Annotated in this window: 35 protein-coding genes (1 of these 35 only partly in view); 18 read left to right on the top strand and 17 right to left on the bottom strand. The window is 53.5% G+C overall.

The window, feature by feature from the left end:
- The first annotated feature begins 166 nt into the window (after nt 1-166).
- The gene (locus R3C20_01215) at nt 167-952 is read left to right on the top strand and encodes an exodeoxyribonuclease III (protein ID MEZ6039094.1); all 786 of its coding nucleotides are present in this window, start codon (nt 167-169) and stop codon (nt 950-952) included.
- Here the strand turns inward: R3C20_01215 and R3C20_01210 are convergent.
- Nucleotides 949-1215 (bottom strand): DUF4404 family protein, encoded by a 267-nt coding sequence (locus R3C20_01210; GenBank protein MEZ6039093.1) that lies wholly within the window; start codon nt 1213-1215, stop codon nt 949-951. The two genes, R3C20_01215 and R3C20_01210, sit on opposite strands and share 4 nt — an antisense overlap.
- A 124-nt stretch (nt 1216-1339) precedes the next feature.
- On the opposite strand from R3C20_01210, the gene R3C20_01205 reads away from it, so the two are divergent.
- The 3 genes from R3C20_01205 to R3C20_01195 all read left to right on the top strand — a co-directional run bounded on the left by R3C20_01205 (nt 1340) and on the right by R3C20_01195 (nt 4398).
- Nucleotides 1340-2095: an aldolase/citrate lyase family protein gene (locus R3C20_01205; GenBank protein ID MEZ6039092.1), complete on the top strand. Its 756-nt coding sequence runs from the start codon at nt 1340-1342 to the stop codon at nt 2093-2095.
- A gap of 72 nt (nt 2096-2167) precedes the next feature.
- A complete protein-coding gene (locus R3C20_01200; GenBank protein MEZ6039091.1) occupies nt 2168-2854 on the top strand; it encodes a DUF533 domain-containing protein in 687 nt (228 codons plus the stop codon).
- Between the two features lie 158 nt (nt 2855-3012).
- Entirely contained in the window at nt 3013-4398 is a 1386-nt protein-coding gene (locus R3C20_01195) for an L-serine ammonia-lyase (GenBank protein ID MEZ6039090.1), read from the top strand.
- 146 nt (nt 4399-4544) lie between these two features.
- On the opposite strand, the gene R3C20_01190 is transcribed toward R3C20_01195, so the two are convergent.
- Nucleotides 4545-5522, bottom strand: coding sequence for an NAD-dependent epimerase/dehydratase family protein (locus R3C20_01190; GenBank protein ID MEZ6039089.1), 978 nt, complete (start codon nt 5520-5522; stop codon nt 4545-4547).
- Nucleotides 5523-5808: 286 nt separating this feature from the next.
- On the opposite strand from R3C20_01190, the gene R3C20_01185 reads away from it, so the two are divergent.
- Both R3C20_01185 and R3C20_01180 read left to right on the top strand, forming a co-directional pair.
- The gene (locus tag R3C20_01185) at nt 5809-6498 is read left to right on the top strand and encodes a haloacid dehalogenase-like hydrolase (protein MEZ6039088.1); all 690 of its coding nucleotides are present in this window, start codon (nt 5809-5811) and stop codon (nt 6496-6498) included.
- 50 nt (nt 6499-6548) lie between these two features.
- Nucleotides 6549-7259, top strand: a complete 711-nt coding sequence (locus R3C20_01180; protein MEZ6039087.1) for a lysophospholipid acyltransferase family protein — start codon at nt 6549-6551, stop codon at nt 7257-7259.
- 3 nt (nt 7260-7262) lie between these two features.
- Here R3C20_01180 and R3C20_01175 read toward each other — a convergent pair whose 3' ends face one another.
- The 6 genes from R3C20_01175 to R3C20_01150 form a co-directional block, all read right to left on the bottom strand.
- A complete protein-coding gene (locus R3C20_01175) occupies nt 7263-7493 on the bottom strand; it encodes a BON domain-containing protein (GenBank protein MEZ6039086.1) in 231 nt (76 codons plus the stop codon).
- A 215-nt stretch (nt 7494-7708) separates the two neighbouring features.
- Complete coding sequence (locus R3C20_01170) at nt 7709-8464, bottom strand: phosphatase PAP2 family protein (GenBank protein MEZ6039085.1); 756 nt, start codon at nt 8462-8464, stop codon at nt 7709-7711.
- Entirely contained in the window at nt 8461-9780 is a 1320-nt protein-coding gene (locus R3C20_01165; protein MEZ6039084.1) for a replication-associated recombination protein A, read from the bottom strand. The genes R3C20_01170 and R3C20_01165 overlap by 4 nt, the downstream gene beginning before the upstream one ends.
- Before the next feature lie 220 nt (nt 9781-10000).
- On the bottom strand, nt 10001-11008 hold the full coding sequence (locus R3C20_01160) for a DUF1573 domain-containing protein (protein ID MEZ6039083.1): 1008 nt from the start codon (nt 11006-11008) through the stop codon (nt 10001-10003).
- Nucleotides 11009-11324: 316 nt separating this feature from the next.
- Nucleotides 11325-13478, bottom strand: coding sequence for an alpha-glucan family phosphorylase (gene glgP, locus R3C20_01155; GenBank protein ID MEZ6039082.1), 2154 nt, complete (start codon nt 13476-13478; stop codon nt 11325-11327).
- Nucleotides 13432-13731, bottom strand: coding sequence for a hypothetical protein (locus tag R3C20_01150; GenBank protein ID MEZ6039081.1), 300 nt, complete (start codon nt 13729-13731; stop codon nt 13432-13434). Before R3C20_01150 ends, glgP begins: the two co-directional genes overlap by 47 nt.
- 465 nt (nt 13732-14196) lie before the next feature.
- Between R3C20_01150 and R3C20_01145 the strand changes: the two genes are divergently transcribed.
- The 6 genes from R3C20_01145 to R3C20_01120 all read left to right on the top strand — a co-directional run bounded on the left by R3C20_01145 (nt 14197) and on the right by R3C20_01120 (nt 22730).
- Nucleotides 14197-16398 (top strand): ATP-dependent helicase, encoded by a 2202-nt coding sequence (locus R3C20_01145; protein ID MEZ6039080.1) that lies wholly within the window; start codon nt 14197-14199, stop codon nt 16396-16398.
- A gap of 287 nt (nt 16399-16685) precedes the next feature.
- Nucleotides 16686-18017 carry an asparagine synthase-related protein gene (locus R3C20_01140; protein MEZ6039079.1) on the top strand — a complete coding sequence of 444 codons (1332 nt, stop codon included), beginning with the start codon at nt 16686-16688 and terminating at the stop codon, nt 18015-18017.
- A gap of 259 nt (nt 18018-18276) precedes the next feature.
- A complete protein-coding gene (locus tag R3C20_01135; GenBank protein MEZ6039078.1) occupies nt 18277-18978 on the top strand; it encodes a zinc metallopeptidase in 702 nt (233 codons plus the stop codon).
- A gap of 313 nt (nt 18979-19291) precedes the next feature.
- Nucleotides 19292-20104: a DUF6781 family protein gene (locus R3C20_01130; GenBank protein ID MEZ6039077.1), complete on the top strand. Its 813-nt coding sequence runs from the start codon at nt 19292-19294 to the stop codon at nt 20102-20104.
- Nucleotides 20105-20106: 2 nt separating this feature from the next.
- Nucleotides 20107-21801, top strand: coding sequence for an AarF/ABC1/UbiB kinase family protein (locus R3C20_01125; protein ID MEZ6039076.1), 1695 nt, complete (start codon nt 20107-20109; stop codon nt 21799-21801).
- A complete protein-coding gene (locus R3C20_01120; protein ID MEZ6039075.1) occupies nt 21801-22730 on the top strand; it encodes a radical SAM protein in 930 nt (309 codons plus the stop codon). The genes R3C20_01125 and R3C20_01120 overlap by 1 nt, the downstream gene beginning before the upstream one ends.
- A 77-nt stretch (nt 22731-22807) precedes the next feature.
- On the opposite strand, the gene R3C20_01115 is transcribed toward R3C20_01120, so the two are convergent.
- From R3C20_01115 to R3C20_01100, 4 genes are all read right to left on the bottom strand, one after another.
- Nucleotides 22808-24088, bottom strand: coding sequence for a hypothetical protein (locus tag R3C20_01115; protein ID MEZ6039074.1), 1281 nt, complete (start codon nt 24086-24088; stop codon nt 22808-22810).
- On the bottom strand, nt 24085-25389 hold the full coding sequence (locus R3C20_01110; protein ID MEZ6039073.1) for a cobalamin-dependent protein: 1305 nt from the start codon (nt 25387-25389) through the stop codon (nt 24085-24087). The genes R3C20_01115 and R3C20_01110 overlap by 4 nt, the downstream gene beginning before the upstream one ends.
- Before the next feature lie 56 nt (nt 25390-25445).
- On the bottom strand, nt 25446-26852 hold the full coding sequence (gene sthA, locus R3C20_01105; protein MEZ6039072.1) for a Si-specific NAD(P)(+) transhydrogenase: 1407 nt from the start codon (nt 26850-26852) through the stop codon (nt 25446-25448).
- Nucleotides 26853-26941: 89 nt separating this feature from the next.
- A complete protein-coding gene (locus tag R3C20_01100; protein ID MEZ6039071.1) occupies nt 26942-29032 on the bottom strand; it encodes a M3 family metallopeptidase in 2091 nt (696 codons plus the stop codon).
- A gap of 650 nt (nt 29033-29682) precedes the next feature.
- Between R3C20_01100 and R3C20_01095 the strand changes: the two genes are divergently transcribed.
- From R3C20_01095 to R3C20_01080, 4 genes are all read left to right on the top strand, one after another.
- Nucleotides 29683-29871 (top strand): hypothetical protein, encoded by a 189-nt coding sequence (locus R3C20_01095; protein MEZ6039070.1) that lies wholly within the window; start codon nt 29683-29685, stop codon nt 29869-29871.
- 229 nt (nt 29872-30100) lie between these two features.
- Nucleotides 30101-31672: a family 16 glycoside hydrolase gene (locus R3C20_01090; GenBank protein ID MEZ6039069.1), complete on the top strand. Its 1572-nt coding sequence runs from the start codon at nt 30101-30103 to the stop codon at nt 31670-31672.
- 183 nt (nt 31673-31855) lie between these two features.
- The gene (locus tag R3C20_01085; protein MEZ6039068.1) at nt 31856-33544 is read left to right on the top strand and encodes a dihydroxy-acid dehydratase; all 1689 of its coding nucleotides are present in this window, start codon (nt 31856-31858) and stop codon (nt 33542-33544) included.
- 146 nt (nt 33545-33690) lie between these two features.
- Nucleotides 33691-34656 carry an alpha/beta hydrolase gene (locus tag R3C20_01080; GenBank protein MEZ6039067.1) on the top strand — a complete coding sequence of 322 codons (966 nt, stop codon included), beginning with the start codon at nt 33691-33693 and terminating at the stop codon, nt 34654-34656.
- A gap of 137 nt (nt 34657-34793) precedes the next feature.
- On the opposite strand, the gene R3C20_01075 is transcribed toward R3C20_01080, so the two are convergent.
- Nucleotides 34794-36263: a hypothetical protein gene (locus R3C20_01075; protein MEZ6039066.1), complete on the bottom strand. Its 1470-nt coding sequence runs from the start codon at nt 36261-36263 to the stop codon at nt 34794-34796.
- A gap of 132 nt (nt 36264-36395) precedes the next feature.
- Complete coding sequence (locus R3C20_01070; protein ID MEZ6039065.1) at nt 36396-48905, bottom strand: DUF1583 domain-containing protein; 12510 nt, start codon at nt 48903-48905, stop codon at nt 36396-36398.
- A gap of 318 nt (nt 48906-49223) precedes the next feature.
- Here R3C20_01070 and R3C20_01065 point away from each other — a divergent pair, with 318 nt between their 5' ends.
- On the top strand, nt 49224-50234 hold the full coding sequence (locus tag R3C20_01065) for a MoxR family ATPase (protein MEZ6039064.1): 1011 nt from the start codon (nt 49224-49226) through the stop codon (nt 50232-50234).
- Between the two features lie 51 nt (nt 50235-50285).
- Nucleotides 50286-51161 (top strand): DUF58 domain-containing protein, encoded by an 876-nt coding sequence (locus R3C20_01060; protein ID MEZ6039063.1) that lies wholly within the window; start codon nt 50286-50288, stop codon nt 51159-51161.
- 117 nt (nt 51162-51278) lie between these two features.
- On the opposite strand, the gene R3C20_01055 is transcribed toward R3C20_01060, so the two are convergent.
- From R3C20_01055 to rny, 3 genes are all read right to left on the bottom strand, one after another.
- The gene (locus R3C20_01055; protein MEZ6039062.1) at nt 51279-55199 is read right to left on the bottom strand and encodes a hypothetical protein; all 3921 of its coding nucleotides are present in this window, start codon (nt 55197-55199) and stop codon (nt 51279-51281) included.
- A gap of 192 nt (nt 55200-55391) precedes the next feature.
- Nucleotides 55392-56978, bottom strand: coding sequence for an SLC13 family permease (locus R3C20_01050; GenBank protein MEZ6039061.1), 1587 nt, complete (start codon nt 56976-56978; stop codon nt 55392-55394).
- 111 nt (nt 56979-57089) lie between these two features.
- Nucleotides 57090-57671, bottom strand: the 3' end of a protein-coding gene (gene rny, locus R3C20_01045) for a ribonuclease Y (protein ID MEZ6039060.1). Its footprint extends 960 nt past the window's final position; only the last 582 of its 1542 coding nucleotides appear in the window; its start codon lies off the right edge, out of view; it ends in the stop codon at nt 57090-57092.

Below are 57671 nucleotides of genomic sequence, written 5' to 3'. Positions count from 1 at the left end.
GCAGCAGATTCCTCCACTGCCCGGATTATCCAGCCCTCCAGGAAGGCAACGCAACTCGAAACGTCATAAAATGAAGAAAACCCAGAATCTTCCTGTCCCACCCAGAACTCCAAAGCGTTTCCACTGCGATCTCCGGCGGGCGTAAGACTATTGCTGAAAAGATATTATGCGAATTACAACATGGAACGTTAACGGCCTCAGAGCCGCCATCAAAAAAGGATTCATGCAACATCTTGATGTGATCTGCCCTGACATTCTCTTGCTGCAGGAGATCCGATGTCATCCGGAGCAACTACCGAAAGAATTCCAGGACCCTGAAGGATGGTGCGTCCATTGGCACCCGGCTCAGCGCCCAGGGTACTCCGGAACCGCGATCTGGTCCAGGACACCCGTGGACGACGTCGTGCGTGGCATCGAGGGCAATGCCGACGAGGAGGGGAGGGTGATTGCTGGCAGCGTAAAGGGAGTCCGACTTGCCAGTATCTATCTTCCGTCTGGTTCCTCCGGAGACGCTCGGCAAAAGATCAAGGAGGACTGGCTGGGCTTTTTTGGTGAATGGGGTGAAGCTCAGGTCGATTCTGCTCCGCTGATTCTTGGTGGCGATTTCAATATTGCCCACACAGAACGGGACATTTTTCACGCCAAATCGAACCAGAAAACATCTGGTTTTCTGCCGCACGAAAGACAATGGTTCAGCGACTTTCTTGATTGCGGCTGGGATGATTTGGTCCGACGCCACTTCGGCAATGTGAACGGTCCTTATTCCTGGTGGTCAAACCGGGGAAAAGCAAGAGAACTGGACCGCGGATGGCGAATTGATTACCTGCTGGCGAATCGTAATGCATCCACGATGTTTCGGTCGGCGTCGATTCACCGCGACGGAGGACTCGAAGTAAGCGATCATGCCCCGGTGACAATTGAAATTGACGAAACCATGCTCCGAAGAGACTAAATCCCCAGGTTTGCCAGTCCATCAGTGATGCGTTCCAGCAAACCTCCAATGATGGGATGGTGCACTTCAAAATCAACGACCGCCTCCTGAAGCCTGTCCTTAATCGTGGCGGCATCTTCCGGTGCGCTGCCATTCGCGAGTGCAAGCTCGATGTCGGCGGTCAACGCCTGCAACTGCACACGCGTATCGTCAGTAAGATCCGGAGAATTCTGCAACTCCTCGCGGATCCTTGAAAGTGCGATCAACATTTCATCATGGTTCATAGTCAGGCTCCCGGAGCTTTGGTTGAAGACTTGCCAGTATCGTTCTCAGCGAGCATGATTGCCAGCCGATACGATTTCTGCCTTCACGTATTTCTCCAAGTCACAATCAAAACGGATTGTTTCAATGACTCAAAGTTCTTTCCGCAGTCGGCTGTTGAACAAAGAATGCCTTATCGGGACGATGGTCACCCTGCCCACGGCATCCACTGCCGAGATTCTTGCCGACGCTGGATTTGACTGGTTGTTCATTGACGCAGAACACGGCCCTCTGGAGATTTCCAGTATCCTGAGCATTCTTCAGTCCGTTGGTCATCGGATTCCCTGTCTCATCCGTATTGCTTCATGCGATGAAATCGCCATCAAGAAAGTCCTCGACCTGGGAGCAACCGGAATTATTGTTCCGCAAACGAATTCACTGGCACAGGTGAAAGACTCAGTCCGCTTCGCCAAATATCCTCCGGAAGGCTCACGCGGAGTAGGCCTTGCCAGAGCACATGGATACGGATTTCGTTTCAACGAATACATCGAATCAGCAAATCGCGAAACCGTCGTCGTGGTTCAGGCAGAACACAAGAGTGCCGTCGAATGTATTGAAGAGACTGTCCGGGTCCCTGGTATAGACGGCGTTCTGCTGGGACCATACGATCTGTCCGCCAGCATGGACAGAATGGGACAAATCAACCACCCCGATGTCGTGGCGGCGATCGATCGTGTAACGGATGCTTGCCGATCGTCGGGTGTTCCGTTGGGCTACTTCGGGGTCACAGCGGAAGCTGTTTCTCCCTACATTGAAAAAGGCTATTCACTGATCGTGGCAGGCGTTGATGTTCTCTTTCTGGGACAAAGCGCCCGGAAAATGGCTGCCCAGCTTAAACAATGAGACTCAACCAGTGCATCGTCAAAAACAGTCAATGGTGGACTGAAATCAATAACACAGAAGGTCGAGTGTACTATGGATGCCATTGATATTTTCGGGGGACTACTCAGAAAACGGTCTGGTTCTTCTGGCCTCGGAGGTCAGATTCTGAAGAACATTCTCACGGGCAGCCGGTCTTCAGCGCCAGCACCCGGAAGTCAAACGATTCCCCAGCGTCCCGCAGGCGCGCCTGTGATACGCGATGCCCCAACGCCGACTTCCACACACCGAACACCCCGGGATGAACAGCTGGATCACTTCGAAGATATGCTGCGACAGGCACACGGTCGCGGTGAACAGCAGAATCGCTCGGGACAGCGAGACCCGGCCCCCGGCACTTCTCGCTATGGCGAAGCAGAACAGTCGAGTCGATTGAGTGACAAGTCCGAATTGATCGTGCGTGCAATGATCAACGCAGCAAAAGCAGATGGCAGAATTGATCAGGCAGAGCAGGACGCAATTGTGAGACAACTGGGCAATCCAACTCAGGCCGATATCGAGTTCCTTCGCAGAGAGTTTGCTGCACCTCTGGATATCAGGGAATTCGTCTGGTCAATTCCTCTGGGAATGGAGAACGAGATCTACGCCATCTCTCTGATGGCAGTCAACCTCGATTCCAGTGCAGAAGAAAGATACCTCATTGACCTGGCCCACGGGCTGAGAATTCTGCCAGCTGTTCGAGATCAGATTCACCAACGATTTGGCGTGACATCTCTGCCCTGAAACAAAGGTTTTTGGGGACTCGAATCGTATTTCTGTTCCAGTTTTTCCGCCCCACTGCCGTCAGATGATGTGCTGAGCCGCTGTTTCCGCTCACTGTTGCCATCGTGACGATTCCTTTGTGACCATGCGTTGAAATCTGTTTCTTTCGGGGAGTTGCCATGTCGCCGGATATCAGCGTACTCGAGCTCTTCACGATCGGTATCGGGCCGAGCTCCTCGCATACTGTCGGGCCGATGCGTGCTGCCAGACTTTTCGTTCAGCGACTCATAGAAGCGGGCGAAATCGGGAGCACAGATCGCATCGAAGTTTGTCTGTACGCGTCCCTGGCGTTTACCGGCAAAGGACACGGCACGGACAAAGCAGTGCTACTGGGACTCGAAGGCGAAAGTCCGGAAGAAATCGACGTCGACAGCATTCAAAGTCAACTCGATCGAATCCGTACAACCCACAAGTTGCAGCTGACTCCGGAGCGAAGTATCACTTTTATCGAAGATCGTGACCTGATCTTCCGTCGCAAAGAATCGCTTCCTGCCCATCCGAATGGATTACGATTTACCGCATTCAATCCTGACAACACGATACTCCTGACAAAGACATACTACAGCATCGGTGGTGGCTTCGTTGTTGGAGAGAAATCGGCCGAATCAGACCAACTCACAAGATCTCAGGTAGATCGACCATTCCCCTACCGATCCGGTGCTGATCTCCTGAGACTTGCGGCAGACAACGACCTGAGTATCAGCGAAATGACGCTCCGAAACGAAGCTTGCTGGCGTCCGGAGGAACAGACTCGGGAAGGGCTGATAAAGGTCTGGAAGGCCATGCAAAGTTGTGTTGAGCGTGGTTGTCGCGAAGAAGGCATTCTGCCCGGTGGGCTTAAGATCGAACGACGAGCCGCAACGCTGTTTCGAAAGTTGAGCGCGGGTAGTCCGGCTGCGATTACAGATCCGCTGATTCCACTCGATTGGGTCAGCCTTTGGGCACTGGCGGTCAATGAGGAGAACGCAGCGGGCGGCCGAGTTGTCACCGCACCAACCAACGGCGCTGCAGGCATCATTCCAGCAGTCCTTCACTATTACGTTCAGTTCCACAATGCCAGCCACGAAGATCGTATCGTTCGCTTCCTTCTGACGGCAGGAGCGATTGGCACACTCTACAAATTGAACGCATCAATCTCCGGTGCAGAAGTCGGTTGCCAGGGTGAAGTGGGCGTCGCCTGCTCAATGGCCGCTGCTGCACTTTGCGAAGGACTTGGTGGCACCGCGGCCCAAGTTGAGAACGCCGCTGAAATCGGGATGGAACATAATCTTGGCCTGACCTGCGATCCCATCGGCGGTCTCGTTCAGGTACCTTGTATCGAACGCAACGCCATGGGGGCGGTGAAGGCAATCAATGCCGCTCGCCTCGCACTGGGTGGAAACGGCAAGCATTATGTATCACTTGACCGAGTCATCTGCACCATGCGCCGAACGGGGGCGGACATGAGCTCAAACTACCAGGAAACGTCTCGCGGTGGACTGGCGGTCAATGTCACGGAATGCTGAACATTCATCGGCCGAATAATGAAACAGACCGAAATCCAACTAACATATCTCTGCATCGGATCATAGCCGCCACACGACATTCAGACCAACACCAGTCCCGCTACTCTTCGAGTTGCATACGATATTCCCGGAACGGGAGCATGCGATCAATGGGTGGGTTGCGATGCGGAAGAGAGTTTGCCAGCATCGGCCAGCAGCAGCCGGGCTGTTTCAAGACTGCTCCTGCGGAATTCAAATTTCAGCTCTGATTCGAGCCTGGAAGGTGAGATGACCCACCGATACCTGATGAAATACCACAGGCCGGAGGGAAATCGATACAGGGGCAGTCGCAGAGCCCACCAGCAATTCGTAAAAGCACGACAAACAACCAACGGGACAGAAACACAAACCCGATTGCTCAGGCGAGCCAGATCTCTCAGGGTCAGCCAATCGCCTGGCGCGACATTAAACGGCCCCTGACCATTCTGTTCCAGAATCGTGACAGTCGCTTCTGAAACATCTTCGAGATGGACGAACTGCATTTCTGTGTTATTGCCGCCCGGCAGAACAATAATCGGGCCATGTTTGATGAAGTCCGTCAGATAGTTGGAAATCTCAGGACCGTAAATGATGCAGGGGCGTGTCCAGCTGACTGCAATTTCCTGGTGAGATTCGGCAAAATCCTCCAGCAGCGCTTCCACCAGGACTTTGTCTTCGGCATAACGGTATTCAGTTCGAGCCCTCAACTGCCAACTCTCGGCCATTGGCAGGGGATTATCCGGCCAACCTCCATACGCAGTTGCACTGGAAGAAACCAACAGCCTCGCGGGTGCGATTTCAGAAACGGCCTGAAGCAGATTTCGCGTACCTTCTACGTTGATTCGATGCATTCGGCACTCGTCGCGCATGGGATTGACGACAAAGGCCAGGTGGATCACCGTGTCGGGACCAAACGCCGTCAGGTGCTGACGAAGCTGTTCGCTCAATACGTCGCACTGGACGAACTCATCTGGTTCATCCGTAAGCGGCGGCGTAATGTCGAGTCCCAGAATGGTCGCCTCCGGAAATCGCCTTCGGATCGCCTGAACCACACCGCGCCCGTAGAATCCTGAACTTCCAGTGATAGCGATGCGCTTCAGGGTCATGGAGACGTGCGCTCCCTTTCGGCTATATTTGCGATCAGCGCCCGGTCAGGCCACCGTGAATTGTGCTGGTCTGCTCAGAGTAGACGCAATCAGAATCTATCCGGATTCCGGGATTGGGAACAAGTGCGAATTGCCCCAAGGCCAACGTGTTCAATGCGGCTGCTGCCGACACAATGCTCCTGAAACGACCTGTGGGCTGTGAGCAGCGATCTGCAACCACGGTCACAATCCATCCTCGTGCGATTAACCCGTGCGTCGAAGCAGCCTGAAATTACGGATTCATGAAATGTCAAAAAAAGTCATATTCTTCGACATCGATGGCACAATGCTCAGCACGGGAGGGGCAGGGCAGAAGGCGATGGAGCTTGCGTTGATCGAAGACTTCGCAATTGACTTCCCGTTCGAAGGAGTCTTAACCGCTGGCAGGACAGATGCGGGAATCGAAGATGAGATCTTCGCACGCTATGGGCTAAACGACACGCGATCAGAGCGGGACCGTTTTCGTCGCAGTTACCTCGATCGCCTCCCGGATTGCCTTCGCGAATTGCAGGGAGCCCTTCTGCCCGGAGTCCGAGAGCTGCTGGAACAACTGGTGGCAGACAACCAGTTTCATTTAAGCCTCCTGACGGGCAACTATGTCGAGGGTGCGCAAGTCAAACTTCGCCATTTTCAACTGCATGAATTCTTCCGGGGATGTGGTGGATTCGGAGACTACCATCCGCAGAGAAATGACGTCGCCCGAGTTGCCCTCGACAGCGTCCGAATGCATCTGAGCCACAACGTGCCCGGCGAACACACCTGTGTCATTGGAGATACTCCAGCCGATATCAAATGTGCTCGGGCCATCAATGCAAGTGTTATCGCGGTCGCTACTGGAGTCTACAGTGCTGAACAATTGCAACCTCACAGTCCAGACCATCTGTTCCCGGACTTGCATTCCACGGAAACCGTGTTAGATGCACTTCGGAATTTTTGAACGTATCTCGTCCCACGGGAAGCTCAACAAGATCAGGATCGGACGATCGTATGAATGAAGAGAACTCAGAACAGACCTCCGATCCACAGGCCGTGCTGAATTGCAATTGGCTTTGGAGTCTCGTTCGAATTCCCGTGTGGCTGTTGTGTCGATGCTGGATCCGACTTGAAGTCACTGGCCAGCAGAATCTCGACCCGACGCGTGGCGGCCTGTTGCTGATCAATCACCAAAGCTACCTTGACCCACTATTGGTTGGCGTTTTTCTATCGCGACCCGTGGCTTATCTGGCGCGGGACAGCTTGTTTCGAGTGCCCCTGCTTGGCTGGCTCCTGCGAAACACATACGTCATTCCCATAAGTCGTGAATCTGTTCGCGGCGGCAGTATTCGAACGGCAATGGAACGCGTTGAAGAAGGCTTTCTGGTTGGGATCTACCCGGAAGGTACACGATCATCAGGGGACGATGTGAAACGGTTTCGGCCTGGCTTTCTGGCCCTGGTGCGGCGAACAAGCCAGCCGGTCTATCCTGTCGCTATCGCCGGCGCAGACAAAGTGTTTCCCAAAGGCGCCTGGTTCATTCGACCTCGCCGCATCCGACTGATCTACGGCAAACCACTGTCCGAGCAGGATCGCCAGCTCCTGCAGAATGGTTCTGATGACCACGCCCTGGCAGAACTTGCCAGAGAACGCGTCGCAGAATGCCATTCGGAAGCATTAGACTGGCTGCGTACAGGCAAACAGCCACTTGTCGCCGCGAAATAATGATCAGCGAACCGTAACAACCTTGATGCGGTTCTCGATTTTCTGCCCAGGATACATTCTTCGCGCTGCCGACGTTGCAACCTGTTTTGCGTACCAGGACATAGCCCGGCCGGTCAATACAACACATTCCAGTTCGGCCGTCAGATGAAAATCATGGATGACCGCATTGCCGAGTTGGCGGATCAAGTCCATACACCGGTCTGTTTCAGGGCTGGTTCGGGGTTGAATTTGCATCGAAATCCTCCGTGATGCCTGAACTCAAGGGACCAAAGATACATTCCTTCGCAACGTATCCTCGCAACAGGAACAGGGAACAGGTTACCCTTCGTTTCACCAATTGTGCAGACCAGAAATCATGAAATGTCGATTCACCTGACAGGAAACGACACTTCCCGAATCACGTTGGAGAGGATGGGCTAAGTGAAGAATCAGGTAGCATGTCTGGATGTTCATCCATTCGTGGAGGAACTCCCAATTTCTCCAACGGCATCGACCTTGTGGAGTTTCAGGCGTTCCCGAAATGCGAAGGCCGCCCACAGCCATAACAGTCCTGCTACCCACCCGGCAAAAACGTCAGTTGGATAATGCACGCCCAGAAACACACGGGTGACTCCAATCAGAATCGCAAGCGCGAGAGGTCCAACCCGGACAAACGTCTGAACAGGACGAAGTACACTTAGCCGTGACATCAGCAGTCCGGCTGCCGGATACACGATGATGGACATCATAGCATGTGAGCTGGGGAAGCTGCTTGATGATACGTGGGCCAGGTGCGGGACGACATCCGGTCGTGTTCGACCAACAACGAATTTCATCAACATCGAACAGCCGTACCCGCCAAGCACCGTCAGCAGGTAGAATCGCTGATGTGAAGGTGCGACACGACGGAGAACGAATGAAACAGCTGCCGTCACGCCAATCAACACTGCGTATCCTCCAAGCCCGGTCATGTCGCGCATCGCTTCACCCAAAAATCGCGGACCGGCTACGCGTGAAAGATCATCATTGCTGCGCAGAAACTGAAGGACTCGGACATCAAGGCTGTGTTGGTTATTGCCGCCAGCCAGCGAAGTCAGCTCAAATGCTCCCCAGGTGACAGAGATGACAAACAGCCACCGTATCAAGAGTTGATTTTGTGTAGTGGCGTCCTGCATCGGTTCGTCAATCTGGACATTGAAAAGGCAATTCCCGGATCGGGGTTTCATTCAGAGTCTGTGGTTCGACGCTTCCGGAACTCATCCAGTCTTTGACGAAAGACAGCTTCGCGGCCCCGTGGCACAGGTTTGTAATACGATTTGGTGACGCCCAGATAATCCTGGGGAAGCCAGCCCTCGGTTGAATCATGCGGATACTGATACCCCTGACCATGTCCAAGCTTCTCGGCCCCTTTGTAGTGGCCATCTCGCAGATGCATCGGAACGGGAAGTATCGATTGAGTTCGTACATCGTGCAGGGCCGCATCGATTCCGGCGTAGGCGGCATTCGACTTTTCAGCGCATGCCAGATAGGTCGCAGCCTGTGCAAGATTGATTCGACATTCGGGCATTCCGATCGTTTCGGTCGCCTGAAATGCGGCTGTCGCGACCATGATGGCGACGGGGTCGGCATTTCCGATGTCCTCCGAAGCAGCAATGACCAGCCGCCTGGCAATGAATCGTGGATCCTCGCCCGATTCGAGCATCCTGGCCAGCCAATACAAGGCAGCATCGGGGTCACTGCCCCGGATACTTTTGATAAACGCGCTGGCGACGTCGTAGTGATCATCCCCGGACGAGTCGTATCGGACGACACGTTTCTGCATAGACTCCTGAGCGACCTCGACATCAACATGTTGTGTCGACGCAGAGACACTCAGGACGGCAATTTCCAGGGCCGTCAGGGCACGACGCGCGTCTCCGTCGGATAATTGCGCAATGAGTTGTAAGGCGTCCGGTGTCACGACGGTTTTGTGCCCCGCCAGTCCAAAGTGATAGTCGGACATGGCACGCTTCATCACTGCGATGAGGTCTTCGGCCTGAAGCTCACGAAACTCGAACACCTGGCTGCGACTGATCAGTGGAGGGACAAGCGAGAAGAAGGGATTTGCTGTTGTCGCCCCAATCAGCGAGATCGTTCCACTTTCGACATCGGGCAACAGGATATCCTGCTGGCTTCGGCTGAATCGGTGCAACTCGTCGATAAACACAACGGTCTGCTGTCCTCGAACCGACAATCGCTGTTCTGCAGCACTCAGCAGTTCCCGAACTTCTTTCACCCCGGCAGTCGTGGCATTCAGGCGTTCGAATCGGCGCTGAGTGTGCTTTGCAATCAATTCGGCCAGCGACGTCTTGCCCGCCCCAGGGGGACCGTAAAAAATGACGGAGCCGATCCTGTCAGCATCGAGCATACGACGAAGTAATTTGCCTTCGCCAAGAATATGTTGCTGTCCGACAAATTCGGAAAGCTGCTTCGGGCGCATGCGGGCGGCAAGCGGCCTCGCTCGCTCTCGGTTTTTCTTTTCTTCGCCGTCAAAAAGACTCATCGAAATCGCTGCCGAAGTGTGAAAGCTCGAGGTTCCTCCAGCCAGATTCCAGCAACTCAGTACCTGGGGGTACCGTCTTTTCGAAGATGTTGCGTCACATGGGGCTCATTCAGACAACGCTCACATGGGCCCGGCCCGGACCAAAGCGGCGTCACGCCAGGTATCAGGAACGGTGACCGGCAGGCGGCAAATACCGTTTTGCTGCAACCTGCGGACTTCGCTAGTTCACAGAGTTAACCTGGCCTCGGACTGGAACGGTCAGGGGTTGTTCCCGATTCGCGATCTTCACAAGCAGGTTCTCTGTAAACTTGCCTGTGCGTTCCGGTGCAACAAATCTGACCTTCAGGATGTGAAGTCGTTCAGCCCCTGCAGGAACGTCTGCGCTGAAACAGCCATCCATCGCAGCACAGTCTATTTCCTGAATCACAAAGGCCTCTTTCCCCTTAATTACGAGCTGGACTGTTGTTTCCTGGCCGGGTGAAAGGGGACGGATATTGACTGTTTCAGGGGCCACAGTGATATCTGCAATCACGGTACCTTCCAGCATGAGCGGAACGTAAGGATTGGCCGCATCGTCGGTCACCAGCGTGATCAGGTCCCGAATACGCTGTGGAGCGGCATTCGGGCTGAGCTTCACCGTCAATGCATAATCGACTCTTCCACCGGATCGCTGGATTTCTTTCAGAGATGCAGTGACATCACTGTGTCCGATTTTGACATCATTGATTTTCCAGTCGGAACGGCCCGCGTAAGCCACCTTCACAGTGACCTCAGAACCCGCACCAAAATCCACAGAGCCAAAACGAACCATGCCCGGATCGAAAACAACATCCGTTCGGATGTAACCGGAGACTGGTATTGTCACTGAAGAATACTGCGGACTGTCAAAATGGATCGTCAGCGACGTGTCACGTTTCTTGCTGAATTGAACAGTGTTCAGTTTCAAATCGAATGTAACAGCCTCGCCGGGCTGAAGAAGATTCGTTGAGAGTTTACCAGCCTGAATGCAGGTACAGGCCGTTGTAACGGCGCTGATGTGCACCGCGGTACCGGTCGTGTTGTTGACGGTAATCTGTCTGACCGCTTCTGATCCCGTTGCGACAACACCATAGTCGATACGCTGGGTATCCACCAATTGTGATGCCCAGTCGCTCTGTGCTGCAGCACTCTCGAGCGCGCAACAGATCACGACCAGCCCCAGCCCAAATCGTCCCATCGTCCTCAACATGGCAAACACCTTGTCCTAATCCTGCGGAGTTGAAGTGCGTGGACTTCCGTCCCATCGATGCCAGATCTTGAATTGCACCTGTTCCCCAACAGATGCAGTGATCTTCGACAGTAGCCTCCTGAGCGGAACTGCCTGTAACCTATCACGGGTCATCGCAGTAACCCGCAAATCCCCGATTAAGCTAATCTACGCAGACCGCCAGCCTTCTTCGGGAAATCGTCGAAGCTGACCGCTTAACATTAGAAGCAGCACCACAATCTGTCAATCGGCGAAATCTGCTGCCTTATTTTCCCTATCTTCCAGAATGGGAGGGTTGTCAGGGCATGGACACGATGGAGGCGCTCAGACCGCCGGCCGCTGGTACGTAGGAATGTTCCGCATAGTCCATGACCATACGATCTGCGTTGAAACGCCACCCCAAAGTTCGAATAGCTCGCTTCATTCGGGTGATCCACGCCAATGGAAGGTCGTCGCGATCGCGTTCGAAATACAGCGGAATCACCTCTTCCGTCAGCACACGATACAGGTCCTGGCCGTCGCGAGCATCCTGAATCTCCTGATTGCTGTGTGTGCGCCCGGTACCGATGGCAAAGCCGTTTTGTCCGTCATAAGCTTCCGCCCACCACCCATCCAGAACAGAACAGTTCAGCCCGCCATTCAGGACAACTTTTTGTCCGCTGGTTCCGGAAGCTTCCAGTGGCCGCCGGGGATTATTCAGCCATACATCGACCCCCTGCACCAGTTGTCGCCCCATGTCGATATTGTAATTTTCCAGAATCAGCACCCGGCCGCGGAAAGGAGCTTCCCGAGTGAGCTTGAAGATTTGCTGCAGGATTTGCTTTCCATGCTCATCCGCCGGATGTGCTTTGCCGGCAAAAATGAACTGCACCGGGCGGTCGACGTCTTCGATCAGGTTCGCGAGAAAATCGAGGTCCTTCAAAATCAAATCGGCCCGCTTGTAGGGAGCAAATCGGCGCGCAAATCCGATCGTCAAAGCGCGAGGATCAAAAAGGGACTCCATATCCAGAACAACAGACGGGCTTTCACCACGGCGTTTGGCCTGCTCCACAGCCTCTCGTCGAGCGTAGTTGATCAAACGGTTTTTCAGCGCAGAGTGAACCTCCCAGAGTTCGCCTGGCGTAATTGACTCAAAACTTCTCCACACATCCGGCTCACCTGTCCTCTTGTACCAGTCGACTGGCAGAACCCGGTCATAAAGGACCCGCATCTGCGCTGCCAGCCACGTTGGCACGTGGACGCCATTCGTGATGTGCCCAATCGGAACTTCCTCGACACTTCGCCACGGCCAGAGGGCAGCCCACATTTCCCGGCTCACTACGCCGTGCAGATTTGAGACACCGTTTGCAATGCGACACATCTTCAGAGCCAGCACCGTCATGCAGAATGTTTCGCTGGAGTTCTGGGGATCGACACGTCCGAGCCCCATGATCCCGTAGGTACCAAGCCCCAGCGCATCGGAAATCGGACCAAGGTGTTCGTCGATGAGGCCTTCATCAAAGCGGTCATGCCCGGCAGGAACCGGCGTGTGTGTTGTGAAGACACAACGCGAGGCGGTCTCTCGCATTGCACGTTCGAACGGTAATCCATCGTCCTGCATGCGCTGACGAATGACCTCCAATGGTGCAAAGGCAGAATGCCCCTCGTTCATATGGATCACGTTCGGAAGTATACCGATAGCTTTTAATGCCCGAACACCGCCAACGCCCAGAAGTAATTCCTGACGAATACGCGTTCGATGATCGCCACCATAAAGGCGGCTGGTCAACTCGCGGTTCTCCTGTGTGTTCTGCGCGATGTTGGTATCCAGCAGATAGAGATCAATTCTTCCGACTGCGAGGTGCAGAATATGGGCGTAGATGGGCCCCGTCCGTGTTTCGACAGAAACGACAATCGGGCCGCGAGCGTCGCGCTGTACGGTCAGAGGCAAAGACGTCGCAGAGAGAGGAGGATAGGCTTCCTGCTGCCATCCCTCCTTATTGATTGCCTGCGCAAAATATCCTTCGCTGTAAAACAATCCCACACCGACCAGCGGCAACCCCAGATCCGAAGCACTTTTCAGATGATCTCCGGCAAGGACACCCAAACCGCCCGAATAAATTGGCAGCGATTCATGAAGACCGAATTCCGCAGAGAAGTATGCCACGGGCCCCTGACCGAGAATATTGGCATGTGTCGAACCCCAGGTTGTGTTCGATTCCACATATTCACGAAATCGACGGTACGCCCAGTGAATGCGGGAATGCAGTACACCTTCGCGGGCTCTCTCTTCCAGTTTCTCCGGAGTGTACTCCTGCAGTAACAACACCGGATTATGATTGCAGCGATCAAATAATTCCCGATCGATCAAACGGAAGAGTTCAGTGACTTCCGGATCCCAGCTCCACCAAAGATTGGATGCCAGCTTAACCAGCTTTTGATGAATCGATAACTGCGTTGGCTTCTCGACCATGAACTTCACTTTCTTCCACCAGTGATTTCCCGATGGACGATGCCGTCAGGAGTCTTGTATCGTCACTTGTCGTCACTGTCAGCTTCTCTGTATTCACCGGAATTAGCTGGATATGACTCTGGTTGAGTTCTCCCACAGCTTCCGCATCCGATGCGAGCAGGAGTATAGTCGGAAGCCTCGCTGCGTCGAGTTGACCGGAAAACCGGATCGGAATCGTTTTCCAGCCCCCCCGGAATGCAAAAACGCCCGTCAACTGACGGGCGTTTGAAATTCACTGCAGCCATCAAGTGTTCTCGATGAACGAGAGAAGACCTGACTAGCGGGACAACTTCACGTGGGCTCGCTTTTGTTTGCGAGCCTTGGAGCTGGCTGGTCGCGCACCATGATTTGCTTTGTTCAACTTCCGATTTGTCTTCGCCATTTTCACTACTCCCACAAAAACGCTGTTAATCTTTGACTTCTTGCGGGACAGGTCCACCGCAAGCTTCTTATTTCAAACCGGCCTTTGCAGACCAGAATCGACCGGACATCGCATGATTCCGCAGCCAGAACTGCTGGAATCGGGTGCGTAAGGTAACAACGGTCGGGTTTCGTGGGAAATCACGATTTTCAAATTCCCGAGAATATCTGCTGGTCGCGAACAATCGATCCGGTCGGAATTTCTGTCTCCCCCACAGGAAGACCTCAATTGCCTCTCCGGATGGCAGTGAGGTGAGAATTGACGTATTCTCACGATTGTTTTCATCTCACACCACCAGGCCAACTCGTTCTCGCTCTGGCGGAACTTCAGGAATGGATGCTCATGCCGCCAGCCACCTCCCCGGAGATTGATTCCGATGTCCCCGAGTTTCTTCGAGGGCTGAACATTCAGCAACGCGCCGCCGTCCTGCATGGTGAATCCCCGCTTCTGATCATTGCCGGAGCCGGTACGGGCAAGACAACAACGCTGGCGAACCGGGTTGCCTGGCAGATCGTTTCCGGCATTGACCCGGGGCAAATTGTACTGCTGACATTCACCCGTCGCGCGGCTGCGGAAATGATGCGACGTGTGGAAGCCATCCTGATGGGACTCGATGCCGCAGAACTCGGGGATCCCGGTATCACTCAACGGTCGCGTATTCGACGGATCCGTGGCGGAACATTCCATTCTGTCGCCACCACGTTATTGCGGCGACATGGCCAGATCATCGGTCTGTATCCGGACTTTACAATCCTGGATCGCGGTGACGCCGAAGACCTGCTGAATGTCGTTCGGTCGAAACTGAATCTACCCAAATCGGGTAACCGGTTTCCGCTGAAAGGCACATGTATGGATATCTACAGCCGTTGCGTGAATACCCAGAAACCCCTCGAGGTCATTCTGAAAAAATATTTCCCATGGGTCATGGAACATCAGGACAAGCTGGGAGAACTTTTCAATCTCTATGTGAATATCAAAGAGCAGCAGCGAGTCCTTGATTTTGACGATCTGCTGCTGTTCTGGAATGCGCTCGCAGAGCATCCGGACGGCAGTGCGATTCTGCAACAGCAGTTCCAGCGAATTCTTGTGGACGAGTATCAGGATACAAACACCCTACAGGCACAGATCCTGAAGAACATGTGTCCCGAAGGGAAAGGCCTGACAGCAGTTGGTGATGATGCACAATCAATCTACTCCTTCCGTGCAGCAACAGTCCGGAACATTCTGGACCTGCCCAAAGAGTTTCCCGGCACCGAAGTGATTCCACTGGAACAGAACTACCGCAGCACGCAATGCATTCTGGATGTCACAAATAAAGTTATCGCGGAGGCGACCGAACGACATCACAAGAATCTCTGGTCTGATCGCGGCCCGGGCGCAAAGCCTGTCCTAGTCACCTGCAGTGACGAGGATACACAGAACGAATATGCGATCGACCGCATTCTCGAGCGACGCGAACACGGCGTACCACTCAAACAGCAAGCCGTGCTGTTTCGAGCATCCCATCACAGCATGGCTCTGGAAGCAGAGCTGGGACGGCGCAACATCCCGTTTCAGAAGTACGGCGGGCTCCGGTTTCTGGAAACAGCCCATGTCAAAGATTTGATGTCGTTTCTGAGACTGATCGAAAACCCGATGGATGGCGTCGCGGGGTTCCGTGTGCTGATGCTGTTACCAGGAATAGGCAACAGCAAAGCCGAATCACTTATGGAATCGCTCCGTGAGGCCGGTGGGCACTTCGAAGCATGGTTATCCTGGACACCTCCCAAAGCAACACGGGAATCCTGGCCGCAATTTGTCAGGATGCTGAAAACCCTTGAACAGCGAGGACGAGACGACGAAGGCGGTGTTGCATCGGATATTAATGCCATTCGGATGTTCTACACACCACTGCTGGAGAGCCGTTACGATAACGTAAAGGCTCGCAGCAACGATCTTGAACAACTGGAGGTCATGGCAACGCGCTACCAGACCCGCAATGAATTTCTCTCTGAAATGGCGCTGGATCCGCCAACATCAACGCAGGAACTTCCCGCGGACCCATGGCTGGATGAAGACTACCTGATCCTGAGTACGATCCATTCTGCAAAAGGACTGGAATGGGATTCTGTATTCGTCATTCACGCAGCGGATGGCAACATTCCATCCGATATGGCGACTGGAAGCGAAGAAGAAATCGAGGAAGAGCGACGTTTGTTTTACGTCGCAATGACGCGGGCAAAGAACAATCTTTATGTCATGCGTCCCGAACGCTACTACTTTCATCATCGACGTCGCAGTGATCAGCATTCACTGAGCAAGATAACGCGGTTTCTGCCTCCGGACATTCAGGCAACGATGGAACGTGTCAGCCACGGCGATGTATTCGGAAACCCGTGGGAACGCCATCCTGGAAGTGGCAACCGCATTCAGGGGGACACCAGCGAAATCCGCAGGAAAATTTCGAAGCTCTGGGGATAGGCTATTCTGGCGTTTTCTGGCGAGCGGCACGTGGAGCACACCTTCTGCAGATACCTCCTGCCAGTTGGCAAGTGACGCAATGACTTCCAACAGCGCGCGAGGGAACGGCGTACAAAATGAATGCAGAAACAAATCGACGACTGGTCGCTGAAGGCAGCCGATCAGGCTGATTCGCCGCTCGGGTTGACCGTTTGTACCATGAAAACTCCACGAATCAGGAAAACGCCATCTGGCCTGCACGAAACACCGTCGGCTCTGGTCACAGCAATAATCAGGAATTGAGACTTATGCAAAATCATGCTTACGTAGAACGATTTGTCAGTTTGCTGGATCCGGAAGCAAACACGATTTTCAACATGTCGGTGGATGACGCAGTCGCACTGGTCGGAACCGGTGACGCAGAAAAGGTTCGGCAGATCGACGGCCAGTTCGCTCTGGTCTATCGGAATGGAAACATTGTTCGCATGGCACGATCGATCGGTCGGCCAATGCGATACTTTCTTGCGAAGCAGGTCGCAGGCCCCTGTCTGGTCGTCGCCGAACGTATGGATCAGATTGTTGAATGGCTGGAAGCCGAAGGACTGCATGGGCAGTTCCATCCGTCCTACACTCGCATGGTTCCGGCGCACTACGTGATCGAGATCGCTCTGTTGGGATGTCCGGACCCCAATCCGACCTACACCCGATTCTTTACACCGGAACGCAATCGACTTTCAACGGATCTGAACGACATTGGCCGTCAGTATATCGGAACCATGCAGAATGAAGTCCATAAGTGGCTCGATACGATTCCCGAACAAGAACCGATCGGAGTCCTGTTCAGCGGCGGTATCGACAGCGGAGCCGTTTTCCTTGCGACGTATGACGCGTTGCTCAAGCGAGGTCAGTCACCTCAACGACTGAAGGCCTTCACACTTTGCGTCGAAGGGCAGGGCGAAGACGCCAGACAAGCGCACGACTTTCTCACACAAATGGATCTTGGATTGTTCCTGGAAGTGCTGGACGTACCAAAGTCTGCTATTGACTACCGTGAAGCCATTCGAGTGATTGAAGACTACAAACCGCTGGATGTTCAGGCCGCCGCAATGGGACTGGCCCTGTGCAAAGCCATCCGCCAGCGATATCCGGACTGGAAGTACCTGATCGACGGCGATGGCGGTGACGAGAACCTGAAGGATTACCCAATCGAAGAAAACAGCGAACTGACAATTCGAAGCGTGTTGAACAATCTCATGCTTTATCACGAAGGCTGGGGAGTCGATGCAGTCAAGCATTCACTGACGTACACCGGTGGTCAGAGTCGTGGACACGTGCGCAGCTGGGCTCCCGCGTCGACACTGGGATTTCGCGGCTTCAGCCCGTTTGCACTCCCCAATGTCATTGAAGTCAGCGAAGGCATTCCCTTTATTGAGCTCACGGACTGGAGCCACGAAAAACTCTATTCGCTCAAGGGGGAAATCGTTCGACGGGGGATCGAGCAACTTACCGGGCAAACGATGCCCATTTACGAAAAACGAAGATTCCAGCGAGGTGCTGTTCCGAACGAAACATTCGAAGCTCTGTTCCCGCACAACGAGCAACCGTACCGGCAAGCCTTCGCTGAGATCTTCCGGAATTAATGGTCGTGCCCCAGGCAACTTCAATCACGTCAACTTCAGTCACCGGGACAACCCCATCGCCCGTTTAAGATTGTTTTGGTCCGGTTTCCCCGTTCACTCGTTGCACGGCACGCATCGGACAGCACCTGTTGGACAGGGATTCAGCTGTACGAGCGTTTGGACATCGCAGGCAGGGCCGTTTGGCACATGGCTTGCATCGACTGCTACAATCTGACGGAACTGCCTTTGAGGCAGTAATTCAACGACAAGGGACAAAGCCATGATGTACTTCGACATGAAATATATTCTGATGGTGATGATTCCGGGACTCGTAATGTCCGGGTTAGCCAGCATGCTGGTGAAGTCATCATTCGCAAAATGGTCTCAGATCGGTACGCGTCGCGGATTCACCGGGGCTCAGGCTGCGAAAACGCTGCTGGACGGAGCGGGAATTCACGACGTTCAGATCGTCCCCACCAACGGATTCCTGAGCGACCACTACAATCCCTCAACCAGGACTCTTGCGCTGTCTGAGTCTGTCTACGCCAGCCGAAGCGTTGCCGCCGTGGGCGTTGCCTGCCATGAAGCCGGTCATGCCATTCAGCATGCTAATTCTTACGCCCCGCTCTGGGCCAGATCTGCGCTGGTGCCGGCCATGGGAATAGGATCCAGCGTCGGCCCCTGGGTAATTTTTATCGGTTTGGCCATGCACATGCAGGGACTCGCTGTCATTGGCTGTCTGCTGTTCGGTGCTGTCGTGCTGTTCCAGATAGTGACACTACCGGTTGAATTCGATGCGAGTGCCAGAGCAAAGCGGCTAGTTGTGGAAGCCGGTATTCTTGATGCGGATGAGCAAATCGGCGTCAATCGCGTTTTGAACGCCGCTGCGTTGACCTATGTCGCCGCCGCAGCATCCAGCATCCTGACGTTGCTTTACTTCATGATGCGGGCAGGCCTGCTGGGGGGCCGACGCGATGACTGAACAACTTCCGGTGTCGTCAGCATCCATCCAGGAGTTGCTGTTGAGGAATGACGGAAGGAGCTTCTGATCACTGGAGTCAGCCCGCCGCCGGAATTCTGTTTGACCGAACACGGCCCATGAATTTTTCGGACCGTTCCGGAAACAAAACTGAAAAGCAATTGATCCAGACCACAATTTGATTTCGTTTCTTCGACGGCTGAGACTTCGGTATGATGTTTCAGCCGTTCGTTTTCTGTCGCTCAGGAAACCAGGTCCCGATCTGCGGGTTGCGACAGCCGAAAATCATCCGCTTGCAAAGTCAGGACGAATCCCCATGACCGACCCGTCTCATTCAAATCAGCCAGACTCCACTCAGACAAACTCAACACAGGCAAACTCAACACAGGCAAACTCAACACAGGCGCAGGCAAGTCAGTCAGCAGCTCCGGATCCGACCGGCGCAGCGGGTTCGATTTCCGACAGCATTCGTGAAGTCATCGAATCGGGAAAAGACGTCGCTCAAAACGTTCAGGCCCTGGTCGTCAACTTGCTCCAGCAACAATCCGGCCCCATCGAAGCCGCCAGGTCCTCTGTCACTGAGATGCTGAAGACAGCGGAAGACGTGGTCCAGAGATCTGCCCCCGATTCTGCAGAAAGCGTCCTGCGGAAAGTCATCGAAGGAGTCACATCCGGCGTCCAGACAGTGGCCCAGTCTGCAGGTTATGCGGTCGAGGAAGCCCGTGCTCGCGGAGAAAGATTTGCCGGTGAGGATCTGGATTTTGCAAAGCAGAATCTGAAAACAGCCGGTGAGATGCTGACGGAAACCCTTCGGTACGCCGCCGAACGAGCAACGTTCGAATCCAGAACAGCTACCGCCGAACTTCGCGCACACGCAGAACGCGCAGTCGACGCCGTCAAGCCGACAGTCTCCTCAACAGTTGAGGCGCTTCGAGATGCTCCGGTTCAGTTGGCGTCCGAAGCCACGACAACCGCAGTCAAAGGCGGTCGGTTAGCGGCAGGGGCCTTGTTGAATGCGATGAGTGGGATGCTGGCCGGAGCAGCCGATCTGCTGGACCCGGAGCGAGCAGGAAATAACGCACCAGCGCAGAATGCTTCCGGAGAAACGAACGCAGAGCGAGCGGAATAGTCGTGCCCGACCCAATTGGAATCCGGCGGCGCATTCGAAACACAAAACGCGCGGCCGAAGTACTGGCCGTTCTGGCCAAGCACGGTTTTCTGCAGGTGCTGTCCGAAACCGGAATCGAACGGATGATTGAACGGGGGCAGGAGATCCTGCTCCGTTCCAAGCCGGAAGATCGCGCCGCATCCACACCTTTCACTGTTCGTATCCGTGAAGTGCTTGAAGAACTTGGTGCAACGTTTATCAAGCTTGGACAAGTCCTCAGTACTCGACCAGACCTTGTTCCACCCGAACTTGCTTCAGAACTTCGAAAGCTGCAGGCGAACTGTCAGCGAGTTTCCTACAAAGACATTCAGAAACGTCTGGAGGAAGAATTCGGGGAGCGTCTGGGCATTCTGTTCCAGTCTATCGACGAAGAACCAATTGCTGCCGCCTCCATCGCCCAGGTACACGGAGCCATCCTCGCCGATGGCACCCCGGTTGTCCTGAAGATCGCTCGTCCAGGAGTGGATGACGTGATCGAATCGGACATGGACATCCTGATGGAGCTGGCTCGACTCACCGAGAAATACTTCAGTGAGCAGGGTTATAGCCCCACAGAAACCGTGCGTGAGTTTCAGCAGGAACTCGCTCGCGAAGTGGATCTGATTCACGAAGGCCGAGCGACGGATCGCTTCCGACGGAACTTTGGTGACAACGATCGGATCCGATTTCCCAAAGTCTACTGGGATCAGACGACTCGACGCGTGCTGACTCTGGAACGCATTGAAGGCACGCTGCTGTCCCATCTGGATCCGGAGTCACTCTCGCCGGAAGAACGTCGTCGCATTGTTTCCGAAGGCTCAGAGGCTGTCTTTCGTCAGTGTCTGGAGCATGGATTCTTTCATGCTGACCCACACCCGGGCAATATTATTGTTCAGCCGGACGGCGCGATCTGCTTCATCGACTGCGGAATGACGGGGCGCATCGATAAACACACAATGCAGCAACTGGCAATGCTGGTCATGTCTGTTGTCGCTGCAGATCTGGACAGTGTCATCGAAGTAACGATGCAGTTATCTGATGCCGATTCAACTCTCAAGTTCGATCGGTCGTTCCGCCGGGATGCGTGGAGTTTTGTCGCACGTTTCGAGGGGGCCACCATCGAATCGCTGGACATGGCCGCACTGCTGGATGAATTCTTCGAGCTGCTTCGACGATACAACATTCGGTGCCCTGCGGATTTAGTATTTCTGATTAAAGCGCTGTCTACAATTCAGGGCGTCGGACAGGCGATTGATCCAAGGTTCGATCTGATCGCCCATGTTCGTCCACAAATCGAAAAACTGATCCGCGAACGTTATGGCTTCAAGGCAGCCAAAGAACGTATTCAGACCGGAGCCCTCAGGTACCTTTCTCTGCTGGAGGATCTGCCGGACGAACTTCGCGATGTGCTCGATCAGGTCCGACGGCGCGAATTCAGTGTAAATCTGAAACACCAGGGGCTCGATCGGCTCAACGACAATACAATCGAGCACGCCAGTGGCACCATCGCAGTCGGAATGGTCATTGCCGGAATGCTGGTCAGTTCGTCAGTGCTGATACTTGCCGAACGAAACATCGAAGGCTTTTCCTGGCTGAGAACCCTGGGAATCACCGGACTGGTCTGTGGTGTTCTGCTGATCGTCACACTGCCTATTCGCTGGCTCAGACGGAAGAAATGATGCAGTTTAGCGACGAGCAAATCATTGCTGCTCGGGGTGCTCGCTCGATTCCTGCCCCCTGGCGTCCGTATCACTTTCTCGCGGAAGAAGAACGCACTGCCACCGGCCTGATAGAAGACGTTGCAACGATCTTTCTGACAAACCGGGAATGCCCATTTCGATGTCTGATGTGTGATCTCTGGAAGAACACCACGACCGAAACGGTACCGCTTGGGGCTATCCCTGCGCAGATTGAATTTGCTTTGCAGCAATTGCCATCCTGCAAACATATCAAACTCTATAACAGTGGCAACTTCTTCGACGCAAAAGCGATTCCGCGGGCCGACCATCCCTTAATTGCTGCTCAGGTATCGCACTTCCAGACCGTGATCGTTGAAAATCATCCCAGACTGTGCAGCCAACAGTGCGGTGAATTCCAGAAGTTATGCGGTACGCAGCTTGAAGTAGCGATGGGCCTGGAGACTTCCAACAAATCCACGCTTGCCACTCTGAACAAACAGATGACAACCGACGACTTTGCCCGCGCATGCGAATTGCTGCAGCGGGATCAGATACGACTGAGATCGTTTGTATTACTGCGACCGCCCGGTTTGACGGAAGAGCAGGGCATTGAACAGTCGATCGAATCGGTTCGTTTTGCTTTTGACTGTGGCGTCCAGTGCTGCGCGATCATCCCGACGCGAAAAGGCAATGGCATTCTGGATCGGCTGGAGAAAGGAGGTCTGTTTGCGTCCCCGAGTCTGCGATCGCTCGAGAGAGTCTTCAACGAGTGCCTCTCCTGGAATCGCGGCAGGGTCTTCGTGGACCTCTGGGATATTGAACGATTCGCAAGCTGTCATGAATGTCTGCCGGCCAGAATCCATCGCCTGCATCAAATGAACCTGCATCAGCAATTGAGGCCACCAGTGGTTTGCGGTTACTGTCCGTAACTCGTTAAGCCGAAATCCTGACGTCGTGCCTGCAGGTCATTCTGAACAGGGCATCTGCATCTTCTTTCGGGATCGCTTTATTCTGAAGGGCTCTCTGGATCCGTTCGCCGGATAAACTCAGCGATGATTTTTGCGCGAGGATCAGAGGAGTGCTCTTCGAGGTGGAGCAACTTCTGTTTGTTTGCGGCAACAAATTCAGGATCCAGTTCAGCCGCGTGTTCGATCACTTCCAGCGCTGCCTGAAGTTGTGAATCGTTAAGTCGACTCCACTGAATCAGCGACCAGTCGTCAAATCCAAAGTAGTCCATGAAATTGTTCAGGCACGCCTCCCGGACCCAGGGCTTGTAGTCGCCTTTGAGGACGCTGGCTGCTTCCTCAACAGGATGCGGAGTCATTTCACGCCAGCTGACAGCCGGAGGTGGATTCCAGTGGCGAGGAAAATCGCTCCGATCAAATTGCGACATATACTGCAAACCTTCTTCGATCTGATTCGAACGAAGCAGGTCTTCCGCAATTGTTCTACGCTGTTGCTGCGGCTGTCCGATCGAAAGCAAATAAGCAGAGAACCCGGCAAGAAGCACAATCGACAGCCATAAAGTCCAGCCAGCGTTTCCTGCACGAAGTTCGTCCGGACTGGCTGATGAAACGTCGACTTCTCCGGTCAGGGCCTCGCCTGGCCTGTCACTGCCATCGCTTACTTTTGCGAATCCGCGGCTGGAAAAGATGTTATTGATTAAGAGGATTGGCCAGAGAATCGTCGCCCCGACACCAACATTGATCGCGGTACCAAGAATCAACTTGTCTCGCGGACTCAGCCGAACTCCGCCCATGATGTTGAACACTGGCAGGGGAGTCAGCAGCAGAACGACAAGCACAATCGTGTCTGCAACCATCAACACGCGAATCATCGAAACAAAGAATGATGTTTCATTGCGAAGACTGATGACCCGGCTGATGAGCAACACACGCCAGATTGAAACAACGGCCAGTAGCCAGAGGTTAGCGACAGCCGCATCCCGTGCGGATAACAGGCGCTCTACCGGAAAAGCATACAACCAGACAAGGGGTCCCGTCAGCCAGAAGAAGGCGAGAAACTGGCGGTAGGTTAACGGCTGTCTGCCAGATGGCCTGAAGAGGCAGAGGTAACCAAATATCAGAGTCGCAGTGAACAGGGACGCCAGCACCGGTACCAACAGATGTATCGGTTTGCTCAACAGATCGACACCATCGTAATCCCGGGCGAAAGGAGCCAGCAAAACGAAGCCCAGGCCAACCCAAACGGCGCTGCGGCATGAGGCGATCTGATCAACAGCCCTGCGATCAAAGCACAGGAATCGAATCAGTGTCAAAAGATTCATAATCGGTGCCTCAGATTAATCTGCCAGATTTCATCTCGAAGCCTGAGGCGACGTTGTACGGCCTCCGCGCGGAAAACGGATTCCACCGCCCGAAGAAAAGCCAACTCCAGCTCAGCCACTGTCATTTGATCCGGTTCAAATGTGACATCGAATAAAGTGTAGTGCGACCAGTCGCGAGCCTTCAGCAGCCGACCAGCATGGTCTAATCGTCGATAAAGATCCGTGCCGGGAAAAGGTGTTTGCAGTGTGAGCTGAACCTCTGCAAGCGGGCTCGCATCAATAAATGCAATCAGCCGGTCGATGGATTCCTGTGATTCCCCGTCCGCTCCCAGCACAAAGCAACCATTCACGGCAACACCCGCTGACTGCAGATTGTCAATTGCTTTCAGGATTCGATTCAGATCGGCCTGCTTATTCCCCATACCCGGATAACGAAAACACAACGATTCGATTCCGACCAGAATCTGCATGCAACCTGCAGCTGCAAGCTGGTTCACAAGATCCGGACGTTCTCCAATGCGCCAGTCGGCTTCCGTAAACCACCTCGCCCCGGATTCTTTCAGTACTTCCAGCAATGCGTTTTGATCACGACGGCCAGCGAATGTGTTGTCATCAGCCAGTTCGATGAGCGGGCGAGGCCGGAGGGTCTTCAGCAACTGCAATTCACGAGCAATGTGACTCAGCGGCTTTTCACTGAATCGACCAAGCATCCGACTGGCCGCGCAGAATTCGCACGCCAGCGGGCAACCTCTCTGTGTCTGCAGTGTGAACCGATGAGGTCGCTCGGGCAACAAATCAAAACGCGGAGTCGGCCAAAGCGTTTGCGCGGCAGCAGTTGCTCGATATATCGGCTGCAAACATTTGTGTTCGGCATCGCGGCACACCTGAGTCCAGACGCTTTCTCCGGAGCCAACGACGACAGCATCAAATTCCGTCTGTAATTCGTCAGGAAGAGCAGTCGCGTGCAATCCGCCAATAACTGTCTGCAAGCCATTACTGCGCAGCGATCTGCTCAGCCGGATTGCATCATTGACGGACGCGGTCAGTGCGGAAACAGCGACAACATCCGGTTGGTGTTTTGTAATTCGCTGAATCACCTCATCGCTAATCTGCGCGATGGGTTGATAACAGCAGGACCAGTCTGGTGGCAGCATGCCCGCCAGTGTCAGGACACCCAGAGCAGGCAGCTGTCCAACAGCAGAAGCCCTTGGACCGAGTCCGGGCATCGACATACCAAGCTCGGCAAGCTCTTCTGCACGAATCCGGAAGCCGGACATTGGGACAAAACATACGTGGGGCATTTTGAACGCGTTCAGCACATGCATGTCATGAGAAACAACGTCCTGTGATTCAGCATCTAATGAACCCGATTGTAGCCATTCAGTGCAGCAACACGGTAGGCTTCTGCCATCGTTGGGTAATTAAACGTCGTGTTGATGAAGTACAGGAGAGAATTCGCACTTCCTGGCTGAGACATGATTGCCTGACCGATGTGAATGATTTCGCTGGCGTTCACACCGAAGCAGTGGATCCCGAGAATCTCCAGGGTATCACGATGGAAAAGCAGCTTCAGCATTCCGACGGGTCGCCCCATAATCTGTGCGCGTGCCAGATTCTTGAACATTGAATGGCCGACTTCGTACGGCACGCACTCGTCTGTCAATTCGCGTTCGGTCTTGCCAAGAGAGCTGATTTCCGGACTGGTGTAGATTCCTGTGGGAATATCCTGAATTCGAAACTGGTCAGAATCACCATTACCAAGGTGGCGAGCTGCAAACCGGCCCTGAATATAAGCGGCACTCGCGAGTGAAGGCGGACCAATCACGTCACCGACCGCATAGATATGCGGCTGGCTTGTTTGAAAATGCTCATTCACGTTGATTTGACCGCGGTGGTTGGGTTCGATTCCTGTGTTCTGAAGCCCAAGGTCTTCTGTGTTTCCGGCTCGGCCGTTCGCAAACAGAATGACATCGCTCTTCAATTGTTTGCCAGACTTCAGGTGAGCGAGCACGTGGTCTTCGAATACTTCGATCCGGTCGAGCGTTTCGTTGTTTCGAATCCGAACGCCGGTATCCCGCATGTGGTAAGCCAGAGCGTCGCAGATTTCGTCATCCAGAAACTCCAGGACTCGCTGACGCGTGTTAACAAGATTCAGTTTGACGTTAAGATTCCGAAACATGGACGCATACTCGCACCCAATCACTCCGGCCCCGTAAATCGTCATTGATTTCGGCGTTTCTGGAAGGTCTAAGACCGTGTCACTGTCGAAGACTCTCGGATGACTGAAGTCGACACCGTCCGGCCGGTAGGGGCGAGATCCCGTTGCAATGACGAATGACTTCGCGTGCAGAACGGAGATACTTCCATCAGCGTGATCCACCTGAATTCGATTCGCGTCCAGAAACCGGGCTTGTCCCTGAATCACATCGACTTCGTTGCGGTCATAAAAACTCTGACGCATTGAAACCTGTTTGTCGATAACAGTCTGCGCGCTTCGTCTCAGGTCTCGAAAGCCAACATCAATGTTGATACCAAGCTGCTTAAAATGGCTACTGGAACTGACCTCCATCACTCGATAAATGGCAGCCCTGAGTGACTTGCTTGGAATTGTGCCCAGATGTGTGCAGTTGCCGCCAATGCTTTCCATCCGCTCGACAGCGGCGACGCGTTTCCCCTGCTTCGTCGCTTCCATTGAGGCACCTTCGCCCCCGGGACCTGTGCCAATGACAACGACGTCGTAGTGTTTCTCAATCGGGGCTTGCATTGTTCAGTTCATTCTGAGATTGAAGTATCAGAGGCGTGCAGAAGATTTCAGAACGCCTCGGATCGATTTCAAACGGATTCTTTCGAATTTCATTCATTCAGGAGACCACAGTGGCGCAGCAATGCCGCGGCATTGGGTTCGCGGCCTCGAAAATCACGAAAGATATCCATCGGATGTCGACTGCCCCCTTGCGCCAAAACCGTATCGCGAAAGCGGTGTCCCGTTTCGCTGACAGCTGTTTCATTGTCGAGGCCCGCCTCTTCGAACGCGGCAAAGGCATCCGCGCTGAGGACTTCGGCCCACTTGTAACTGTAGTATCCTGCTGAATAGCCACCGGCAAATATGTGCTGGAAGGAACACAGGAAGCGGTTTTCAGGCAGCGGAGGCAGCAGACTCGTTCTTTCCGCTATGCGCCGTTCGATATCGAATGGGGATTCTTCCCCGTCCGGCTTGTAAGCTGCATGCAATTCCATGTCGGTCATGCCCAGACTCAACTGCCGAAGCATCATCGACGCAGCTCGGTAGTTCTTGGCGCTGCAGATCTTCTGAAACAGATCTTCCGGCAGTGTTTCGCCGGTTTCGTAATGCACTGCCATCCCCATCAGAGTTGGCCGATGATAACACCAATTCTCCATGAACTGACTGGGCAGTTCCACGGCATCCCATTCGACACCACTGATACCCGCAGCATCACGGTAGTCAACAGTTGTCAGCATGTGCTGCAGGCCATGACCGAATTCGTGAAACAAAGTCTCCACTTCACGGAAAGTCATCAATGACGGGACATCATCCACCGGTGGCGTTCCGTTGCAGACAAGATGAGCCACCGGAAGACGAAGCTTTCCCTGATACATCGAGCGGGCTACGCAATCGCTCATCCACGCACCGCCGCGTTTATTTTCGGGACGCGAATAGGGATCCAGGTAAAAACCGGCAATCTGACTGCCGGAATCATCACAAACTTCAAAGTAGCGTACATCCGAGTTCCAGACCGGCGCTTTGCCATCGGCCTGACGCACCGTAATACCAAACAGGCGATGACAAAGCCCAAACAATCCATCCAGAACTCGCTCAAGGGAAAAGTAGGGACGTAGTTCCTCGTCCGTAAAACTGAACCGTTTTTCACGTAGACGTTCGGCCCAGTAGGCAATATCCCAGTGGGCAAGAGGAGTCACCGCACCACTGGCCGCCGCAAACTGATTTAACTCAGCAAGTTCTTCTTTTGCAGCTTCGTAGGATGCATCATAGAGCTGGTCAAACATCTGCTGAACAGCATCGACGCTGGCGGCCATCTTACGAGACAAGCTCAGGTCCGCATAAGATGCGAAACCAAGCAGTGCCGCCTGCTCTTTTCTCAACGCCAGAATCCGAACGATCAGAGGACAGTTGTCGGTCTCTCCGGTGGAGGCCCTCGAAATGTATGCGCGAAACACTTTTTCCCGCAGATCACGATTCTGGCAGTGTTCCATGAACGGACCAAAACACGGGAAATCAAGAGTAACGCGCCACGGTCCGCCCTCCGGCGTTGCAGCCGGTTTGTCCCGATTCATCTCTGCGCGGGACCAGGCGGCAGCAGTTAAACGTCGCAAGCTGGACGGCAGACCGACCACATCTGAAGGTTCCGTCAGATCCAGATGAAAGGCCTTGGTCGCATCCAGGACATGATTGGAAAAATCCGTTCCCAGCTGTGACAACTCCTGTTCGATTTCATTGAAGCGTTCACGCTGCTGACCCTGCAGAGCAATCCCGGAAAGCTCAGCACTCTGAATGGATTTCTCTATGATCCGCTGCTGAGCATGATCCAGCAATTGCCACTTGTCAGAGTCTTTGAGTTGACGAAGTCGACCATAGATGGCTTCGCTCTGGCGAACCTCCAGACTAAATTCAACAATCGATGGCATCGCTGCTTCATGTGCACCGCGCAAGTCATCGGCATTCGCAACGCTGAGCAAGTGGCCGATCGGTGACCAGCCATATTCGAACATCAGATCAATTTCTTCCATCGGCTCCATCAGAGACTGCCACGAGCAATCACTGCTGGCTTCAATGGTTTGAAGGATTTGCCTGCAACGATTCAGCATGACGTCAACAGCCGGTTGGATGTGTTCGGCACGAATTCTGTCGTAGGCGGGAAGACCCTTTGCAATCAGGAGTGGGTTTTCAGAATCAGTGGCACTCATGAGAATTTCTTTTCAGATGTTGTCGGACGAACGTTGCCATCCATCGCGGCCTCTCTATCGCGGCAGCGTCGGGTTAAACGTGCAAGCTTGTACCGTTTTCACAGGATCAGGCTGAGTTATCGTTGGATTACGGTGGTTACACCAGAGGCATCAATTGAATTCCCGCGAAATGAATGTGCGCAGGCCATCTTGAGGTTGGCTGTCAACTTCCACTTTGCAGGAACATCCCGCATCACGGCGTTCGTCTGCAGATTCTGCTTCGTTTCCGTTTTCACGATTGCGGAGTTTGATATGCTAGCGCTGGCAGGCAAATGCCAATTTGAACGCGTAATGATCGTCGAACAGAATGGAAGAGAGATTGAAGAGAATCTGGCAGATTGAAAAAAGGTCGATGGATCTTCAGACAGTTGCGTGAATCGCGATTGTCGAGATGCCGGAGGCTGGGTATAACGCTAGCCAATCTTTTCATGATCGCTTTCAGGCAACTGATTTCTTCCTCTCAGTTGCCGCCGGATTTCCGGTTTTCACCCGGCGGTCTTTCAGATTCATCCCGTATTTCGCATCCGCAAACCTCTCCAGATCTTCTTCATCAGAATTCATTGTGGATGCCGATTCGGGTCAGACACTTAACTCAGGGTAGCAACGTTCTCATGCTGAACCATCACATCGATCTTGTTCCTGGTCAGTCAGTACGCGTCGGAAACGTTCGAGTCACCCTGGTGAGTGTGAATGGCGATCAGGTTGCAGTTGAAATTGATGGCGATAGCGGAACAGAACTGTTGATGCTGTCCGAAACTTCCAATGCGGTGTCTGAAGAACTGGAACTGGCCCTGGCCTGAAAGTTCTCTCCAATTTCGAGATCCGTGCCAGGAGTCCACAAAGGCATCCTGGTGACTGGGCAGCCTGACCTGTTCTCGCAAGAATACTGCCGTTCCCAATGTTGCCGTCGACGATTGTCGTCAGGTACCCTTTGGTCCAAACGGAAAGCCCTTCGCGATGACGCCCGCCCAACTACGCTGTGCTCGAACTACTGGTCACTTACAAACTGTCTTGCCTGCTCCATTGTCGATGACATCGCGAGCAATGGTAACGATGTTTGTACTTGTGATGGCCGCGGCATATCAAACGGTATCTGCATGGGAAAGCCCGTTCGATTCCGTTGCGCGCACGATTCACATCCAGAAAGACATTGCATGCGGAATGGGTGGGGACCAGCCACTCAAACTGGATCTGGCAACCCCGCTCGAAAAACCAACTGACGGCTTATCCCCCTGCGTGGTCGTCATTCATGGCGGAGCGTGGCGAGGCGGTAAGAAAGAACAATTTCATCAGTTGGTGCAGCAGTTCGCAGCAAGAGGGTACGTTTCAGCAAGCCTGCAATATCGCCTCTGCCCGGAACACACTTTTCCAGCTCAGATCGAAGACGTCAAATGTGCAATTCGATTCCTCAGAGCCCATGCAACGGATTACGGGATTGATCCCGAACGAATTGGAGCCGTTGGTTTTTCCGCGGGTGCTCACCTGAGCATGATGTTAGGTGTGATGGACCAGCAGGATGGTTTTCACGGAACCGGTGGCTGGGAGGAGCAAGCGGATAAGGTGCAGGCGGTTGTTGCATTCTTCGGACCAACACGGCTGGATGCGGATGATCTGCCCGATATCAGTAGACCGCTGGTTCATGATTTCTTAGGAGGATCAGCCGCTGAAAAACCAGCAGAGTACAGAGCAGCCTCTCCAATTTCCTGGGTCACAGGCAATGATGCTCCGATGCTGCTGTTCCAGGGCACTCAGGACCCACTGGTTCCACACACGCAAGCCTGGTCGATGACTCAGAAAATGCAGGAGACGGGCGTCGCTGGTCGTGTGGAATTGCTGGTCGGGGCAGGGCATGGCTGGGGTGGTGATGAGTTGACTCGAACTCTTGAGGCGACGATGTCATTCTTCAATGACAAACTCAAACATGAGCCGCCGCAGACAGCAGATATCGAAGGGCCCGGACAAAGGGTCAATCTGGCTTCTCAGGATTCAGCCTCCATCAACCCCGATGCCTGCAGCGCGATCGAACAGCAGGAACTCACAACAGAGGCCGCAGTTACCTTGTTTGATGGAAAATCATTCGACGGATGGAACGGTGACCTCACAGTTTTTCGAATCGAAGATTCGGCAATTGTCGGTGGGCAGACGAGGGAAAAAATCCCGCACAACTTTTTCCTGTCAACAGCGAACGAGTATTCCGACTTTGAACTGAATCTTGAATTCAAGCTGGTTGGAGAAAACACCAACGCTGGAGTGCAAATTCGGAGCAAGCGGATACCAGATCACCACGAAATGATCGGTTATCAGGCCGACCTGGGTCAGAATTATTGGGGGGCACTGTACGACGAATCTCGTCGTCGCAAAATCCTGGCAAGCCCTGATGCGGATGAGCTGGCGAAAGTCCTGAAGAAGACCGACTGGAATCAGTATCGAATTCGCTGCGAAGGAAAACGCATTCAGCTCTGGATCAATCATCTGAAGACCGTCGATTACACGGAACAGGACGATACCATTGAACAATCAGGCTTGATTGCCCTGCAGATTCATGGCGGGCCTGCCGGTGAAGCCTGGTATCGAAACATTACAATCCGACGACTGCCATAGGCGAGCAAACACTTAATCCGCTCCGTGCCAGCGTTCTGAAGTACCCGCAGCCAATGTTCTGAACGAAAGTCATTTCCTGAATGCAGAATGCAACAGGAGGGACATTCTGCGGGACGGCATCCAATCCTGAGCGTTCATTTTCAACTTTCATCCAATCAGATCGTTTACTCCGAAGTCTCTCCGATGCCTGAACTTAACTGGAACAGTCAGCAACTCACTCACGGCTGGCAAAAAGGAATTCGTGCTTTCTACTACGCAGTGGGTATGTCCGACGATGATTTCAATCGAGCTCAGGTTGGAATCGGGGTACCGCTGCTGGACGGGAATACATGTAACGTACACGCATATGAATTGGCGAAAGAGATTGCAGAAGGCTGTCGGCAGGCCGGGCTGTTAGGGTTTCCTTTCGGTACGCCGGGGGTCAGCGACAATATCAGCCAGGGGCATGAAGGGGGCAATGCCAGCCTGCCGTCCCGCAATCTGATTGCGAACAGCGCCGAGTGTGTTATCACCGCTCACTGTTACGATGCGATGATTGGCATGCATCACTGCGACAAGAACGGCCCTGGCTTTGCAATGGCGCTTGCGCGAACCAATTACCCGGGTTTGATCATGAGCGGCGGCAGCATTCTGCCGGGTTGTTACAAAGACAAAGACATCACGATTCTGGATGTATACGACTCACAGGCCGCGGTTTCTGTCGGAGCGATGAAGGCAGAAGAATCTGATCAGATCATACGGCGTGCCTGCCCGGGGCCTGGTGGATGCGGTATCGCAGCCTCCTTCAACACGTGGGGAATTGCGATGGAGGCCATCGGATTGATGCTTCCAGCCAGCAGCTCGATCCCTGCTGTCGATCCAGCCAAGAAGGATGAATGCCGTCAGATTGGCCAGGCTGTCCGCAATCTGCTGGAGCATAACATTCGCCCTCGCGACATCCTGACAAAATCCGCATTCCGAAATGCGGCCGTCACAATTGCCGCCGCCGGTGGATCGACGAATGGAGTGATTCATTTGCTGGGACTGGCCCGTGAGGCCGGCATCGATTTCTCACTCAGAGACTTGCAGACAATCTTCAGAGAAACGCCCGTTCTGTGCAGTTTCGCACCCCGCGGTCCACGAACGATGGTTGATCTGCATAAGATTGGCGGAACTCCCGTCCTGCTGCGGCATCTGCTGGACGCCGGCTTAATTGACGGCACCTGCATGACCGTAACCGGAAAGACGATGGCCGAGAATCTGAAGAATATCCAGCCGCCGGGCGATGATCAGGACCTGATTGTCCCGGTGCAAAGGTGCTACAAGCCGTATGCCGACATGCAGATTTGCTTTGGCAACCTGGCCCCTGAGGGCATCGTGTTCAAAGTTTCCAGCCTGAAGAATCCCGTCTTCGAAGGTCAAGCGGTCTGCTTTGATGATCCGGTAGCCATCGTCAAAGCTGTGGAACAGAAGAAGATTCAGCCCGGCAGCGTCATCATCCTGCGATATATGGGCCCCGTGGCGTGTGGCATGCCTGAAGTTCTGATCGCATCGGCAGCGCTGGCGGTGCCAGAACTGGATGGCAAAGTGGCCTTCATTTCTGACACGCGAGTTTCAGGAGTCTCCCACGGTGCAATCGGCGTGCACTGCTCGCCGGAAGCTGCCGTCGGGGGCCCGATCGCGTGTGTCAACGATGGCGACATCGTTTCCTTTGATCTCTTGAAGGGAACAATCACTGTTCACATCAGCGACGAAGAAATGGAATCACGACGAGCCAAACTTCCCTCTCGTCCGGCGCGACAACCTGCACGGGGCTATCTTGCAGACTTTTCAGCAACAACAGCGCAAGCCAGCGACGGCTGCGTCTCGCGTGCGTTATACCCATCAACCTGAATGAAGCCTCATTCCTGACAAGGCATCAAACTACGAAAGCGGTAAGACGGGAACATCGGGGATTTGCGACTTGTTGAACAAATCACTGCAGTCCGAGGGTCGTTGTCGTCAGCAACACAAAACGACCTCGCACAAAGGATGATTTGATGACAACTCACCAGGAATCAATTCAACCAGACGACTCGACAAAACCTGCCCCGGACTCTGAAATTCAAAGGGTTCGAAAGCCGTTCTGGCAACAGCTGCTTCGCGCGATCTGCATTTATCTCGCGATCCCGTATCTGACAGTTGTGGTGATCTTCGTCGTGTTCCAGCGACGTCTGTTGTACCGGCCGACTCAATCAGAGGGGCTTTCCGCGGCCGATATGATTATCCGTGAAGCGGCATGTACGGACGTCGAACTGCAAACGCCGGATGGACAATACCTGCGTGGATGGTACGTTCGACGACAGTCTCCTGAAGAGCACCAGGATCGAGATCGCTACCTGATCATTTATTTTCCGGGAAACGCTGGCAATCGAAGTATTCGTGCCGATGTCCTCCGCGATTTTTCCATGATGGGTGCCGATGCATTGCTGCTCGACTATCGAGGATACGGGGATAGTTCCGGCACTCCATCCGAATTGAATCTTGCCGCTGACGCAGGACTGATTTGGCAATTTGCACAACAGAAGCTCGGCTATGCCCGGGACCATCTGATCATTTTTGGCGAATCAATGGGCGGAGCGGTCTCACTTTCTCTCTGGGATCCAAAACTCCACCCCGCAACGACACCTGACTCAGTTCAACCGCAGGTTGCGAAAGCATTAATTCTGAACTCAACTTTCGCTTCTATCCCGCGGGTCGCTCAGCAGACATATCCCATGTTCCCCTTTCGTTACTTCGTCCAGGACCGATGGCAATCCGAAGAACGTATTTGCCATGTCGACGTACTTGCGATTATTTTTCACGGCACGAATGATGAACTGATCCCAATTGCGGAAGCCCGTCGTCTTCAATCATTCGGACCGAAAGGCACCGAATTGATTGAGATTCCAGGTGGAACTCATAACGACATTCCCACGGAACAACTCAGACAAGTGATTCAAGGATTGATGGAATCCGCCGAGTGAGTTCGACAGGCTGGAAGGTTCGAGGTGCCGCAGCCGGATTAAGCGACCGTCCGGCATTTCTCCGAGATATGCATCGCGCAGTCATACCCGGTCGCATCGGGATTTATAACCGTTCGGAAGAAAACAGCACGTTTCACTCAATCGGCTTTTTCAGGATCAGCGGAGCCGTTCGGACGAATCATTTCAAAGTATTTGCGTATTGTTTGACGATGGCCAAGCGGTATCGACTCTGATTCCAGCACCGATTCGCTCATCGCTTCGTAGTCGCTGGCTTTGTCACGGTACGCCCTGACCGCTTCCTGTTCCTGCGGATCACCAGCCACATTTTCAATCTCAGAATCACCGTTTGCGGATTCCTGGCCTTTGATGTTCATTTCCGGGTTGGTCTTTAGTTTTGCGGTTTTTTCACCGGGATCGTTACCACTGGATGCAGTGCCTGCTTTGCTTCCGCCTTTCTTTTTGCTTTCGGCCTGGTTACGACATTCGCTTTCACACTCGCTCTTGCATTCACTCAGGCACTGACACTGTTTCTTCAGGAGATTGGAAAGCTTCTTGCGTCGCCCCCGTTTACGGGCTTCCCCGGCAAGTCCCTTCATGCCATCCTGGAACTGGCTTCGATTTCCCTGTGACAGCCCCTGACTCACCTGGCTTGCGGCATCCTGAGTCTTTGATTTTGGCTGGCCATCCTGACTCGACTGCTGAAGCTTATCCAGCTTTTCGGTCACGGCCTTTTCGGTTTTGCGATCGAGCTTCGGCATTTCCAGCTGCTCCAGCTGTTCAGCGGCCTTTTCCAGTTCTCCCTTCGACAGTGCCTCGCCAGCTGTCGCCATAGCATCCGACAGAGACAAGGCTTCACCTATTTGTTGAAGATCGGCGGCTGTCTGTGGGTCGTCCAGCTGTTGCTGCGCTTCCTGCAGCGAAGCTTCCATCTCAGACAGTTTCGCAAGTGCTTCTTTAGGATCGAGCCCCGGCTCCCTGAGTTGCTCAATCATCTGCTGCAGGTCGTTCACCAATTGCTCAAGCTCCGGATTATCAACTTCCTCCTTTAGCTGTTTGAGTTGTTCAAGTTCTTCCTCCAGACGATCGGATTGTTTTTCGATCAGAGCGTTGGGTTGTTCCGACGCATGCAATTCCATGGGAGGCGAGGAAAGGAACGCCAGGATGAAGGTAAATCCGGTCAACGACACGGCCAGTGGCCAGAGCCCCGGACTATGTATCGGGACCACCTGTTCCGGCACGATGGTGGCTGCGTGTGCTTCCGCATCCTGTACCTGCAATTGTCGAAGGGGCTCGTCCGACCGAACGTGAAGAAACTGTAGCGCTGTTTGGGTGCGATCTTTCAGGTTGCAAGCCCGATCAATTGCTTTGGCGGCGTCTCGAACTGACCGGCGAGTCAGGAGAGCAAAGACAACTCCAATCGCTGAGGTCAGCAGCACCGGCATAACGACCCAGCCCCATCCAAAAGTCCCCTGAAGCAGAAGTCTTGCTAATCCGACCGCGCACGAGACAGACCCACCCAGAATCATCCCCAAAGACAGACATCGCCATAACCATTCCTGCTGCTGTCGAGCCAGAACGGCCTGAATTCGTTCGTGAAGCTGAGTCATCTTGTTTGCCTTTGGAGGAGCCGGCGTGGGAAGCTTGATCACCCGAACGGGGTCCATAGTATCCGTCGAAAACTCATTTGAACAGACAATTCCAACCGGATGGAACTGTAGCTGACTGCCCGGTTGTCTTTCTTATTTCACGACATCATTCTGAGGCGAAGCCTGCCGAACGGTGAAATGGGTAAGTATCACATTGACGGATGCGACATCGTCAGAACACTTTGCGCCACAATTTACCTGACGGATGGCCGCGTTTCCGATCGCAAACGAATTCAGAAAATGAAACGCCTCTTCGCCGTCGGGGCGAATGAAGCAATCCATCTGGCCACCGCGACGAACGAGCCGCAGTTGTCCAGAAGCAGTTCCCGGATGATAGGTGATCTGATCCAAACTGTGGTTTGCCTGCCCCGGATGATTCCGCAATAGTTGAGTGTTGTGGCGCAACTGACCATTCTTATCGAGCCCAAGGTTGCATTCCACTCGAGTCTTTTGTTCGTCATCGAGAACTGCATCAAAGACAAGACTCACTCCCCATCCGTTTTTCTGGGGCGTAATGACAGCGTCCTGATAGGTTATCGTCATTTCACAGTCGCCTTCGATTCGCTGCCGAAAACTGATTCCGGGATTGTCTTGCCAGCGTTTTGTGTCGTGCATATGCAAATGCAGCCCCTGGCTGCTGGTTTCACTTCGGTCTTCTGGCCCAATCAATATCAATTGCCTGGCCTGAAGCGTCTCGCGAGGCTGGCTGAGATCTTCATCAACCATGACGACGCTGCCTGAAGCCGGCGTTGTACCGTCCGGTGCTGCCAGTACCTGATCAGCGATGGACGGAAGTTCTTTGGGCCATTCGCCTCGATAGAGGAGCTTGCGAACTCGACATTTCCGTCCCTGCGAATAGCGAAACAGACCGAACTGCCGTTCATTCGGTGGATCCGTAATCGTGGTTGTCGCCGCTTCGTGACCGTTGATGGAGATTGTCACGGCGTCACCCTTCAAAACCAGGCGAACCCTGTTCCATTCACCTTCAATCAGCCCGGGATCGTCCGTGGCCCCTTCAATCGGTGTTTGATTATCCGGAAGACGGTCATTCCATTTATGCTGCGCCCCGGTAATCTGATGCCGTCGAATACCGTCAGGCAACAACAGGAACGCTGAACTGCCGAGAGATGGATGAACTTCGAATTCACCAGGCTGGTACCAGGTCTCAAACTCAATGACACCATCTTCCAGCATGGGACGCTGGTAGATCATCAGGGATTCGCGATCACTGCTGCTGGTATTCGTATCAAGCTGACCAATAAGTTCATCTCCTACTCGTCTCCATGGCGCAGTGTCATCTTCTGAATCTTCATCCGTGCGAAACCATTCACCAAAGAAATCTGCCCGCCAGGATGACATACCGGCGATACGGATCAGGTCAATTTCATCAGGAATCTCGGGCTGTCCCTGAATCCGAAGGTTGCTGACATAAGCATAATTCGCCGCACTGTGAGTCTGCAGCAGCAACCAGGGATCCGGGTCCCCATCCAGCGTTTCCTCGTGGACAAGGACGCCGTTCGTGAATGTCTTCACCGTACGACCATCCACTACAATCCGGAACAGCGCCTGCTGATCCCAGCGGGGCAAATTCACTTCCCCCGGCTTGTCTCGGGAGGAATGCATTAACCGAGCGATGCGAACAGCTTTGAGGTCATACCGGGGTTCTGCAGAATGCATACCCCATCCGATTGAAACTTCTTTATGTCCGTGGGTGGTACGATAGGCTGTGATTTCAAACTGCCCCCTGAGCGGAGACTGAAAATACAGCTGACTCCATGTTTCGGCAGGGAAATGCTGAGCAACGCCTTTCGTCATCGACCATGTCGAAGGCCGACGACCTGAAAGCCGATGCTCCGGCTTCCAGTAAGGAACGGCCGACCATTGCGATGAACGCTGTTCCTTCGAAACGGGCGATGCTTCCAGGGACCGCACGTACCGTTCGATATCTCCGACTAACCCGTGGACAGTTTCGCGAAAGTGTTGATCGTGTGACTCGTTCTCAGAGTTTCGTTCGTACTCACGCAGTTTTCGGGCAATATCGCTGCCAGCTGCCCAGTATGCCGGATGGTGCCCCGCAAACGACGCGACTACGAATTCCGCCTGACGCCCGCGGGCCGATGTTCCTTTCGGATAGGGTTGTCTGACGACCTGCCAGATTTCTCCAAGCAGTTGAGTTGCCAATTCATGCCTGCCGGACTCAATGGCTAGAAGCGTCTTCAATGCTGTCAGAGCATTCTGTTGTGGCGGCGTTGTCGGCTGACAGTTGTCCAGCATCGATGAAAGTTCATCGATCCGACCGCAAATTCTGGCGGTCCGGATAAGTTCGACTGCAGGGCATATGATCCGGCTCTCTGATTCTGAATGTGTCGGATCAGACGTCATTCGCACAAAGTGCATTCGGATATTTGGATGTGTCACCGAAGGTAAGACCCAATCCGCCAGATAATCAAAGGCTTTGTCCGATGGCATTTCCCGAGAGGCCATTACGATCTCACCAGCCAATGGCCCAATCGAGGCATCATCGAGAATCGCGGCGACCGGATAATTTACATCTTCTGTTTCGGCTGCTGCGACTTCCAGTAGTTCTTCTCCGGCAGGCAACACATCCGGCCAGTCACCCGACAATGTCAGATTACGAACCTTTGAGGACTGGCGTCGATAGCGAAATAGTCCAATTCGATGGCCGACCTCCGGCTCTAAACTGCGTTCACAAATCAAGGTATCGTTCAGAAAGACGTTGACGACATTTTCGAGCAGGTGAACGCGAACGCGATTCCAGTCGTTTTCCTTCAGTGCCAGTTGCCCGGAACTCCGCTGAATCTCAAGTTCGAAGACCGAATTATCCAATGCAACTTCATTGACGGACTGATCCCAGGAATCTGCAATCCAGTGCGATTCAACTCCGTCAGGTTGAAGCAGCAACGCAATTCGGCCGATCGTTGGGTGAGCCACCGTTTCGCCAGGGACACAGTAGAACTCGTACTCGAATGACTCTCCTGAGACCAATGGCCGTTGATAGTAGATCCAGCTTTGCTGATCATCCGCCGCGCCTTCAATCGCACGCCCGGTTAGTGTGCTGTCAGCAGCATTCCAGGAGAACTCCACTGGTTCATCCCGTTGGTAATAGCTGATGCTGTCGTTTTCGTCTTTCGGCATCTCAGCCATCAGTCGTTTGCGTGGCTGGGAATCACCAAATACGGAACAGTTCCATCCATCCATCTGATCGCCGATGACGAGTGCAACTTTTTTCGGAATCTCTACCTTGCCCTCAATCTGAATATTCCTGAAGGCACTTACCCGAGACCCTTCCGTATTCAGCAGCAACCAGGGACTTGTTGGGCGAAAGGGTTCTTCATAGACAAGATGTTTATTGAGCAGATAGCGAATGCTTCCCGGATCAGTATCGCGACTGCCCCTCACTTCAATGGTAAGATGATTATAGGCTGGACGGCTGCGTTTCATCGCAGGAGGTCGATGAATTGTTTCGTGACCGGACACCGATCGAATCGTTGTTTGTGAACCCGAATTCTGACCGAGCACGACAACCCCACCAAACCCTGCATCGCACTCCGCCCATGCGTCCTCAAAACACTCCATCGAAATGACAAAGTCACCTGACAGTGGATAGCGAAAATACAAATTGCTTCCACCTCTGCCGCCCAGTTGAAGAATCTGGTTTTCGTAGGCAGTCCACCAGGGATTCAAGTTGCCACTGGATTCGCTCGCATTCGCGGCCGTCCAGTGCGTGAAATCTGCCCCCGGTGCGAACAAATCCGGCTTTGAACCTGCAGAAACACGTCGGGCCCAGTCCAGGTTGATATCCTGCAGCATCTCATGTTGTGATGTGTCCCGCAAACGCTTACGAAACAGCGGCAGTTGATCTTCAAACACAGACACGAACTGAGGCGAATCCAAGCAGGCCTGATACACCAGATAGTCTCCGTGCGACGTCGGCCGTTGCTGGCGAGACTGCCCTGGCGCTGCCTTCATACGATCCTGAAACGTTTCCTGCAGCCCTTGAATATAGGGAAGACCGTTGGCGGTATCCTCCTGAGCAATCATGATCAAAGCCATAAGGATGTCTGCATAAGCAGCTTTTTGCTCTGCAAGCTTCTGAACCTCCTGCCTCAGATCTGCAAGCCTTCCTGCTCTTTTGCCGGACTCAACCAGTTCCGCCAGATTACTCAGCAACCTCTCGTTCACCTGAGTGGCAGCTTGCTCCTTCGAATCAATGAACAGCTCAGGAATAATCTTCGGTGTCGTAGTCTCGAAGAGTACACGCAGGGTATTTCGGCCCTGAACCGGCATTGTCCACTGATGCCACGCTGAGTAGCCATCGCTGGCAGGCAATCGTCTGACATGGCGCACCAAACTCGCCAGTGTTGTTCTCATGTTAGGTCGACCATATTCCTCCACCTCAAAATCCGTGGCACGACCAAGGTAATCCAACGCAATGCCGGGCATCTTCAATCCAGCCGCCCGCTGGGCAAGTTGTGCAAGATCCTGCTGTTGCCTGTACAGCCCATAGTTGCCGCTATAACGACTGTAGAAGGGTTGCCGGGCTGTCATTACATTTTCAAAGTATTCACTTACCGATTTCTGATCACCTGTTTCCGCCAGATGGCGATTCACAAGATCAGCCAGTTTTCCTCCAGGATCAGGTTCCCGGTTACCAGAAGAGGATGCCTGCAATTCAAGTTGAAGGATCTGGCGGAGAATCGGAAAAGAAGAAGATTTCAGCTCCCTGTTATCAAATGCCCGTAAAGCAGCCAGAAGTGCAAGATGCTGGTCGCTTGTAGAAAGCCCTTTCTGCAATTGCTCAGTAAGACCCGTCAGGCAGTCCATCACAGTTGGGTGATCCTCCTGACGAATTGCTATCAGGCACCGCAGGACTATCGCCGAAGTGCCTGCTTCGGACCGCAGGGATGTCGCAGACTTTAAATCGTCAAGTTGCTTTGAATCATAGGCCGCCGAGACGAGAGGCTCTGCCAGACTGTCCACCTGGGCTGCGGAGATGTTAGACGCCGTTACATAAAGTCGAATCTCCCGGGGGCGATTCTCCGGCAACACAATCGACTTGAGAAGGTGATATGTTTCTGAGGCTGGATATGCGTCTCCTTTCCACAGCCCGAGAATCTCTTTCAGAGCACTCACCACTTCCTGTTCAATGGGGTCGACTGCATTTGATGTGGATGGCCGGATAATGCGTCGGGATGAATTCGGCTCGCTCAATACGGGATCAGCGACTGGAAACCCTCCCAGTAAAGATTCTCGCACGGCTCTGCGAGACAGGTCCGGCATACCATTTCCAGCCGCCGATTTTGCAACGACGATGGCCATCCGAAATTGTGAAACCGTCAGCGGCGGGATCAGCTCAGAAGGTGAGGAAGAATTCCCGGGCTCCGAGGCCGCGTCGACACCGTCCTGAATCGAAATCACGGATTCCTGCGACAGAGCCATCCCGCATGTGGAGAAATCCCAGCATACCGACATGCCCCCCAGAGCGACCAGACGTGTCAGCAGCCCGTTCTTCTGGCTCATCGTGTTCGAGCCACCTTCAGCATGTCCTTGTGTGACGCAGTCTGCGTCTGCAAGTTGTGTGACGCAGGCTGGAAGTGGGGCACCCCGATCCGGCAGAGTTTCCGAATGATGCGGTAACCTGAGCCCGGTCCTTGGTTCCGATTCCGGTTTACGACGGACAGGACGTTCCGTTGCCAGATCAAGCAATTGACTCCAACAGGCTTCTGCTTCTTTCTTGTGTCCGGCCTTCAGGAGGAGATCACCCAGATCGTACAGAATCGCAGAACTTTCTTTGATACCAACCTGACGTTTTGAAGCGACGAGACAAAGTTCCGACAGCTTCATGCCCTGGTCATGCAAATCGTCATGTCCAATACATTGCCGGGCGACCAGCCAGAGGGGTATCAACTGCGAGGCTTCTCGTCTTTGCCTGGAATTCGGCCTTCTGCCCGCCGGGATTTCATCCAGAGTATAATCACTGGCCAGTTTCAACAGCCGTTCGACCGCCTCTGAACTGTCAGCCCTTTGTTTCTTCAGATTCAGCGTCACGGCTGCGACGGCAATTGACAAATCCCGGGGATGCTGTTGTTGCAGAATCGCTATTCGCCCGGCAATCCTGTCGGCGATTTCATCTTCACCGGAAAGAGCCGACAGTAAGTCAATGTAAGAACTTCTGATGTGTTCTTCCTGCAAGTCCCCGGGTTCCGGGACGACAAGCATCAGGTCGAGAACGGACCTGCCGGATCGGAGATCATCGCGAACATTCAATAGTTCCTCTACCACCCTGTCTGCGTTTTCAGCGGTAACGGCCTTCAATGCTGAGTTCAGACCTTTGCGAGCAAGCGACTGGTAGTAGTCTGCTTCTCGACCATTCCATCTGCCTGCCAAAGCCAACCGCTCGGGTGTATCAAGCAGGCCCCGATAAAGCCTGAGGGCGTCAACGGGCATCTGCATTTTCATCATTTTTTCAGCGACCCATTTTGAATTTTCAATCCTTTGGTAGGACGCATATTCCTCGTCATAATTGTCAAAACGCGATGCGTTCAGCTGATTCAGCAGTAACTCACGCGCATCATTCTCTCGACCAACGCGAATATAGCTGTCCACCAGCTTTGACACGGGAGAATACTGAATCTGATTCATCGAACTTCCGGACGGTACTGTCACCGCGTTTTCGAACAACATCATTGCCAGATCGCGAGTTTCCTCGAACTGGTCGAGTTCCTGTCCGATCACCCAGCAGGCTTCTGCCGGCATCGTCGACATCCTCTCTTTATTCTCGACCAGTTCCTGAAGCCGCTGCTTTGCCTCATCCTTTTTGCCGCTGGACAAGTCAATTAAAGCCAGCATTGCATTGCCGCTGTGCCACCCGGGCTGATCCTTCAATCGCTGCCGGATCGAAGCCTGAAGATCCGCGACCTTATCTGTCTTCTTCAAACCATTCAGCATCTGGTGAAAGAAAACGTCTACGTGACCGTTACTCGAATAGGAATTGATCTGGTCAAGACCTGTCCATGGATTCGACTGGATATCTGCAGCAGATGGAAGAACGACTTGTTTTGCGAATTCGTAGACACGATCGTTCTTCCAAATCGCTTCATTACGAAAACTATCCAACATGTTTCGTCTGTAATTCGGGAATGCCTCGAACGTTCGCTCCAGCAATGTCAGCCCGGCATCCAACGACGATTCATCCTGCAGAAGATTTGAGGCGGTATTAATTATGTACCATGGTTCCTGGATCTGTTTCATGTTGATTTCACTCAACGATTTTACCAGATCTACTTTGCGCTTGGCCTGACTGAAGACACGATCGATCTGATAGAGATCCTCGGTAACCCAGTTCGGTTGTATCTTTATCAGCTCGAGATACTGTTCGCATGCTTCGCCGTGCTTTCCGGATTTCTCCAGCTGTTTTGCGAAGTGCAGTCGAAGAACTGGCGAATCCGGACGGAGCTCAATCCCCTTTGCCAGCAAACTCAGACCCTTATCGCTTTGACCGCTGACTTCATAAAATTCGATCAACTGCTGCATCGGCAGGATCGACTCCGGTGAACGTTCCAGCTGTGCTTCGAGTTGCTCGATGAGAACATTCAATCCACCGGAACGATGAAGAAACTGAAGGGCCAGAGCCCGAAAGTTGCTGTCACTTGTCCGATATCGGGTGGGATTCCGACCGGAACGGGCGTTGAGTGAAACAGGGGAGGGCGTCTTTCGTAAAAGCAGATGTGCCAGTTGACTTGCCTGCTCAGTTTTTCCCTGCCCCTGATAGAGCATCATGAGCGAAGCGAGCGAAGACGTCTGATTGGTCGCGGTGCGTTCTGCCCGTGCGAGGACTGCGTCCGCCATTGCACTTAAGCCAAGACGACGCATCCGATCCACGAGTCCAAGTTGCGTTTGCGCATCGAGTCGCAAACCAAATAATCGCTCGGCAGCGCTTCGAGCTCGATCGGTATCTCCCAGACGCTCTGCAAGTGCGAGGGCATCAAGTTCCTTTTGCTGCAGAACTTTCTGATCACGTGGTCGAATCCGATCAATAATGATCAAGGCGTCCTCAAAATCTCCGCGCGATTGATACATATTGGCAAGGTTGAACTGCAGCGACAGATTCTCCGGAGACATCTCAGCAACACTCGCCATCAGGTCTACAGCTTCATCCTGCTCTTCTGCCCACCATAACACAGCAGACAGATGCATATGCCGACATATCTGCCGATCAGGGTCAACGGGTTTACTTTCGTTGAGAGCAGCACGCTTGCGGAGCATCTCGATCATATCCGTGCTGATGTCATTCTTTCGAAATGATTCGTAGGCCTGATACAACAATGAACAGTCTGCGTTGCTCATCCATGTACTGGGCGGTGGAAATGTGAGATTCGCGCTGGTTTGTTCTTTTCCGGTGTAAACGACGACGCGATGGGTTGATGGTGCTGCAAGGGAATTCGACCGGGTTCGTCCTGACATCGTCGCCTCAACAAGTCGACGATGTTTCGCTTCAGCCTCCGCCACATCCAGACAACGTTCAAGAATTGACAGGATCTGTTTGTGTTCCTCTTCTGTACCAAGATGCCCCATCCACTGCTGAATCGTGTTGGTAGTCGCCTGCAGCACATTGGCCGATGCTGTATTCGAAGGCGACTGGGTCTGCCGCCTTGAGGGAGTCACAACCGGAGCTGCAGCAATTTGTTCAAGCGCTGCCGCATGCCAGCGGTCAAAGTACTCGGGGAGCTCTTCAAATCGCTCTTCCTGAATGAGGAGAGCGAGAGATGCCCCCAGCTCTATCGCAGATGATGCACTCCGCAGCCGTTCATTCAATAGCTTCAGGGCTTCATCCGTTTTCCCAGCCAGACGCAGTTCTTCAACGAGCGTATTCAGATATCCGCCTTCTCCCCGAAAAACACCCGCAAGCTGCACATAGTTACCACCGATCAGTATGTAGACCTGACCATTCGAACCGTAAGCAACATTGCTGCCGTACATCGAAGACAGATCGATACTCTTATTCTCTTGACTCAACCCTTCATAACAGTCTCGAAGCAGTTGCAGGTCATCGTCACTCAAAGCAACCTTTGTCGCGTTCAGTGCATTCGAGCTCCCCTGACCAGCCTGATTCGCATCCAGATTGCGAAGGTTCAGTGAAGTCAGAAAGAACTGCTGTTCTTCCACCCCTCCTGCTTTCGCCAGTCGCCGGGCAATGTTGAACACGCGCAAATAATCATTCTTCAACTGGGCAACATAAAGAGAATCATAGATCGCCTGGCGTGTGGCATTTTCAGCATTGGCCCTCGCATGGATTGACTCCACAATGGATGGATTGGCGTCGTGCGTTTCCTTTGTGGGAGCTTCCGCATTGGCTCGCGAAGATCGGGCCGAATCGGCAGCTTCATCCTCATACCGAATCAGCCAGCCGAACGCGGCCATTCTCGCAACACCGTAGGCTTCGGGAGTCCAGATCGGAGGAGGACTGTTCGATCCATAGTACCGGTTATTGGCTGTGAGCCCCGTTGCCATCTGAACTTCGGACGCCATGCCTCGCATCGCTAAAGGCGACTGCTTTCGTGGAACGCTGGTTGTGATGCCACGGAGATTATCCGACTTTGCTTTGGCCTGGGCCTGTTTTAGCTTTGCTTCCGCTGATCGCCCCAGGGAGTCGTAGGGCTGATTCAATGCAAGGATTCGATTGAATCGATTGATTGCTTCATCTGTACGTTCCAGCAGTGCCCACGAAACTGCTTCACGGTAGAGCAGCTCCCAGTCGTCACGATTCTGAGCCAGAAGGGGTTCAATGACTCCGATGGCTGATTCATAGTTCCCCTGAGAAATCAGAGAATCCAGGGCTCTAATCTGGCGTACGGGGTCCTCTTCACTTTGTGTCAGCTTGACAAAGATCTCCCTGGCTGCGTCTACCTGACCATTCGTCATCAGCATGCCGGCAAGCGGAAATTCTGTTTCGTGCCCCGGGGCTATCGCCACCAGCTGGCGCTGATAGCTGATGGCAGCCTCCAGGTCAGCACCATCCTGGCAAAGCTTCGCCAGTTGATTCAGCAGATTTGTGTCGCGAGTATCCTCACTCAGCAACGATTCCAGTTCCTGTCGAGCCGCACTGATATCACCTGCAGTATGCCATGCCTGAGCAAGGCAGATGGTCATCTCGCGTCGTTTATCTTCTTCCCTGCGATCTCGTTCGAACCGTTCAATCAGTTTCTCCAGCTGATTGATCTGCTGATACAACGGAGTCAGCTTCATCGTGAGACCGACCTTGTCTTCAACTTCCTCCGACTTATCGAACGCGCGCCAGTACACTTCGATGGCCTCATCAGTTCGCAGTTGCTCGGCAAGTGCAGCCCCCAGCGACATGATCAGGTGCGGTTCGCCGGGATTGATCCGAACTGCTTTCCGAAGCGCTTCAAGCCCTTCGTCGGCACGCCCCAGCCGGAAACAGGTCTGCGCATAGAATTCATAGTTGTCCGTATTTCCCGGTGCCGACACAATCAATTCCCGGGCCGCTTTCAATGCCTCTTCGGTCCGGCCCATCTGGGCTTCAAGCCGAGAGACGTTCATCAGGTGGTCACCGCGTGACCGACGATCTACTTCTGACAGCGTGCGATTCATCTGTGATGCGCGACCATAATCGCCCGAAGCTTCAGCAATTCGCGCGGCAACCGTCATGGAAGGAATCGACCTGGAATCGATTGCTATGGCGTTGTCGATTGCTTCGTTCGCATCCGCCCACCGGCGTGCGGCTTCGAGATACCGGGCAACCGTATACCAGTCATTCCGGGTTGCATCACCCTTGCGTTTAAGCGTTGCAAGCAATTCATCAGCGACAGAATCCAACCGCTGACTCGCCTGAAGAACTTCGATTCGCTGCTGAATGACGGCATCGCGTTCGTCATCATTGGATGCCAGCATGTCGGCAGCATTTACGAATGCAAGGGCTTCGTCGAATTTGGCGGCTTTCATATGATAGTCGGCAGAACGAATCTGAAGACTGAAATCCCCGGGATCCATGCTGACGGCCTCGGCAATTTCAATGATCGCCTTATCCGAAAACCCGAAGCTGTTGTAGACTTCCGCAAGCCGGGTGATATTCGCTGCGGTGCGACGATCACCTTCTGCAATCCCCGACCAGACAATCAGCGCTTCGTCCGAACGCTTTTGAATGTGAAGAAATTCACCAAGGTACTCGCGGTATTGGGGATCAGCGGGCGCCAGTTCGATTGCACGGCGATAAAGCTGTTCAGCCCTTTCGTTCAGTTTGTTCTGACGAAGCAGATCGGCCACCTGTGACGTGGTCAATGCATCATCAGGGCGTGTTTCAAGAATCTGATTCCAGATTCGAACTGCTTCCTGTCTGCGTTCCGATTCAGGGACTTCTTTATTACGCAGAACCAGCTTTCCCCATTCACGAAGAAAATCAGGATTTCCCGGAGCTGCCGTGGCTAACAGTTCGTACTGACGAATTGCTTCTGAATACCGCTGGTCATCCACCAACTGATCAATAAACGCTTTGCGTAAGTCGGTTCGCGATGGAGCCAGCTTCAATGCTTTCTCCATCCAGTCGGTTGCCTCGGGCACCCTGGCTGATGACGCAAGGAATCGGGCCAGACGAGTCATCCCCTCAATATCATCCGGATGTTCCTCAATCCACCGCTGGTAATAACTGACAAGACTATCCTGATCTCCCGATCGAAGAAACACCTCTTCAATTCGGCGACGCACATCGCGATAGAGCCAGCTCTCAGGATTCAGATCAGCCAGTACCTGCTCAAGAGCTTCAATACCAGCATCTCTCTGGCCGGTCTTAATCGTGAGTTCCGCGGCAGCCACCTGATAAACCACTTTTCGATAGTCGTCGCGAACAAGCCCAGCCAGTTTCTGATAGCGACTCAATGCAGCGGCGGGCTGCCCCTCTTCGGCCAGTGTCACAGCAATTTGTTCGAGCACTCGTGGATCGTCCGGAAACAACGACTCCAGCCGTTGCCAAACCTTCATCGCATCTTCAGTCCGCTGGGCACGCTGATGAACGCGACCAAGTGTCTGAAAAATCTCCAGCAGGTCAGCCCGGGCCGGCTTGCGACTGATCGCACGTTCGAAAGAAGCAACTGCCTCCGAAGACTGCCCCACACGCAATTGCGCCTGTCCCAGATAGTAACTGGAAAGCGCATCTTCCGAACGAAGCTCGTCAGCCCTGAGCAGTGCGTCTACAGCTGCGGCATCATTGCCTCTCTGTGACTCAAACATTCCCAGCAGCATCCAGAGGGCGCCGTTGTTGTTTTGTGCGGCAGCTCTGCTCTTCAGGGTTTCAAGGAACGAATTCAATGTCCCAAACTCAACGTGGTGCCCATAGACCCGGTCAAGGGCCGTTCCGAGACGTGGGTTCTTTTCGAGAATACTGAAGAATCGTTCGGCCGTTTTGACCTGCCGGATTTCGTCATCCGAAAGCTCCGACAGATCAGCTTCGACCTGCCTTTCATCAGCAACCACGTGTCTACCGGACGGATGGCACGAAAGAAACCAAAGGATCAGGCCACAAAGCAGAGGGGCGATCCTGACAGGGGAAAATAAGGGCAACGCGTCCATGGAACGCCTCCGCAAACAGAAACGCGGTTATTCGTTCGAGCACAATTACCGGCGGCGTTCGATTGGAAAGTGGCCACCCGCATGAGTAGCATGCTACTCGCACAGGAGCATTCGGCCTACTGACTTATTTGCGAAAACATCAGGAGCGACCTTTGGTTGCCGAATCCTTTCTGCAGGCATTGACCACACGTCGCGATGTCTTTATCTCCGAAACCGAGTGCTGTACATGACGGTTATCATACGGATGAACAAGAACCAGCATCGCTCAGGCGATGTCTTCGGAAGACAAAGCATCTGCACAAACAGGGAGTACGGTGAATGAGCATCAATGATGTCCTCAAACAACAGCTGGACGATTTTCGCCGCGACTTTCAGAACCTGAAGTCAGAAATATCAAAAGTCATCGTGGGTCAGTCCGAGATCCTCGATGACATGCTGATCTCGCTCATCGCCGGTGGACATGTCCTGCTCGAAGGTGTACCCGGACTGGGAAAGACACTGACTGTTCGAACGCTGGCCGAAGCACTGCATCTTGAATTTCATCGCATTCAGTTCACGCCCGACCTGATGCCGGCAGACCTGATCGGTACTCAGGTGATTGGCGAAGCCGATGATGGAAGAAAAGTATTTGAGTTTCAGAAAGGTCCAATCTTCTCGAATGTACTGCTGGCCGACGAAATCAATCGTGCAACACCCAAGACTCAGTCTGCTTTGCTTGAGGCGATGCAGGAACATTCGGTCACAGTCGCCGGCGTGACTCATAAGTTGTCGGAGCCGTTCTTCGTGATGGCCACACAGAATCCACTGGAAATGGAAGGAACGTATCCTCTGCCGGAAGCGCAGCTGGATCGTTTTTTCTGCAAGTTGCTTGTGCGATACCCGACCGTCAGTGATCTTGAAACAATTCTCGACCGAACCACCGAATCACAAAGACCTGAGGCGAACGCCATCATGACGGGGGATCGCATCCTGACAATGTCTGCTCTGGCGAGACAAATCCCCATCGGTTCCGACGTTCGCCGGTACGGAATTGCGATCATTGTTGCCACTCATCCGGATCATGAACTGGCATCAGAACCCACGAAGAGGTATGTCCGATTCGGTTCGAGTCCTCGCGGTCTCCAGTCATTGATCCTGGGAGCCAAAATTCGAGCGATCCTGGATCATCGTTACCATGTCGCCAGAGAAGATCTGAGAGTCATGGCCACCCCGGTGCTGAGACACCGCATGATCCTGAACTTTGAGGGACAGGCCGAAGGCATCAGTGCGGATGAAGTGATTGCGAAAATACTTTCTGCTGTCCCGGAAGACGCCCTGTCCGCAGCATAGCTCACAGCCAACCCACGCTGGTTCCGCCACCGCAGGCATCGAAGGCGAACAATGCTCTTTCCACCGGATTTCCTGACACGACTGGAATACCTTTCGATCATGTCGAAACGCGTGTTTCGGGGAACATTGCTGGCACAACGGCGAACAACACAGATGGGCTCCGGAATTGAATTCTCCGATCACCGGGAATACACCGCCGGAGACGACCTTCGATACCTGGACTGGAATATCTACGCGCGGCACGGCGACTTACTTCTCAAACGATTTCAGGAAGAGCAGGACCTGCATGTGTATCTGATGCTCGACTGTTCGCGAAGCATGGCCTTCGGACAACCAGCAAAATTTGATCTTGCCCGACACCTGACCGCAGCACTCGCTTATATCGCCCTGGCAGATTTGGATCGCATTGCAGTGGTCGCCTATGCCGACGGAATCATCAGCGAGTTCCCGATCACGCGAGGCAAGGCCCGTATTCTGCCGCTGATGAAGTTTCTGGAAGAACTTCCAACCTGCGGGCAGGATACAAATCTGGAGCGAGCCGTTCAGGGTCTCCTGCACCGCGGATCACGGTCAGGTCTTGCCGTCATCATCAGTGATCTGTTCGACGAACATGGCTTTCAGAAAGGGCTCGATCAACTTCGTTTTCGTCGATTCGACGCCCACGTTCTGCAGCTTTTCGACCCCAGGGAGGCCAATCCCGGTTTATTGGGTGATATGGAGCTGGAGGACATGGAAAGCAAATCCGTCCGGATGGTGACCGTCACAGAAAAGAACCTTCGAAGCTACAAACAATTGTTCGAAAAGCACCAACAGGCGGTCCGCGATTATTGCTCCAATTATGGCCCCGGGTGCACGCAATCGCCGACAACCGTGCCATTTGATGACCTGATCATGAACATGATGCGTACGTCGGCTATAGGACGTTAGCTTAGCCGCCTGTTCAAAAACGGGACTGGCTCGAGCAGGAGACCTTAAAACATGATGGTTTCCAGTCGTTCTGCGTGCCTGTCCCGGATTTTGAACGGACAGATAGGATAGCACCGGTCATCGGCGTTCCCTGGACCTGGCCGCCCGCTGAATACCAGCCAGTTTCTTATCCAGCACCCTTTGTGTCATCTGTTGAAATTCGCCGTCGTACATCGCGTCACTGATCCAGCCGGCCTTTCCCTCCTGGACACGGTCAAGCTCTCCGGCCAGTCGCTGCATCCAGTCCGGAGGTTCAATTCCGGAACCGATGCGGCCACTCATGTATTCGTCAATCTGTTCCCGCAGCAGCCGGAAGTTTGTATCAGCCTCTTCTGCATTGACACCATTGATTTCAGGACATGAGCGGCCGACGAGCGCTGTCATGCGATTTTGCGCCAGGCTACCAACAATCCGTTCGCAGATATGGTCATGAAGCGTGGGCAGCCGAACACCGTACTCTTTTTCCAGGGTGTGCAATTCATTGACGAATGATTCTGCGACGACGCGGGTCTCATCCAGCAGGTGCGATTCCACTTCCGCAGCCTGATCAAGTTCGCCGAATCTGCACATCGTCTCATGCGCAATTTGCCAGGGAATTGTATTCCAGTCAAAACGGTCATAAAGCGCTTCAAGCCGTACGAAGTCCAGAAGACAATACAGTCGGTTACCGTAGTCCGAATATGTTGTCGTCGTGTTGTATTCAAGGAATCGTTCGAAGTTATCAACCACGGATTCGTACACAAACTCAGCCAGTTCAACGGCATCGTCGTGGTCGATAATTCCTGATTCAATGTCGTCAAGCAATTTCACCCTCTGAAAGGGTGCCACAGAATTTGCCAGTTCTTCAAGCAGTGCCTCTGCACCGTTGTGCACAATCGCACGGGCATTGCCCAGTGTCAGCATTCTGGTATGGAACAGGTCTTCGCCATACTCCTCAATGAATTCACGGACTTCCTGAGCCCGTTCTTCATCATGAAGGTCTTCAATGATTGATAAGCGCATCGAAGCACTGTGGCGAGACCAGAGTAAACTATAGGCCTCCAGTAACTTCTGAATGCGATGAAACAAGGCTTCGCCCGGATCCGCTGATCGCGTCTTCCAGCGTGAGGCAGAATGCAGAATCGCGTCAACTGAGCTTGTCAGGCCTATTCGAAACAGGCGGTCAAATTCTGTCACGGCCTGGCCAACCGGCCGACCAGTCCGTTCCATTTGCAGGGCTGTCAGCAGCAATTCAAAAGTTTCTTCCAGCAAACCCAGCCGCGGCAACTGGCTCAGAAGCATTCTGATAATGGCCTGAATTGTCCTTGCTTTCAGGATCGCTCCCGGCTGCCCGCCATTCTCAAACGGCACATACAGCAACGGGCGTTTTCGAAGTTCACGGCACAGAGCAGGGAAGTGCTGCTGCGCGGCTTCACTGTTTCTTGCAAAAATGGCTGTCAGCATCAGAGAGACTTCGCGATCAAGGGATCGACTGTCTTTGTCCTCCGGCTGCTCCGCCAAAACAGCGCCGATCATACGTTCGGCCATGAGGAATTCCACGATGGTCGACAATACGTTCTGCATGAGCAGAAAACGGCACTGCAGCTGAACGTCGTATTCAAGATTGGCTTCAAGATCACTGGAGAAGGTAGCGATCTCAAAGTCCTGTACTTCCTGAACAAGATCTCCCAGCTGTTTCAGGCAATGACGAATGGAAGACAACCATTCCTTGAGGAGTTCTTTCTGATCACTTGCGATTTCGGATTCTGACGCCGCAGATCGAGAAATCGAAACCGCTGCGATGCCCCACAATGATCCAACCGTGTGCAGGAACTTCAGGCGAGGTTCGATTTGTCGGTAAAGAACTTCAAATTCTGTCGTGCCGGGGGCGTACCCCTCATCCACAGTATCACCGGCATTGCCATCATCCGTGCTGTCGCGATACGACACGTCGTCCCAGGCGGCCTCAAACAGATTATGCTCGTCCGATTCGTCCCCATCAAATAAGTGCTCGAGGTCGAGCGATTCTCGATGATCCGAACGCCCCCGCTTCTTTTGTTCTGCTGCAAATTCTGTGAGAGAAGGAACCAGCCAGAACACCCCCGCGTTTGCTTCCATGAAAGCAAACATTCGCCGAAGCATGATCCATCGATCAGCAGGATTCTCGCTTGCACAAATTGAATGCATGAGTTTGTGCAAAAGGACATGGATGGAATGGCCACCATTTTCCAGCCGAATCGTGTCGGCTCGACTCAGCCATTGCATCAGCAGGCCCAGGGCAGCAATGTGGTCTTTTCTCTCCAGCAGGGTGGTAACCACCTGAGCAAACGAACTTGTCACATCAAATTCATCAACATGCTGACGCCAGAATGAAATATCCCCGGCAGCTTCACCGGCAGTGCGCCAGTCCGCAAGAGCCTTTCCCACCTTCACTGCCGCTGATACAGACTGCATGCCGTAGATGTGCGTCAGATCGTTTACGGTGGTTGTTGCATATCGATCCCATTGCCCGGCCAGCTCTCGAAAAGACTCCAGAACAGCCTCGTGTATTTCAGTTTGCCCAAGAGCCGCCGCTTCGGACATAATCAGCGAACAGCCATCGAAAATCTGTTCGATAAGTTCGAGCAGGATGTCGACGCGATTATCCGGGATGGAATCCTCGCGGGCAAAGAACAGTGGAAATTGCCCCTGAAACCCCAGAATATTCCATGGATCCACCGTCGCACCACAGTGAATACCACGATGAAGCAGATCCAGTACCTCCATCATCTGCCGATGTGATTCGGTCAGCTGGCCAGCCTTGACGAACCGCCGAACAAGCACCAGCCGTGACTGAATCTCCGATTCAAACCTTGCGGATAAGCAGGGTATGACGGAGGCCTCTTCGCAACTCGCCTTTTCGAACCCCATTCGAGCAAACATCCATGACAGGTGGCGATGCTGAACCTGGTCAGCCCCATACTTGGCCAGTCGCATATTGAGTTCATGGCGAACGTGACCAAAAGCCTGTCGTGTTTGCTCCGCCAGACGTTTCAGGCGCTTTCCATTTTCGCCCGTGGCGGTTTCAAGCAGGGTCTGGTAAAAGTTATCGCGCTGCCGTGCGACTATGGGCAACAACGTTGTGAGAGAGACCGTCGAGTCATAGGTTTGAGGACCTGATCCACTGATGGCAGACGCCATCAGAATTGTTCCACAAAGCACAGCCGACGCATCGTATAAACGATCTGCAGAATTCCTGTCGGGGCCATCACTGACCCAGTCTACCAAAGAATCGACAATCAGTTTACGGAGAACAAATCGACGGTAGTAGCCCTTCGTATCAATGCATTCCGGATCCCATTCACCAAAGATATAGTTGGTGCGTTTATTAACCGGGTCCAGGTGATCATGGGCACGAACATCCAGTGAAAGCTCTGCCAAACGATCCAGTGAGAAATGGGCAGGTGCCGTCAGCTCTTCCGGGAGTGACTTCATAAACGCCAGCATCGATTCGATAAGCTGACGGTAGCGTCCCACAGCGACTCCGCCTTCCTGGAAATACAAAGGCAGAGGACAGAAACGTTCGTGTTCGTAAACCTCCATCCGTCGGCCGTTTTCCAGCACTGCCACGGGACGATAGCCAATAAAACAATTCAGTTGCTGCAGGGAGACTTCAACCACCCTTTGTACGTTATTCCATGGCTCACCAGCCTCCAGAACGACCTCGAACATACGAGACAGAAGAAAGGGCGCCAGAAAGTCTGTCGAGCCCAGATGCCCCAGCAGATCGCGGTGGTGATCCTGATACGCAGGCAGCAGTCTGTGAAACACCAGTTCAATCACAGACTTTGCCTGAGCAAGATCCGAAAAGGCGGCTTCGCCCGAAACCTGCAGCTTTTCACATTCTGTCAGCAGATATTCGCACAGCGAATCCGCGGAGCTGCTCACCGCCTCCTGCGTGAAGAGCCAGTTAATCGCGACTCGAAATCGAACATTCGGCGTACCGTGTGAAAAATTCAGGTAGCCAAACAAATCTCGCATCGCGACGGCAGGTGTGAGAACGGTCAAGTCGGAAGGCGTCAAGTTTGGCTGAGTCACTTTTATTGAAACCAATGCTGTATCACTGATCCGCAGAGCGAATGCGCTGCGGAGACAATTCTATCCGGAAGCCGGTGGTCACGAGGTACTCTATTGTTGACCCGATACCGGCAATAGAAAAGCGTCCGAACAGAATTACAAGGAATTGAGAGGCATCACTGTCGCGAGAATGACAGTTACTGTCAGGCTGACCGTTGCGAGGATCAGCAGCAACGGGGTCCAGGTCTTCAATGCCTCCGCTTCCGTCAAGCCGCTCATCCGAGCAAAAATCCAGAACCCACTGTCATTCATCCAGGATCCCACCAAAGAACCCGCACCAATGGCGGTACACAGGTAAACCGGGTTGAAGCCCAGTTTTTCCTGAGTGAGTTCCATGGCTGCCATCATTCCCGAAACGGTAATCATGGCGGTCGTGCTCGACCCCTGGGCGACTTTCAGAATGGCCGCCAAACCAAACCCCAGCGCCAGCGCGATGAATCCAGTGGCCTGACTCCCCTGAAACGACTCTCGAATTGTGTCAGACATGTTGGTTGCTTTCAGCATTGCCCCGAAAGCTCCACCGGCCGCCGTGATCAGAATTACCAGCCCGCCGCTGAGCAGAGCGTTTTCGACAGCCGTCGAAAATTGCTTGGTATCCGGAGCCTTCAGTCGTACCCACGTAAACACCGCAATCATCATGGAAACCAGCAATGCCAGGCTTGGATTCCCAAGTAACTCGCTGTAGGGCTTCACCTTACGAAGCGTTGCGACATACGCAGGCTCAGCCGCCCGCTCAGAATCGAGTTGTGCCTGGACCTCATCCAGAGTCGAAGTGACCGATTCCAGGGACCTGTTCAACGTCGCGATCAATTCCGTTTCTGCCGGAAGATTCTCCTGAGTGCTCTTCAGAATTCGGGCAGCGTCCTTTTGCGAAGCAACAACGACCGTCAGGTTCTTCTCCGTCGCCGATGGCTTGGGGATAAGAGCACCAACAATCGTGTCCCCTGAAATCAGCAGGACAGGCAGCAGGACAGGCAGTAATGCTTCAATCAGCGGTATCCTCATGATTTCCTTCTGGCGTGCCGCCAGAGCGGCTTCAGCATCTTCGCCATCATCAAATTGAGGCAGAGTTCCGATTGAGACGTTCAAATCCATCCATTTGGATACCCACAGCGCTGTCATGGCGGCCGGGGCTGCAACGGCGAGTCCAATCAGCATCATCAGTCCGATAGGAACGCCCAGCGTGGCGGCCATGTAGAGTGGGCCGGGAGTTGGAGGAACCATCGTATGAGTAATGGCACCACCAGCCGCAATCGCACAGACATAAAGCAGGTAGTTCCTGCGAGTCGTTCGGTACAGAGACCTTGCAAGCGGCACAAGCAGATAGAAAACGGTGTCGAAGAAGACCGGAACTGAAAGGACAAATCCGCTGCTCATCAACGCCAGTGACGCACGTTCGGCCCCCATCAGTTTCAGGAATGCCTGGACGATGCGATCGGCAGCTCCACTCAGCATCATGGCTTCACCAATCACCGCGGCAAAACCAATGACAAGACCAATCTTCCCGGCGTTCTCTCCGAACGCGAATGCAACCCGACTGACTTTTTCGTTGATTGGCCCCGGGGCCAGAAAGCTGACCACCAAAGCTGCGGATATCAACGCGATGAACGCATTAATGCGCAGAAAGATGATCAGCCCAAGGACCGTGAGAATTCCAATTGCAACAATCAGGTACGGATGCATCAGTCGGGTATCACCTTGATTCAGATTTCTCTCGTACTTGCCCGGAAAACGCGTCGTCCGGTCTGGACGACGCCACTTCCGACTCCGTCAACTTCTAAATATCACCTGAGACTACCGAGCAAATTCGACGCTGCGAGTCTCCCGCAGCACAGTCACTTTGATTTCACCCGGATATGTCAACGACTGTTCAATGGCAGTCGCAATGTCACGGCTCATCTTGATTGCACGACGATCGTTGACCTTCGCAGAATCGACAATGATGCGGATCTCTCGCCCAGCCTGGACGGCGAAAGCGTGGTCCACACCGGGAAAGCCACAGGCGAGCGATTCCAGTTCTTCGAGCCGCCGGACATATTTTTCAAGCGTTTCGCGACGAGCTCCTGGACGAGCTGCTGAAACAGCATCGGCCGCTGCAACCAGGACCGTGTAGATGTACTCCGGACGGATATCGTCATGGTGTCCGGCCGCTGCATGCACCACTTCTTCACCTTCACCATATCGCTTAAGTAGTTCCGCACCGACAGCAGGGTGACCGCCCTCCATTTCATGGTCGGCCGCTTTGCCGATGTCATGCAGGAATCCACAACGACGGGCCAGCGTTCCGTCCAGACCAAGCTGCTCTGCCATTAACCCGGTCAGATGGGCGACCTCGATGGAATGCTGTCGGACGTTCTGGCTGTAGCTGACGCGGAA

The sequence above is a fragment of the Planctomycetaceae bacterium genome, assembly GCA_041398825.1.
Classification (GTDB): domain Bacteria; phylum Planctomycetota; class Planctomycetia; order Planctomycetales; family Planctomycetaceae; genus F1-80-MAGs062.
The sequence above is the reverse complement of the archived record's forward strand: the minus strand, read 5'-3'. Positions and strand labels throughout refer to the sequence as shown.

Bases quoted from the DNA above. Each gene is read 5' to 3' on its own strand.
- R3C20_01215 (MEZ6039094.1), top strand. From the start codon at position 167: ATGCGAATTACAACATGGAACGTTAACGGCCTCAGAGCCGCCATCAAA.
- R3C20_01210 (MEZ6039093.1), bottom strand. From the start codon at position 1,215: ATGAACCATGATGAAATGTTGATCGCACTTTCAAGGATCCGCGAGGAG.
- R3C20_01205 (MEZ6039092.1), top strand. From the start codon at position 1,340: ATGACTCAAAGTTCTTTCCGCAGTCGGCTGTTGAACAAAGAATGCCTT.
- R3C20_01200 (MEZ6039091.1), top strand. From the start codon at position 2,168: ATGGATGCCATTGATATTTTCGGGGGACTACTCAGAAAACGGTCTGGT.
- R3C20_01195 (MEZ6039090.1), top strand. From the start codon at position 3,013: ATGTCGCCGGATATCAGCGTACTCGAGCTCTTCACGATCGGTATCGGG.
- R3C20_01190 (MEZ6039089.1), bottom strand. From the start codon at position 5,522: ATGACCCTGAAGCGCATCGCTATCACTGGAAGTTCAGGATTCTACGGG.
- R3C20_01185 (MEZ6039088.1), top strand. From the start codon at position 5,809: ATGTCAAAAAAAGTCATATTCTTCGACATCGATGGCACAATGCTCAGC.
- R3C20_01180 (MEZ6039087.1), top strand. From the start codon at position 6,549: ATGAATGAAGAGAACTCAGAACAGACCTCCGATCCACAGGCCGTGCTG.
- R3C20_01175 (MEZ6039086.1), bottom strand. From the start codon at position 7,493: ATGCAAATTCAACCCCGAACCAGCCCTGAAACAGACCGGTGTATGGAC.
- R3C20_01170 (MEZ6039085.1), bottom strand. From the start codon at position 8,464: ATGAAACCCCGATCCGGGAATTGCCTTTTCAATGTCCAGATTGACGAA.
- R3C20_01165 (MEZ6039084.1), bottom strand. From the start codon at position 9,780: ATGAGTCTTTTTGACGGCGAAGAAAAGAAAAACCGAGAGCGAGCGAGG.
- R3C20_01160 (MEZ6039083.1), bottom strand. From the start codon at position 11,008: ATGTTGAGGACGATGGGACGATTTGGGCTGGGGCTGGTCGTGATCTGT.
- glgP (MEZ6039082.1), bottom strand. From the start codon at position 13,478: ATGGTCGAGAAGCCAACGCAGTTATCGATTCATCAAAAGCTGGTTAAG.
- R3C20_01140 (MEZ6039079.1), top strand. From the start codon at position 16,686: ATGCAAAATCATGCTTACGTAGAACGATTTGTCAGTTTGCTGGATCCG.
- R3C20_01135 (MEZ6039078.1), top strand. From the start codon at position 18,277: ATGATGTACTTCGACATGAAATATATTCTGATGGTGATGATTCCGGGA.
- R3C20_01130 (MEZ6039077.1), top strand. From the start codon at position 19,292: ATGACCGACCCGTCTCATTCAAATCAGCCAGACTCCACTCAGACAAAC.
- R3C20_01120 (MEZ6039075.1), top strand. From the start codon at position 21,801: ATGCAGTTTAGCGACGAGCAAATCATTGCTGCTCGGGGTGCTCGCTCG.
- R3C20_01115 (MEZ6039074.1), bottom strand. From the start codon at position 24,088: ATGAATCTTTTGACACTGATTCGATTCCTGTGCTTTGATCGCAGGGCT.
- R3C20_01110 (MEZ6039073.1), bottom strand. From the start codon at position 25,389: ATGCCCCACGTATGTTTTGTCCCAATGTCCGGCTTCCGGATTCGTGCA.
- sthA (MEZ6039072.1), bottom strand. From the start codon at position 26,852: ATGCAAGCCCCGATTGAGAAACACTACGACGTCGTTGTCATTGGCACA.
- R3C20_01100 (MEZ6039071.1), bottom strand. From the start codon at position 29,032: ATGAGTGCCACTGATTCTGAAAACCCACTCCTGATTGCAAAGGGTCTT.
- R3C20_01095 (MEZ6039070.1), top strand. From the start codon at position 29,683: ATGCTGAACCATCACATCGATCTTGTTCCTGGTCAGTCAGTACGCGTC.
- R3C20_01090 (MEZ6039069.1), top strand. From the start codon at position 30,101: ATGACATCGCGAGCAATGGTAACGATGTTTGTACTTGTGATGGCCGCG.
- R3C20_01085 (MEZ6039068.1), top strand. From the start codon at position 31,856: ATGCCTGAACTTAACTGGAACAGTCAGCAACTCACTCACGGCTGGCAA.
- R3C20_01080 (MEZ6039067.1), top strand. From the start codon at position 33,691: ATGACAACTCACCAGGAATCAATTCAACCAGACGACTCGACAAAACCT.
- R3C20_01075 (MEZ6039066.1), bottom strand. From the start codon at position 36,263: ATGACTCAGCTTCACGAACGAATTCAGGCCGTTCTGGCTCGACAGCAG.
- R3C20_01070 (MEZ6039065.1), bottom strand. From the start codon at position 48,905: ATGGACGCGTTGCCCTTATTTTCCCCTGTCAGGATCGCCCCTCTGCTT.
- R3C20_01065 (MEZ6039064.1), top strand. From the start codon at position 49,224: ATGAGCATCAATGATGTCCTCAAACAACAGCTGGACGATTTTCGCCGC.
- R3C20_01060 (MEZ6039063.1), top strand. From the start codon at position 50,286: ATGCTCTTTCCACCGGATTTCCTGACACGACTGGAATACCTTTCGATC.
- R3C20_01055 (MEZ6039062.1), bottom strand. From the start codon at position 55,199: ATGCGAGATTTGTTTGGCTACCTGAATTTTTCACACGGTACGCCGAAT.
- R3C20_01050 (MEZ6039061.1), bottom strand. From the start codon at position 56,978: ATGCATCCGTACCTGATTGTTGCAATTGGAATTCTCACGGTCCTTGGG.